Here is a 54,756-nt window from a genome sequence, read left to right on the forward strand (position 1 = left end):
CACCTGGTGGTCGCCCCGCTGCTGATCTTCCCGGTGATCTGGGAGGCCTCGCCCGCCATCGTGCTGCCGGCGACCTTGATCCCGCTGGCGATCGTGACGCTGGTGCTGCTGCACGTGACCAAGGGCTGGTTCATCGGCCTGCTCTATGCGCTGGGCGTCAAGCAGGGCGACAGCGCGATCCACACCGCCGACGTCGCCGACCGCTAGCCGGGCTGGGGCGAGGCGCCGTACCATCGCCGCCGCCTGACACTCGGAACGAACCTCTGTGAAGTTGCTCGACGCCCTTTCGAGCGCGGACATCGTCGCGCTCGCCGTCTTCACCGTCGCCTGGCTGGCCTATGAGCCGCTGCTGAAGACGCTGGCCCGCGGCAAGGGGCTGATCAACACCGACATGACCGTCGTGCGCGCCGCCTGGATGCGGACCATGGCCGGCCGCGAGAACAAGTTCATGGACGGCCAACTGCTGGGCCACACCCTGAACTCGGCCTCGTTCTTCGCCTCATCGAACCTGATCCTGATCGCCGGCGCGGCGGGCGTGCTGTTCGGCGGCGAAGGCGCGTTCCGCAGCGCCTCGAGCCTGATGGTGCTGAAGACCTCGTCGCGGATGCTGTTCGAGGCGCAGATCGCGCTGGTGCTGCTGGCCCTGGCGCGCGGCCTGCTCGATTTCATCTGGGCGATCCGGCAGATGAACTACTGCCTGGCGGTGATCGGGGCGACGCCGACCACCGAGGACAAGGGCTTCCAGCGCACCTATGGCGAGGCCGCCGCGCGGCTGCTGAACCCGGCGCTGTCGTCGTTCAATCGCGGGGTGCGCGGCTATTACTTCGCGCTGGCCGCCGCGGCCTGGCTGTTCGGGCCGTTCACATTCCTGGCGGTGACGGTGTCGGCCGTGGCGCTGCTGTTCATGCGCCAGCGCCACTCGCCCTCGGCGCGGGCGGTGAGCGACATCCGCGGCCTGCTCGAAAACCGCGAGGATTAGAGGCCCAGCTCGGCCCGCGCCTTGCGGGTCAGCTTGGCGGCGATCAGCTCGTGGGACGCGGCGACCCAGCCCTGCGCCTCGCCGGCCTCGGCGTCGTCGAGGTCGACGATCACCCAGCTGCCCTTGGCGAGATAAGGCGCCTGGCGACCCGGCCCGCCCTCGTCGGTCAGCACCATGAAGCCGATCTCGCTGACCTTGAACGACAGCCCCCCGCGCAGGCCGCAGATGGCGAACACCTTGCCGCCGACCTTGTAGACCTCCGACCCGCCCCACTGGATGACCTTCTCGGCCGCCGGCAGGGCCAGGGCGATGGCCTCGACCTCCTCGCGCGTCATGCCAGCCCGATCTCCGCCCGCGCCTTGCGGGTGAGCTTGGCGGCGACCAGGGCGTGCGAGGTCGCCAGCCAGTCGGCCACCTCGGCGGCGTCGAGGCCGGCCAGGTCGTCGAACATCACCCACTTGGCGCGGGCCATGTAGGGCGCCGGCCGCGCGCGGCCGGATTCGGTCAGCGCCTCGAAGGCGATGTCGGTGACCTTGAACGAGCAGTTGGTGTAGCCGCCGTCCGTGCCGGCGAACATCTTGCCGCCGACCTTGTAGATGCAGTCGTCGCCCCACTGGACGTCCATCGTCGCCCCAGGGAGCCCGCGCGCGGCGGCGTCGAACTCCTTGCGCGTCACGCGCTGACGCCGACGCCGATCGGACAGGTGACGCCGGTGCCGCCGATGCCGCAGTAGCCGGCCGGATTCTTGGCCAGGTACTGCTGGTGATAGTCCTCGGCGAAGTAGAACTCCGGCGCCTCGGCGATCTCGGTGGTCACGGCGCCGTAGCCCTTGTCCGACAGCGCCTGCTGGTAGGCCTGCAGCGAGGCGACGGCCGCCGCGGCCTGGGCGTCGTTGTGGACGTAGATGCCCGAGCGGTACTGGGTGCCGATGTCATTGCCCTGGCGCATGCCCTGGGTCGGGTCGTGGTTCTCCCAGAACACCTTGAGCAGGTCTTCATAGGTGACGGCGCGCGGATCGTAGACGACGCGGACCGCCTCGGTATGGCCGGTCCGGCCGCTGCAGACTTCCTCATAGGTCGGGTTCGGGGTAATCCCGTTGACATAGCCGACGGCGGTCACCCAGACGCCCGGGACCTGCCAGAACTTGCGTTCCACGCCCCAGAAGCAGCCCATGGCGAAGTCGGCGATCTCCAGCCCGTCCGGATAGGGCCCCTTCAACGGCCGGCCGTTGATGAAGGAGATCTCGGCGGTCGGCAGCGGGGTCGACCGTCCCGGCAGGGCGGTGTCGATGGTGGGGAGCTCGAGGGTTTTCTTGGCGAAGATCATGGCGCGCCCGATCAGGTGTGAACTTGGACCGAAACATAAGATCGCCCGCGGCCGATTGCACGCCCGGCGAATTCGCGCCGAACGCCGCTTGCCCGTCGAGGCGTCATGAGTATATTGCGCGCCTTCCGCGAGAGGCCGTGCGCCGCTCAGGGCCTGTGGTGAGGTGGCGGAGTGGTCGATCGCGCACGCTTGGAAAGCGTGTATAGGTGAAAGCCTATCGAGGGTTCGAATCCCTCTCTCACCGCCATCCCTTCTGAAAATTCGTCTCTCTGCGACGCTAGGCGACCAAGCTGCGGATGAGCGCGGCGACCTCTCGCTTACCGCTTCGGCTCGTAGGTTTGGACATCGACTACGACATGTAGGCAGCTGACTGCGCCATCCCTTCCTCATTTCCGGATGCGTTCGTAGCGGTAGGGGTCGGCTTCGCCTGGCTTGAAGTCGCCGACCAGATCGTATTGCCCGTCGCCGTCGACATCGAGCAGCGCCTGGTCGAAGTCGCCGTCGCGGCCGAGGTCGGTGATCTCGGCGTCGATCTTGCCGTCGCCGTCATGATCGAACAGGTAGGTGTGCGGCTCGCTCTTCCGCGCCGGCTCGATCAGCACGAAGTCGCCCTGCCCGTCGCAGTCCATGTCGACCAGGAAGCCTAGGCCCTTGGGATCGCTGACCGCCCATTCCTTGAGGAAGACCCCGTCGCAGTCGCCGCCGCCCGCGGTCGCGCGCTGGCCGGCCGAGCGGGCGGCGCGGCGGTCCTCCTTCAGGGTGAGGAAGGTGCGCACGTCGTCGGCGGAGACCGCGAAGTTCAGCCCCTCGCCGTCGCTCTTGAAGCTGTTGATGCCGATGATCTGGAGATCGTCGTCCAGCAGCGGGCCGCCGGAATTGCCCGGATTGATCGGGGTCTGGGTCTGCACGACCGTCGCCTTGTGGTCGAGGCCCATCTCGGTGCGCCAGGCGTAGTCCTTGCGCACCTGGCTGACGATGCCGCGGGTGTAGGTCCAGGCTTGGCCGGTCGGGTGGCCGATGGCGTGCACGTCCGAGCCGACCTGCACCGCGCCGGAGGCGGCCAGCGGCAACGGCTTGGCGCCGGCCGGAACCTCGGAGACCTGCAGCAGCGCGAGGTCGGCGACCTCGTCGCGGCGGATCACCTTGGCGCGGCGCACGTCGGCCTTGCCGAAGGCGGCGCCCTCGGCGGCCGGCTTGAACACCACCCCGACCTCCTTGGCGTCGCCGACGACGTGGAGGTTGGTGACGATCTTGCCGTCGGCGCTGATCAGGGCGCCGGAGCCGAACGCATTGTCGGTCAGAACGAGCACCACCGAGGGCGAGGCGGCCTGGTAGACCTGGGCGTCCTTGGCCCCGCGGGTGACCTGGCGGGTCTCGGCGGCCGCCGCGTCCAGGGCCGCGGCGTAGCGCGCCGCGCGCGCGCCGGGCAGCGACGGGACCGCGCCGATCGGGCGCCTGGCGTCGACCGCGTCGGGGCCGGGCGCCGGCATCGCGCCGCCCGCCCGACCTACCGCCGATTGCGCCAGGCCGTAGGATGGTGAAGCTAGAAGCAACACCGCCGCGCAGATCTGGAGCCGCCGCATGGCGCCATTCCCCCTGATGACTTCGCCCATGCGAAGCCTAGCGGCGTGGGGCGCGCTCGCAAGCTTCATATTGCTCAGCTCGCAACCGGCAGTGGCGGCCGAGCCGTCGGCCTGGGGGCTGTACTTCCAGGGCAAGGGCCAGACCGCACGTCAGCAGCTGGAGCGCCAGCTGGCCAGCAAGACGCTGAGCCCGGCCGCACGCCGCGCAACGACCGCGACGCTGCTGGAGATCTGCATCCACCGCCGAGACAGCGATTGCATCCTGGAGCAGGTCCCGAAATACATCGCCCTGCCCGCGCCCGCGACGACAAACGACCTGGCCCGGCGCGAGGACGTCCGCCGCACCGGCTACTTCCTGGACTACGGCAAGTTCACCTACGGGTCCGCGCCGTTGACCGCCAAGATCCTCGACGGCGAGCTTTGGGGCCAGGAGAACTCGGCCAATGCGGGTCTCTATCTGCGCCGCCAGGCGCTGGCCTCGAGCATTCTGCTGGCGCAGGAGGACTACGCCGCGGCCGGCGAGAGCGTCGACAAGACCCTGTCGCTGATCGCATCGCTGAGGAACCCGCAGGACGACGCCTTCCTGGTCGCCTGGGCGCTGGCCGACGCCATCGACAGCCTGCGGGTGCTGGGACAGAGCGACCGCGCCTATGGCGTCTATCGCGCCAGCAGGGGGTTCATCGCCGCCTCGCTGCCGCCGCTCAGCGTCGATGCGATGACGTATCGGCTGATCGAGGCCGAACTGCTGCTGGAGCAGGGTCAGTTCGCCGCCGCCCTGCCGGTGCTGGACCTCGCCGTCGCCACCGCAGGCGTCATCGAACTGGGCGACGAAAGCCGCGCCTACGTGACCGCCCAGGCCCTGACCCGCAAGGCGGCGGCCTGCACCGCCCTGCTGAGGCCGGAGTGCGCGCGCGAGGCGATCGACGCCCATCCGTACGGCAAGCTCTATCGGCGAGCAGGACGGACCCCGGCGGAATTCGAAGAGACCGCCTATCTGGCGACGCGGGCGCTGGTCGCGGCGATCGAGCAGCAGGCCGACCCGGTCGTCGCCGAGGCCCTGGCGCAGGCCGCCCCCTTTGAGGCGAGCGCAGGGGCCAACGCCGAGCCGGCCGCGATCTACCGCACGGCTGGACGCGCCCTGGCGCTGGAGCCCGGCGCCGGCCGGCAGGCAGGCTTGGCGCAGACCGGCCGACTTATCGCGGCCGCGGCGAAGCGCGCGCCGGCGCTGGACGTCGGCGCCTCGCGCCGGCCGGCCGCGATCGAGCAGATCCTGATCTCGTTCGCCCTCACCCAGGCCGATCAGGACGGCCCGGCGGCGGCTGAGACGAACTTCGTGCTGTTCCAGTTGGCCGGACGGCTCCAGGCGAACATCGACGCCGACGCGCTGATCGCGCTGTCGCAGGCCAAGGACGCCTTGCAGCGCCGGGCGATCCACCAGGGCCTGCGGCTGCGCGCGCGGCGCGACGCGTATGAGCGCGCAGAACTGGCCAAGCTGGCGACGCCGCGAGCCCCGGAGCCAGCCGTCCCGCTGAGACATGATGTGGGCGCGCGCGCGGCGCTGCGCGATTTCGCCGTCCGGCTGGCCGAGATCGACCGCTCGCTCGCGCCGGCGACGGGATCGAACCTCGTCGACCTGAAGCGGTTCCAGGCGGCGCTGCGGCCCGGTGAAGCGGCCCTGAGCGTGGCCATGGTTCCGGGCGGCATGGCCTATATGTGCGTGCGCGGCGATCAGGTGATGCGGCGGGTCGCCCCGGCCGATCTGCGGCAGGCGACGCTGGATATCAAGATCCTGCAGGCGGCGCTGACCGCCGGCCATGCGCCCTCGGACGCGCTCGACGCGCAGTTCCCCGCCGCGGCGGCGGTGCGGATGCACAAGCTGCTGATCGCGCCGTTCGACGGATGCGTGAAGGCCGGCGACCACCTGCTGTGGCTCGCCGACGCCTCGATCACGCCGCTGCCCCTGTCGGTGCTGCTGCCGCAGGCGCCGCCGAGGCTCGGCGAGGGCTATGACCTCGCCCAAGCCGACTGGCTCGTGCGCCGCCATGCGGTCAGCTATGCGGGATCGCCCGGCGCGATCCTGGCGGCGCGCTCGGGGGCGCTGGCGCCGGCCTCGGACTTCGACTTCCTGGGCGTCGGCGACCCGGTGCTGAGCGGGGCGACCGACCTGGGCGAGGACCGCGCCAAGATGCTGCTGGCGGGCTCGCGCAGCGCGGGCCTGGCCGCCCTGACGCCGCTGCCGGAGACCAAGGACGAGTTGGAGCGGTCGGCCAAGGGTTTCGCCTCGGCCAAGCTGCTGACCCAGAACGCGGCGACCGAACTCGGCGTCCGCGGGCAACTGCTCGGGTCCTATCGTTACCTGTCGTTCGCCACGCATGGGCTGATCCGCGACGAGATCGAGGGGCTGAGCGAGCCGGCGCTGGCGCTGACGCCGGTCTCCTCCGTCGATCCATGGGACGACGGGCTGCTGACCGCCTCTGAGATCGCCGACCTGAACCTCGGCGCACGGTTCGTGGCGCTGTCGGCCTGCAACACCGCCAACTACGACGTCGCGCAGATGGCCGGCGAGCTGCCGGCCCTGGCCTCGGCCTTCGCGGTGGCCGGCGTGCCCTCGACCCTGGGCTCGCTGTGGGCGGTGGATTCGGAGACCACCAAGGAGGTGGTGGCGACCACCTTCGCCAGCCTGCGGACCGAGCACGGCGAGAGCCCGGCCTTGGCGCTGGCCGGCGCCCAACGGGCGTTCCTGGCGGCGCCGCCGTCTCGGGCCTATCTGCACCCGCGGTTCTGGGCGCCGTTGATCGTGCTGGGCGACGGGGCGCGCCCGCCGCCGCCTGCCGCGCGGGCGGGCGGGATCGTCGCGGTCGAACCGCTGGCCGGCGTCGGCGGCGAGGTCGTCGCGCTGCGACGCTCCGGCCAAGCCGTGCTGGCCCGCGTGCTGGACCATCCGGCTGGTTCCCACGTGGAAAGCCTCGGGCGCTGGCGACGCGAGACCGCTATGAGCCACCCGACCCGGCTGCTGGTCGAGCTGGGCGACGGCGTCATCGCCGGCGGCGGCGATCTCGGCGACGACGGGCGGATGGCGCCTGTGCTGGCGACCCTGGACACGGCCAGCGGCGCGGTGCGCGCGACCTGGCGCGGCGAGAGCACGCCCGGGCGCGAGGCGCTGGCCGTGACCGGCGTCGCGCTGGGGCCGAACCAGACTGCGGTGGCGATCGTGGACAGGACCGCGCGCGTCCATACCGGGGGCGAGGAGGTCGCCGACCGCCTACAAGTGATGCTGGTGGACGGGGCGCAAGCGCCGCGGCTGCTGTTCGCGGTGACGCCGCCCCGAGCGACGGCGATCGAGGAGGCGACCCTGTCGATGATGGGCGAGAACCTCCTGCTCACCTACAGCGGGCGCGCTCCGGAGCCGCCGGCGACACGCTTCGAGGAGGACGATTGGGAGCTGCAGCCTTGCGGCAGCGTGCCGATCACCTGGGTCGAAATGCGCGACCGGCGCACCGGCGCGCTGATCGGGTCTCAGCAGCTGACCGGCTGGACGGCGCCGACGGCCCTGGCCCAGGGCGGCCGGGTGCTGCTGGGCGGCGGCTTCATGGCCGCCTGCGACGGCGAGCTGAAGGCCGGGGTGATCGCGCTGGACGCCGGCTTGCAGTCGCAGCTGCTCTATCGCGACGACAGCGTCGGCCGGTCGGAGGTTCGGGCGATGGGGCTGAGCGCCGACGGCGGCGTGCTGGCGGCCGCGACCAAGGTCGCCCAGATCGACTTTCGGGCCGAACTCGGCCTGGATCCGCGCCGCGTGAGCAGTCAGGTCGGGGGCATGGTCCTGACCCTGGGCGCCGATGGAACAGCGTCGGCGCCGAAGCTGCTCGACTCCGGCGCCAATCTCTTTTTCTCAAGCGTAGACGCCAGCCGACCCGGCGAGGCGCTGGTCGGCGGCCTGATGGGAAGCCAGGCGGTCGTGCTGCGGCTGTCGCCGCCCTAGGACGCCTTGGCCTTCTTGGCCTTGGCGGGCGGCGGGGCCGAGGTCACCAGGCTGGAGATCTGGCACTTCGAGCCGTCGACCAGCACCTGGCCGAAGCGGTCTAGGGTGTTGGTCCCGCGGGTGACGAAGCCGACCTTCATCGTGTGATCGAGACCGATGCAGGGGCCGAACAGCTCGGCGCGATACCACTCGCCGCGCTGACCCTCGATCCACAAGGCGTTGTCGCCGTCGGCCTGGAAGTTGCGGATGCCAGTCGAGTTGGCGAACGGAATGCGGGCGTCGACGCCCAACGGCCGCTCGGCCGGCGCAACGGCGGGGGCGGGGTTCGCCGCGGCGAACGTTCCGGCCAGAAGCATCGCGCCCCCGGCGAACGCGGCGATCAGGGTCTTCATCTCGTGTGTCCCTTTCGTAGGACGCCCAGCCCATGGCGGGAGGCTATGCGCGGCGCCTTGAACTCGCGTTGAGAACGCCGTTCATCGGGCGTTCATCGGCTCAGCATTCGACGATGTTGACGGCCAGGCCGCCGAGCGAGGTCTCCTTGTAGATCTCGCTCATATCCTCGCCGGTGCGCTTCATGGTGGCGATGACCTTGTCGAGACTGACCGTGTGCTGGCCGTCGCCCAGCAGCGCCAGGCGCGAGGCGTCGATGGCCTTCACCGCGCCCATCGCGTTGCGCTCGATGCAGGGGATCTGGACGAGGCCGCCGATCGGGTCGCAGGTGAGGCCAAGGTTGTGCTCCATGGCGATTTCGGCGGCGTTCTCGATCTGGGCGTTGGTCCCGCCGAGCGCGGCGGTGAGGCCCGCGGCGGCCATCGAGCAGGCGACTCCGACCTCGCCCTGGCAGCCGACCTCGGCGCCAGAGATCGAAGCGTTGCGCTTGTAGAGAGCGCCGATCGCCGCGGCGGTCAGCAGGAAGGTCCGCCGCCCCTCGGGCCCGCCGCGATGGAAGCGGTCGTAGTAGCGCAGCACCGCCGGCAACAGCCCGGCCGCGCCGTTGGTCGGGGCGGTGACGACGCGGCCGCCGGAGGCGTTCTCCTCGTTCACCGCCAGGGCCCAGAGGTTGACCCAGTCGAGTGCGGCGAGCGGATCGGAGATGTTGCGCTCGACCTTGCTCATCAGGTCGGTGTGGATCTGGCGCGCACGGCGGCGGACCTTGAGGCCTCCGGGCAGGCAGCCGTCCTGGCGCAGGCCGCGCTCGATGCAGGCTTCCATGGCCGCGAAGATCGCGTCGAGGCCGGCCTCGACCTCGGCCGGCGTGCGCACCGCGGTCTCGTTGGCGAACATCAGTTGCGCGATGGTCAGGCCGGCCGTCTGGGCCTGAGCCAGCAGCTCGGCGCCCGACGTGTAGGGATAGGGCTCGGGCGCGGCCTGGGGCGAGGCGGCGTTGGCCGCCAGTTCGGCCTCATCGACCACGAAGCCGCCGCCGATCGAGAAATAGAGCTTCTCATCAAGCAGCGCCTGGTCGCCATAGGCGCGGAAGGCCAGGGCGTTGGGATGCTGCGGCAGGCGGGTGCGGCCTTCCCAGAGGATGTCGCGAGCCGCATCGAAGGCGATCTCGGGTCCCTGCCCGCCGAGCCGCAGCCGGCCGCCTGCGGCGATCGTCTCGAGCGCGGCGTCGGCGGCGTCCGGATCGATGCTGGCCGGGACGAAGCCGGCGAGGCCGAGGATCACCGCGCGATCGGTGGCGTGGCCGCGCCCGGTCAGGGCCAGGGAGGCGTAGAGCGCGACCTCGACCCGGACGACCTGGGCGAGGTTGCCCTGGTCGGCCAGCCGCTGCACGAAGCGCGCCCCGGCGGTCATCGGACCCATGGTGTGGGAGCTGGACGGGCCCACACCCAACTTGAACAAATCGAACGCGCTCGCCATGGCAGGTTGGTACGTCATTGCGCGATTTAGGCCAAGTCGGGGCAAGGCGTTCCGCACAGCAAGCCGCGGGATGACGCCGACCGCCCGGCCCACTAGCTAAAGGGCATGAGCGACAGCCTGAACATCCGCCCCGCCGCGCGCGAGGACATCCCCGCCCTGAAACTGGTGATGGATCGAGCGATCAAGGAACTGCTGCCGGCCTTCCTGCCGCCTGCCGAGGTGCTGGCCTCGCAGGAGGTGATGGGCCTGGACACCCAACTGATTGAAGACGGCACCTACTATGTGGTCGAGGCCGGCGACGTCATCGCCGGCTGCGGCGGCTGGAGCCGGCGCGCCACCCTGTTCGGCGGCGACCACTCGGCCGGACGCGACGCGGCGCTCGTCGACCCGGCGACGGAGCCGGCGCGGGTGCGGGCGATGTACACCGACCCCGGCTTCGTGCGGCGTGGCGTCGGGCGGCTGATCCTGGCGACCTGCGAGGCCAAGGCGAAGGCCGAAGGGTTCAGCCGCTGCGAAATGGCCGCGACCATGGCCGGCGAGCCGCTCTATGCGGCCTGCGGCTATCAACGCATCGAGCCGTTCGAGGCGGAAACCTCGAACGGCGTGAAGGTGCCGCTGGTGCGGATGGGCAAGTCGATCTGAAGACTGGGCGACCCGGTAGGGCCGCCCAGCAGGATCAGAACTTCATCTGAATCTTCGCGTAGTAGAAGCCGCCCTGCCAATCGACGATCGAGTCGGAGCGGTAGATGCGCCCGTTGGTGCCCTGCTCGCCCGTTTCGTCCGGGGTCGGATAGCTGTCGAAGATGTTCCGAACGCCGAGCGTCAGGGTGTAGGTCTCGTCGAGGTCCCAGTTGGCCTCGACGTCGAACTGGACCTCCGGATCCCAGGTCTGAACGGTCGGGATCGAGACGCTGTACATGTTCTTGTACGAGCCATAGACGTTCGCCCGGCCCATGATCGAGAACGCCCCGATGTGGTGGGTCGCGGTCAGCACCGAGCGCCAATGCGGCGTCGCGTGCTTGAAGTCGTAGATGTACTCGCCGTCGAAGAAGGTGCGGGTCGTGCCGGTGGCGTCGACGAACTTCTTCACCTCCTCGACCACCGGGTTGTTGATGTTGAACGAGGCCGAGAAGTTGGTGCTCTGGCCGTTCTCCCAGGCGCGGGCGTAGGTGGCGACGACGTCCAGGCCGGTGACGCTGGCGTCGAAGGCGTTCTGGAAGAAGTTCACCTGGCCGATGGTGTCGGCGCCGGGGATGCCGGCGGCGATCATGGCGGCGGTGATGGTCGGCGTCACCGTGATCGGGGTGATCGCGTAGAACATGTCGTCGACCTTGATGTGATAGGCGTCGAGCGTGATGTTCAGGCCGTCGACCAGCTCCATGGTCAGGCCGATCGAGTAGTTCTTCGACTTCTCCGGACCCAGCGGCGCGGCGCCCAGATACTGGGCGACCGGATTGGTCGCCGGGAACAGGCCCTGGGCCACCGGCACCCCGTTGTTGACCACGGTCGAGGTGTAGGTGGTGAAGGTCTGGCCGGTGGTCGGGGCGCGGAAGCCGGTGCCGATCGAGCCGCGGACCGCGATGCCGTCGACGATCTCGAAGCGGCCGGCGACCTTGTAGTCGACGGTCGAGCCGAAGTCGGAGAAGTCCTCGCCGCGCAGCGAGCCCTGCAGGAACAGGCGGTCGGTGACGTCGAGGCTGGCCTCGGCGTAGGCGGCGTAGGAGTCCCGGGTCAGACGGCCGGAGTAGAGCGGCGGGAAGCCGGGCGCGCCGTTCGAGCCTACGCCCAGCACCGCATAGACCGGGTTGGTGATGGTCCGCCCGTTGAGCACGATGGTCGAGGTGTTGCAGACGATGCCGGCGTTCTGCGGCGCGGTCGGGCGCAGGGTGCGCTGGGCGATCGCCGCCTCGTTGGTGCAGAAGTCGTAAGGGTCCTGGGTCGAGTAGGGTCCAGCGGTATAGGACGGCACGTCGCCGGTCAGGATCTCGTAGCCCTCCTTGCGGTACTCGGCGCCGAACGCGATCGCCAGCGGGTTCTCGGTGAAGCCGGTGGGGACCGCATAGGTGAAGTCGGCGTTGAGCGACCACTCGTCAGAGACCAACGAACCGACGTGGAATTCGGTCGGGCTGGCTTCGCCCAGCGAGAAGTTCACCGTCTCGGTCAGGTCGTAGGCCAGCTCGTTGCGGCCGTAGCGGGCCGACAGGTCGTAGCCCAGGCCGTTCAGCACCTCGCCGCGGAAGCCGCCGGCGACGCTGGTGTCGTAGACGTCGCCAAAGAACTGGGGCGTGAAGCCGCGCGGGAAGATCTGGTTGGCGCGGAACAGCCCGCCGGTGCGGGTGTAGACGTAGTCGTCGGCCTGGTTGGTGGTCGCCCCGATGTCGATCGGCGGACGGTAGTTGAAGTCTTCCTTGGCGTGGCTCTGGCCGTAGTTGCCGAAGATGTAGAACTCGAGGTTGTCGGAGAACTCGTAGCCGGCGTTGACGAAGACCCGCAGGGCTTCGGATTCCGGCTGACCCCACTTCTGCCAGACGTCAGGGATGCGGCCGGGGCCATAGCCGACCGACTGGGCGTAGGCGGCGCTGAAGGGCGAGCCGGGCGCGGTGGTTTCGGTCGGGAACAGCTCCGAGCAGAAGCCCGCCGCCTGATTGGGAATGTTGCGGTTGCAGTACTGTTTGCCGCGGCTGGTCGGCTGGTCGGTCGTCCACTCGAACGAGACGCTGACGAAGCCCGAGTCGCCGATCGAGAAACCCTTGTTGCCGCCGATGACGATGCCTTCGCCGTCCTTCTCGTAGTACTGGCCGGCCTGGATGCTGAGGAGGCCGCCCTCGGCGTTGTCCTTCAGGATGAAGTTGATGACCCCGGCGATGGCGTCCGAGCCGTACTGGGCGCCGGCGCCGTCACGCAGCACCTCCACCGACTTCAACGCCGCCGATGGAATTTGCGCGGCGTCGGCCGATTGGCTGCCGTCGCCGCCCGTCGTGACCAGCGCGGCGCGGTGGCGACGCTTGGAGTTCACCAGCAGCAGGGTCTTGTCCGACGACAGACCGCGCAGCGCCGCCGGACGGATGAAGGTGGCGCCGTCGGAGATCGGCTGGCGCGTGATCGTGTACGACGGCACCAGAGTCTTGAGCAGGTCCTGGGTGTCGGAGTGCGAGATCGCCTCGATGTCCGCAGCGCTGAACGAATCCACCGGCACCGGCGATTCCATCACCGTGCGCGGCAGGGCGCGTGAGCCGGTGACCACCACCTCGTCGATGGTCGACGACTGCGCCGCAGCCATCCCGGCGGAAAACAGGGTCGCGAGAGAGACGCCCGCGAGCAGTCCGGTACGCACTTTGGTTCTCATGTTTATTGCCCCCACAGCACTGACGGCCGACATCGACCGTCATTCGTCACAGCCCCCAGCGCCGCCTTCGGCGATCAGGGGACCGGATTGGTCGGGCGCGCGCAGACCTGGCCGCGTCGCGCCGGAATGTTTCGGAAAAGGGTCGCGGCGAGCGATGCCCTGGGCATCGGCGCGTCTGAACTCTGAACAGGCTTACGCAGGCACATCTCAGACACTCTCCGCGCAGGTGAGAGCCCGGGCCCTGTGTGTTTCCTCGAACGCGCTCTTGCTTATTGTCTTGCGGTTACTGGCGTCGCGCGGGGATATCGGCCGCCACGACACCCGAAGGCTCCACGCGGCAGGTTTAGACTGTCAATCATCCCCCCCAGGCAAAGCAGCCGACGAAGTGACTGCTGCACGAGGTTCGGACACCGGCGTGCCCGCTTTTAATCAATACCTCCGAGATCGACATTCGGTCGGATTCGGACAGTGTTCCGGATGCGGAATATTCGAGCCGCCGGCGCCGCACGATTGATCACGCCGTTCGTTGAAGCGCCCCCGAACGCGCCCGTCGCTTGAACCGCTGCGCGAGCAGGCGGGTCATGAACGTCTTGGTGGTTGATCTGGGGAACTCGAAAGATGGGGATCAGTCGGCGGTTGTTTCTGAACCGTTTGGGCGCGGCCGGGGGATACGGCGCGACCTACTCGGCGATGCGGACCTTGGGCTTGATGGGCGCGGTGGCGTCGGCGGCGACGCCGGCCATGGCCGCGGACGCCGGACGCGGCAAGCGGGTGGTCATTCTGGGCGGCGGCGTCGCCGGCCTGGTGGCGGCCTATGAACTGGAGCGGGCCGGCTACACGGTGACGCTGCTGGAGGCGCGCGACCGGCTGGGCGGGCGCAACTGGACTTTGCGCAACGGCTCGAAGGTCGAGATGGTCGGCGAGGAGACGCAGACCGTGCGCTTCTCCGACGGGCTTTACATGAACGCCGGGCCGGCCCGGATCCCCAGCCATCACCAGGGCCTGCTGTCCTATTGCAGCAAGCTGGGGGTGCCGCTGGAGGTGGAGATCAATTCCAGCCGCAGCGCCTATCTGTGGGCCGACGGCGGCAAGAAGCTGCAGATGCGCCAGGGGGTCAACGACACCCGCGGCTACATCTCCGAGCTGCTGGCCAAGGCGGTGAACAAGGGCGCGCTCGACCAGGACCTCAGCCTTGAGGACAAGGAGAAGCTGCTGCCGTTCCTCAAGGCTTATGGCGACCTGGGCGAGGACATGGCCTTCAAGGGCACAGAGCGGTCGGGCCTGCTGCAGGCGCCAGGCGCGGCCGACCAGTTCGCCAAGGCCCGCGACCCGGCCGCGTTCCGCGACCTGATCAACCACCCTCAGATCGGCGCGACGCTGTTCGAGGACAACATCAACATGCAGGCGACGATGTTCCAGCCGACCGGCGGCATGGACCAGATCATCGCCGGCTTCGAACGCGCGATCCGCAGCCCGGTGATCAAGAACGCCGAGGTCACGCAAATTCGCGCCGACGGCAAGGGCGTGAAGGTCACCTACCGCGACCGCGTCAGCGGCAAGAGCCAGGCGGTCGAGGGCGACTATACGATCATCACCCTGCCGCTGGCCCTGCTGGCCAAGATCGACAACAACTTCGAAAAGGACGTGAAGGCGGCGATCGCCTCGGTGCCCAACGACTTCTCCAACAAGATCGGCTTCGACGCGCCGCGCTTCTGGGAGAAGGAGCAGATCTACGGCGGCATCTCGTTCGTCGGCGGTGAGACCAGCCTGATCTGGTATCCGTCCAACGGCCTGCACACCGAACGCGGCATGCTGCTGGCCTGCTATGGCTCGGGCGGCCGCGCCGAGGGCTTCGCCAAGCGCCCGCTGGCCGAGCAGGTCGCCATGGCCCGCGCCGTCGTCGGCAAGCTGCACCCTGGCCACGAGGGCCAGCTGACCAATCCGGTCGTCGTCAACTGGAGCAAGATCCCGTTCAACATGGGGCCTTGGCCGCGCTGGGGCGAGCGCGGGGGCATGCAGGAGGGGCACTTCGATTCGGCCGAGTACCGGCTGCTGAACCAGCCGCACGGCCGTGTGCATTTCGCGGGCGCCCACCTCAGCCAGACGCCCGGCTGGCAGGAAGGCGCGGTGTTCTCGGCGCAACGCACGATCGCGGCGCTCAACGAACAGGTGAAGCAGCGGGCATTGGTGGAGCCCCGCGCGGCGGCTTGATCGCCGCCGCAATCGCCTGCCCAATAGCCAAGCTCAGTCATAGGAAACCGAAGTTCATGCGAAAATTCATCCTGCCGGCCGCCCTGCTGGCGCTGGCCGCCGCCACGCCCGCGGCCGCCCAGGTCAAGCGGATCGGAGCGCCGAGCTCGCCGATCCTGCAGGCCGCCGTAGTGCCGGCCGGCACGGACATCATGTACGTCAGCGGCATCACCCCGCCGGCGCTCAACGCCGGGGCTCCGGCCGGCACGCCGCCGCAGTTCGGCGACACCAAGACCCAGACCATCGGAGTGCTGAAGCGGATCGAGGACATCCTCAAGGCCGAGGGCCTGACCCACGGCGACGTGTTCATGATGCGGGTGCTGCTGGTCGGCGACCCGGCCAAGGGCGGGGCGATGGACTTCGCCGGCATGATGGAGGGCTACAAGCAGTTCTACGGAACCGACGCCCAGCCCAACAAGACCGCCCGCATCACCAGCCAGGTCGCGGCCCTGGTCGCCCCCGGCATGATGGTCGAGATCGAGGTCCAGGCGGCGAAGCCGAAGAAGTAGCGCTGTTGGTCGGCCGCAGGAGGGCTCTGGTCGACCAACGCTTTCCCCCTGGCGCGAGTGGGGCGCTCGTCGGAAGCTCCAGACATCCAGACGAGAGCCCCATGCGCGCCCTGATCCTCGCCCTCTTCCTGCTGACCGCCGGTTCGGCCTGCGCCCAGGAGTACCCGATCCGCCTGCCCTCGCCGGGCGGCGAGGTGATCCTGCCCAGCGCCGGGGCCGAGAAGGCGCACGACGAGTGGCGCTACGCCGCCGCGCGGCGGGCCGGCGACACGCTCTATGTCTCGGGCGTGGTGGTGTTCCGCGCGCCCGGCGAATCCAACGACGCCGAGGCCTTCAAGGCCCAGGCCCGGCGCGGTTTCGAACAGTTGAAGCAGACGCTGACCGCCTCGGGCGCGAGCTTCGCCGACGTGGCGATGATCAACACCTTCCACGTCTGGGACGGCCCGAACTTCGCCGGGACCAAGGACCAGCAGTTCGCGGCCTTCGAGACGGTGGTCGGCGAATACCTGAAGGCGCCCTATCCAGCCTGGACCGCGGTTGGTACGACCGGGCTCCTCGGTGAGACCGGAATCGTAGAAATCCAGCTCATCGTCCATTCGCCGGCGAGGAAACCGTGACCGACACCCTGGGCCCCCTGCTCTCCTTCCAACCTTCCGTGACGCCGGCCCTGGTCGTGCGGCGATCGGCGCTGGAGGCGAACCTGGCGGCCATGCAGGCCGCGTGCTCGGCCGCCGGCGTCGGCCTGCGGGCCCATGGCAAGATGCACAAGTGCACGACGCTGGGCCGCCGGCAGATCGAGCTGGGCGCGGTCGGGCTCTGCTGCCAGACGGTGGGCGAGGCGCAGGCCTATGCCGCCGCCGGCGTGCGCGACCTGCTGGTCACCTCGCCGCCGGCCCCGTGGGCCGCCGAGCAGATCGCCGCCATCGCCAAGTCGGGCGTCAAGATCGCCGTGGTCGCCGACGACGCCGGCCAGATCGCGCGGCTGGGCGCGGCGGCGCAGGCGGCCGGGACCACCATCGGCCTGGTGGTCGACATCGACCTGGGCACCCACCGCACTGGCGTGCCGCCCGAGCAGGTGGCCGCCCTGGCGCGGCTGGCCAGCCAGACGCCGGGCCTCGTCTATCGCGGGATCCAGGCCTATCTTGGCCATCTGCAGCACCTGGCCGACCTGGAGGCGCGGCGCGCCGCCTGCCAGGTGACGCGCCAGCGGCTGGGCGCGCTGGTCGGCGAGCTGAGCGAGGCGGGGCTGAAGCCCGAGCTCGTCACCGGCGGCGGCACCGGCACCTATGTCGAGGACCTGGCCAGCGGCGTGTTCAACGAGATCCAGGCCGGCTCCTACGTGTTCATGGACGTCGAGTACGAGGACTGCGGCGCCATCGACGGCCAGGCCTGGCCGTTTCGGCAGGCGCTCTACATCGCCACCAGCGTGGTTTCGGCCCGCCACAAGACTCACGTGGTCTGCGACTCGGGGCTGAAGGCGCATTCGGTCGACGGCCCGCCGGCCCGCGTGGCGGCCGGGGCGCCGCAGGGAACCCGCTGGCGGCCGATGGGCGACGAGCATTCAGCCCTGTTCCACCCGGCGATGATGGGCGTGGTCAAGGCCGCCGGGGCCGACTTCGCCGGCGGCATCGCCGCGGCTGACGAGGACGCGTCGATCGCCTGGCCGGCCGACGCGCCGAAGGTCGGCGACGTGGTCTGGCTGCAGCCGGGGCACATCGACCCGACCATCAACCTCTACGACGCGCTGATCGTGGTGGACGAGGACGGCTCCTTCGAGACCTGGCCGGTGGACGCACGGCGCAGTTCACGCTGATCGTGGCTTTCCCTGCGGGAAGCCGCGTCGTAGTGGGGGGCGACACCCGCCGCCGCCCATGAGGACGCCATGAAGACCCGCGCCGCCGTCGCCTTCGAAGCCAAGAAGCCGCTGGAAATCGTCGAGGTCGACCTGGAAGGTCCCAAGGCGTTCGAGGTGCTGGTCGAGATCAAGGCCACCGGCATCTGCCACACCGACGCCTACACCCTGGACGGCCTGGACTCGGAGGGCATCTTCCCCTCGATCCTCGGCCACGAGGGCGCGGGCGTGGTGGTCGAGGTCGGCCCTGGCGTCACCAGCGTCAAGCCCGGCGACCACGTGATCCCGCTCTACACGCCCGAATGCCGGCAGTGCAAAAGCTGCCTCTCGCGCAAGACCAACCTCTGCACCGCGATCCGCGGCACGCAGGGCAAGGGCCAAATGCCCGACGGCACCAGCCGCTTCTCGTACAAGGGCCAGGCCATCGCCCACTACATGGGCTGCTCGACCTTCTCGAACTACACGGTGCTGCCCGAGATCGCGGTCGCCAAGATCCGGCCCGACGCGCCGTTCGACAAGGCCTGCTACATCGGCTGCGGCGTGACCACCGGGGTCGGCGCGGTGGTCAACACCGCCGGCGTCGAGCCGGGCGCCAACTGCATCGTCTTCGGCCTCGGCGGCATCGGCCTCAACGTGATCCAGGGCCTGAAGATGGTGGGCGCCGACATGATCGTCGGCGTCGACATCAATCCCGACCGCGAGGAATGGGGCGCCAAGTTCGGCATGACCCACTTCGTCAACCCGCAGGACATCGGCGGCGCCGACATCGTCCAGCACCTGGTCGCCCTGACCGACGGCGGCGCGGACTACACCTTCGACTGCACCGGCAACACCAACGTCATGCGCCAGGCGCTGGAAGCCTGCCATCGCGGCTGGGGCGAGAGCGTGATCATCGGCGTGGCCGAGGCCGGCAAGGAGATCTCCACCCGCCCGTTCCAGCTGGTCACCGGCCGCGTCTGGAAAGGCTCGGCCTTCGGCGGCGCCCGCGGCCGCACCGACGTGCCGAAGATCGTCGACTGGTACATGGACGGGAAGATCCAGATCGACCCGATGATCACCCACGTCATGCCGCTCGAAGACATCAACAAGGCCTTCGACCTGATGCACGCGGGCGAGAGCATCAGAAGCGTGGTGGTTTTCTAGGGCGCGCGGCAGCCAGCTGCACTCCTACCCGCCAGTGCACGGACGTGCACGCACCTCAGCCGTCCGGCGAGATCGAGGCGCGGTAGCAGGGCAGAGGTGCAACGGCGGCCGTAGCCAACCCCGCCAAGGTCCTGCCAGAGTGCTTTGACGTTAGCGATTGTTGCCTTGTGGTGCATTGCCGCCAATCGACGCTAGGAAGCCACCGCCGATCCTACCGACATCGTCGGGCGTGAAGTGGTCGACCCTGTAGCCAACCAGTTCCCCCAAGGCTTCAAGCTGGCGTTTCGTCAAACGCGCATAGAAGCCAAATTTGCTTTCACGAGGCAGCGCCGGCGCGCCAGGGCCTGACAAGATGTCGACACTGGCGTGATCTGGGCGAGTCTCTCCTCCAGACACCTTTTCCGGACGCGCTGGGCGGATCACACTTTCGCCCTGCAGACGCGACTTGGTCTCGGACAGCTTCTCACCAAGCTCTTCCTTCGAAATCCAGCGGCCACGCCTGTGGTATTTGCTGGACGGTAGGCCTTGAGACCACCCTCGGGCCACATCACTGGCCATCTTTCCCAAGTAAGCGCCTGCGACCGCGCTTTGCCCCATCGCTTCAAGAGACGGCCGTTCGCCGCGAAGCGCGGCGCGTGTCAGTTCCGTCGCGACGGCATCAGCGACGGCTCCCGACCGAACGTCGCCGTAAAGCGTCGCGAGCCCGCCCGTCATGCCGCCGACAAACGCGCTAGCCGTATCGATCGGATTGACTTGGCGGCGTGGATCCGCCGCATCGACTGACACCTGCGTCGCCGCACTAGCGCCACCGCTCGCCAGAGACACGCCCGCTTGCGGCCCAAATCGCTTCACCAAGGCACGCGCGCCCCAGCCGACGCCCTTGACCGCGTGTGGGGCGATCCTCGCGAAGCCTTGGGGAGCCGCACTGGCGCCGCCGGTCAGCACGAGGGGGGCGACCGTTCCAACGACAGCCCCCGCACCACGCGACAGCGGATACTTCTCTTTGTCGCGCTGGTCTTGGGCCTCTTGCAGGCCCAGGAGATGCTTGTAACTCTCGACGGGGTTCAGCCCAATCCACTGCCCCTGCTTCATCTGTTGAATGACCGCCAGGTGGTTCCCCAACCCAGCCGTCGCGGCATCTCCAGCGCCGTTCACGAAGGCGCCAGCGCGTCCTAGATTTTCGTCAATGCGCTCTCGAATCGTAGGCGCCGGCGCGACCTTCGGCTTCGCGACGGCCGCCCGAGAAGTCGGTGCAGCTTTCGCCGGAGAAGCTTTCTTCGGGACAGGCGCTTTCGGTGAAACCTGTGCGGCGGCGCGCATGGCCTGACGGGCGACGCCGGGCGGGGTGTTGGGATTTCGAGCGACCGACAATATCGCCGCGGCGGCCTGCGCTCTTGCTTGCTGCCCGAAGCGAGCGAGGCTTTCACGCGTCGCGTCAATTTCCTCGCGTTTTTGATTTGCGAGTTCGCCGACGCCGTCTAGCACCGCCGCGAGTTTGGACTGCACCGCCATCTACCCTCCTAGATCTGGGAGAACATGCGGAACGATTGCCCGCGTAACGATGATATGTAACCTAGGTGGGCAAGCTTGACAAGAACAAAACAAGAACATATGAGCTTTGCTGCAACCAAGGCGCGTCCGGAGGGATCGGCTCACATGTGGCTTTTGGTTTTCATTCCGGCGGTGCTAGGCATCTTGAGGTACCGCTACATCTCGTATTGGCGGTGGGTTGGCGCGATGTGGCTGTGGCAGGCCGCTGCGACGTACCTCTTCGCCAGCTATGGAAGCCTGGCCGAGCCGGAACGTGACGGCCTGATCAGCCGCGCAATCCGCCAAGCGACGGATGACGGACCCTTGTTCGGGCTCTACGGGATCGTCTTCCTGGTCGTGTTCTATGGCGGCGTCGCCTACATCGTCCGACGCCTGTATGTCGAAGCCAAGCCGTCCAATGACGGCGCGATCGCGTACGCATCGAAGGGACGCAAGGCGCTTGAACTGACGGCGCTCACCCTGGTGACTGGGGGCCTCCTCTATTCGAACTTCGCCTCGATGTTGGCCCCTAGCGCGGACGCCCCCCCGGCAATGTCAGCGGAGGCGGTGATCGATGACGAGATAGCCTCTACCGCATCGATGCTGCCCCTCAAGGTGGATGAGGTCACCATTCTCACCAGCGCCCGGCGCGAACAGAAGATGCTGGTTCTCAACCATGAGATCACCAAGCCAGCGACATCGCGGGACGTGATGCTCGCCTTCCTGCAGAGCGAACTCCCCGCAGAAGCCTGCGCAAATGCCGGAGTCCGCGAGATCCTCCAGAGCGGCGGTTCGGTCAGCTATCGGTATAGGTTCATCGACGACGCTGAACCTGTGGCGTTCGACCTGACGGCGGCGCTATGCCCGCCTCAGAAGAACTCGTCCATCAGCCGGTAGAATGCGCAGACGGCTTCGTCGACGGCGTCGAGCGGGTAGCGCTCGCGCAGGATGGCGGCGGCGTCGAGGTGGGGGTGGTTGAATTTGGCCGAGCGCAGGAAGAGCGCGAGGTCCTGGTAGCGGTCGGCCAGGCCGAAGCGGCCGAGGTCGACCATGCCGACCGGGCGGCCAGGGCTCCAGATGAAGTTCGGCAGGCTGGCGTCGCCGTGGGTGAGGACCAGGCGCTCGCTGGCCGGGCGCGCGGCGCGGGCGGCGTCCAGGGCCTGGACGGCGGTCCAGCCGGCGCGCTCGTCGTCGAAGTCCTCCTCGTCGACCAGGCCGGCGGCGACGCGGCGCTCGGCGAGGGCGAACTTGGCCGGCAGGCTCATGTCGAACGGGCAGCCGGCGGGATCGAGTGCGTGCAGCCGGGCCAGCAGATCGGCCGTCGCGGCCAGGGCGTCGGCGGCGTCGTGCGGCGCGACGTGCGAGACCGCCTGGCCGTGCAGCCGCTCGCTGATCAGGCAGAAGCCGCCCTCGAAGGCGCCGCTCCACAGGGTGGCGGCGACGCGCACGCGGCCGGCCAGCCAGCGCACGACCTCGCCCTCGCGGGCCAGGGTCTCGGCGCTGCCGGGATGGTCGCCGGGGGCGAACTTGACGACGCAGGGGCCGACCGTGGCGATCAGGTCGCCCGACTGGCCGTGGCCGACGATTTCGACCGGGGCGCAGCCGCGCGGCAGGCCGGCGGCCTCCAGCATGCAGAGCACGTACTCGTCGGCGGAAGCGACCTCGTTCATGGCCGCCTCTCCTCGCACGCCAAAGTCTAGGTTCAGTGGACCTAGGTGGTGACGAGCCTGGCCAATGTCACCCCCTCGCTGACCTGGTCGCCCACAGAAACCGACAAGGATTCGACCTGCCCGTCGAAGGGCGCGCTGAGAGCGTGCTCCATCTTCATGGCCTCGAGGGTCAGCAGGGTCTGGCCGCGCACGACCGCGTCGCCGACCGACACCGCAACGGCCACCACCTTGCCCGGCATCGGCGAGGCGATCGCCCCGTCGCCGCCGCCGCCGTGGGCGGCGTCCTTGACCGGCGGGCGCAGGGTGAGGACGAAGGTTTCGCCCGCGTCGAAGACCACCACCTCGCCGTCCTGCGTCAGCAGCACGTCGCCCGGCAGCTCGTCGCTGAAGAGAGGCGCGTCGAAGCCCTGGTCGCCGAGATAGAGCCGCATGGAGGCCGCCGGCGCGGCGTTGAGCCGGAAGCCGGTCAGGCCGTCCCACGGATCGGCGGGGGCGTCTTCCTCGTCCAGGGTCACAGCCATGGCGGCCGAGGCCAGGGCGTGCTCGGACGGGGCCTGCTGGGCGGCCAGGGCCTCGATCCGCGCACCGATGAAGCCGGTGTCGACGTCGCCGGCGATGAAGTCGGGATGGTCGAGGCAGCGGGCCAGGAAGCCGGCGTTGGTCTTCACCGGCCAGACCTCGACCTCGCTGCAGGCCTGGGCCAGCAGGTCGGAAGCGCCCTCGCGGGTCGGGGCGTGGGCGATCAGCTTGGCGATCATCGGGTCGTAGAAGGGCGAGACCTCGCCGCCCTCCTCCACGCCGGTGTCCACGCGGACCAGGTCTTCGGGCAGCTTGAAGTGCTCGAGCGGGCCGATCGAGGGCAGGAAGCCGCCGGCCGGGTTCTCGGCGTAGAGGCGCGCTTCCATGGCATGGCCGGAGAGGACGATGTCCTCCTGGGCCAGCGGCAGCGGCTCGCCGGCGGCGACGCGGATCTGCCATTCGACCAGGTCGACGCCGGTGACCGCCTCGGTGACCGGGTGCTCGACCTGCAGGCGGGTGTTCATCTCCATGAACCAGATGCGATCAGGCTGCAGGCCTTCGCTGGCGTCGGCGATGAACTCGACGGTGCCGGCGCCGACATAGCCGACGGCCTGGGCGGCGCGGACGGCGGCCCCGGTGACCGCCGCGCGGGCCGCCTCGCTCATGCCGGGGGCCGGGGCCTCCTCGATGACCTTTTGGTGGCGGCGCTGCAGCGAGCAGTCGCGCTCGTAGAGGTGGACGACATTGCCCTCGGAGTCGCCGAACACCTGCACCTCGATGTGGCGCGGACGGGTGACGTAGGTCTCCAGCAGCACCCGGTCGTCGCCGAACGAGGCCGCGGCCTCGCGCTGGCAGGAGGTCAGGGCGGCGGCGAAGGCGGCCGCGTCGTCGACCTTGCGCATGCCCTTGCCGCCGCCGCCGGCGACGGCCTTGATCAGCACGGGATAGCCGATGCGGTCGGCCTCGGCCTGGAGCCGCGCGGGACTCTGGTCTTCGCCGAGATAGCCGGGCGTGACCGGCACGCCGGCATTGGCCATCAGCGACTTGGCGGCGTCCTTCAGGCCCATGGCCCGAATGGCGGACGGCGGCGGGCCGATCCAGGTCAGGCCGGCGGCGACCACCGCCTCGGCGAACTCGGCGTTCTCGGAGAGGAAGCCGTAGCCGGGGTGGATGGCGTCGGCGCCCGTGGCCAGGGCCGCGTCGATGATCTTCTCAGCCACCAGGTAGCTCTCGCGCGCGGCGGCGGGGCCGATCAGCACGGCCTGGTCGGCCATGCGCACGTGCGGGGCGTCGGCGTCGGCCTCGGAATAGACCGCGACGGTGACCAGGCCCATGGCCTGGGCGGTGCGGAAGACGCGGCAGGCGATCTCGCCACGATTGGCGACCAGAATGCTGCTGATCATGGTCACATCCGGAAGACGCCGAACCGGGTTTCCGGGATCGGCGCGTTGAGGGCTGCGGAGATGGAAAGGCCCAGCACGTCGCGCGTCTGGACCGGGTCGATGATGCCGTCGTCCCAGAGGCGGGCGGTGGCGAAGTAGGGCGAACCCTCGTGTTCGTAGCGCTCGCGGATCGGGGCTTTGAAGGCCTCTTCCTCGGCGCTCGTCCACTTGTCGGCGTCGCGGTGGACGGTGGCCAGCACGCTGGCGGCCTGCTCGCCGCCCATCACCGAGATGCGGCTGTTGGGCCAGGTCCACAGGAAGCGCGGGCTATAGGCGCGGCCGCACATGCCGTAGTTGCCAGCTCCGAACGAGCCGCCGATCAGCACGGTGAACTTCGGCACCTCAGCCGAGGCCACAGCGGTGACCAGTTTGGCGCCGTCCTTGGCGATGCCGCCGGCCTCGTACTTTCCGCCGACCATGAAGCCGGAGATGTTCTGCAGGAAGACCAGCGGGATCTTGCGCTTGCAGGCCAGCTCGATGAAGTGCGCGCCCTTCAGCGCGCTTTCCGAGAACAGCACGCCGTTGTTGGCCAGGATGGCCACCGGCTGGCCCCAGATGCGGGCGAAGCCGCAGACCAGGGTCGTGCCGTAGAGGGCCTTGAACTCGTCGAAGTCGGAGCCGTCGACGATGCGGGCGATGACCTCGCGCACGTCGTAAGGCGCGCGCACGTCGGTGGGCACGATGCCGTAGAGCTCGGCCGGGTCGTAGGCGGGCGGGCGCGGGTCGCGCAGGTCCTGCTCGACCTGCTTGGTGGTGTTCAGGTTGGCGACGATCGAGCGGACGATGGTCAGGGCGTGCTCGTCGTCCTCGGCCACGTAGTCGACGACGCCGGAGCGGCGGCCGTGGGTGTCGGCGCCGCCCAGTTCCTCGGCGGTGATCACCTCGCCGGTGGCGGCCTTCACCAGCGGCGGGCCGCCCAGGAAGATGGTGCCCTGGCCGCGGACGATCACCGTCTCGTCGGACATGGCCGGAACATAGGCGCCGCCGGCCGTGCACGAGCCCATGACGCAGGCGATCTGGGGGATGCCCTCGCCGCTCATCCGGGCCTGGTTGAAGAAGATGCGGCCGAAGTGGTCGCGGTCGGGGAAGACCTCGGCCTGGTGCGGCAGGTTCGCGCCGCCGCTGTCGACCAGGTAGACGCACGGCAGGCGGTTCTGCATGGCGATCTCCTGCGCCCGCAGATGCTTCTTCACCGTGGTGGGGAAATAGGCCCCGCCCTTCACCGTCGCGTCGTTGGCGACGATCATCACCTCGCGGCCGGACACGCGGCCGATGCCGGTGATGATGCCGGCGCCGGGGGCTTCGTCCTTGTAGAGCCCGTGGGCGGCCAAGCCGCCGACCTCCAGGAATGGCGCGCCAGGATCGAGCAGCCGCTCGACCCGCTGGCGCGGCAGCAGCTTGCCGCGCGAGGCGTGGCGCTGGCGCGACGGCTCCGGACCGCCGAGCGCGGCGTGGGCGGTGTGCTGCGCCAGTTCGGCGGCGAGCGCGCGGTTGTGCGTGTCGTTGGCCTGGAACGTCGCCGAGGCCTTGTCGATCGAGGTGGCGAGTTTGGTCATGCGCCCAGCAGCTCCCGGCCGATGAGGAAGCGACGGATCTCGTTGGTGCCCGCGCCGATATCGTAGAGCTTGGCGTCGCGGACCAGCCGCTCGACCGGGAACTCCTTGGTGTAGCCGGCGCCGCCCAGGGCCTGGACCGCCTCCAGGCTGACCTTCACCGCATTCTCGGAAGCCAGCAGGATCGCGCCGGCGGCGTCGAAGCGGGTGGTGAGGCCCGCGTCGCAGGCCTTGGCCACCGCGTAGACGTAAGTACGGGCCGAGTTCAGGGCGACGTACATGTCGGCGATCTTGCCCTGCATGAGCTGGAACGAGCCGATCGGCTTGCCGAACTGCTTGCGCTCGCGGACGTAGGGCAGGACCACGTCGAGGCAGGCCTGCATGATGCCGAGCGGACCGGCGGCGAGCACCGCGCGCTCGTAATCGAGGCCGCTCATCAGCACGCCGGCGCCGCCGTTGAGCGGGCCGAGCACGTTCTCCTCGGGGATCTCGCAATCCTCGAACACCAGCTCGGCGGTGTCGGAACCGCGCATGCCCATCTTGTCCAGCTTGGGCGAGACGCTGAAGCCCTTCATGCCCTTCTCGACCAGGAAGGCGGTGACGCCGCGGCTGCCCTCGTCCGGCGAGGTCTTGGCGTAGACGACCAGGGTGTCGGCGTGCGGGGCGTTGGTGATCCAGAACTTCGTGCCGTTCAGCACGTAGCGGTCGCCGCGGTGCTCGGCGTGGGTGCGCATGGAGATCACGTCGGAGCCGGAGCCGACCTCGCTCATGGCCAGCGAACCGACATGTTCGCCGCTGATCAGCCCCGGCAGATACTTGCGCTTCTGTTCGACCGAGCCCCAGCGGCGGATCTGGTTGACGCAGAGGTTCGAGTGCGCGCCGTAGGAGAGGCCCACCGAGGCCGAGGCGCGGGAAACTTCCTCCATCGCCACCACGTGCTCGAGATAGCCGAGGCCGAGCCCGCCGAACTCCTCCTCGACGGTGATCCCGTGCAGGCCGAGCTCGCCCATCTGCGGCCAGAGTTCGCGCGGGAAGGTGTTGGTCGCGTCCACCTGGGCGGCGATCGGCGCGATCTTGTCGGCGGCGAAGCGGGCGGTGGTCTCGCGGATCGCGTCGGCGTTCTCGCCGAGGCCGAACTGGAAGGTGGGACCGGACATTCTGCGTGCCTTCTGCGGGGCGGGTCTGGGGCTAACCTCGCAAAACTAGCGCCGGCTGAACAATCCACAAAATTGAACGATCATGATGCATATGATAGATGTCATCTATTATGGACCGCTACCTGCTGCGCTACTTCCTGGCTGTTGTCGAGACCGGGAACTTCAGCCGCGCGGCGGCGCGCGAGAACGTCGCCCAGCCCACGCTCTCGGCCGGCATCGCCAAGCTTGAAGGCCAACTGCAGGCGCGGCTGTTCGACCGCACCAATCGCCGAGTGCACCTGACCGAGGCCGGCAGCCGGTTCCTGGTCCATGCGCGCCGCATCGAGCATGAATTCAATCTAGCCCAGGCGGCGGTGACGGGCGCCGCGCCCGCCCAGCTTCTGCGTGTTGCGGTGCTGTCGACCATTCCAGCCGCGCTGATCGAGGAGATCCTGACCCGCCGTCCGGCCGGGGCCGAGCGGATCGAACTGCTCGAAGGCTCCGAGCGAGAGGTGCTCAGCCTGCTGGACCGCGGCCGGGTCGAAGCCGCGCTGACCGCCATCAATCCGTCCACGGAGCGTTTCGCCAGCGAGCGCCTGCATGAGGAAGGCTATGGCTTGGCTCTGCCGGCCGGCCACCGGCTGGCGGGGGCCGAAACGGTCGACGGCGAGGCGCTGGCCGACGAGGTGATGATGGTCCGTCGCCACTGCGAGGTGCTGGCCCAGACCAGCCGCTACTTCACCGACCGCGGCGTGCGGCCTTTCTTCAGCTATCGCGGGGCCGGCGACGAGAAGGTGCTGGCACTGGTCCGCGCCGGCCTGGGGATCACCGTCATGCCAGACAGCTATCGCGACCCCGGGGTCGCCCGGGTCACACTGGAGGGCTTCACGCCGCGGCGGGTGATCGGCCTGTGCTACGCCGGCGAGGCGGCCCGGCCGACCGCCTTCGTCCAGGCCGCGCGCGAGGTGTTCGGCGAGATGAGCTGACGCCTCAGGGAAACGCCCGATGCCCGTGAGCGCAGCGGCATGGTTCCCTTCTGGCTCGGCCACTGGAGACCCGCCATGACCGCCTCGCGAGCGAAGGGAAACCTGGGCCTGCCCAGCGACCTCGGCACCATGCGGACGATCATGGCCGCGGACCGCACGCTGATGGCCTGGGTCCGCACCTCGCTGTCGATGCTGAGCTTCGGCTTCACGATCTACAAGTTCCTGGAGACCGCCGCGCAGAACGAGGAACTGGCTCGTCAGAACAGCCCTCAGCAGGTCGGGCTGTTCCTGGCCGGCGTCGGCACGCTGTCGATGCTGCTGGGCGTGGTCAGCTACTGGACGACGCTGAAGGACCTGCAGCGCACCGAGGAGTTCCGGCTGGGGCGCCCCACCCTGTTCATCTCGCTCGTCATGCTGCTGGCCGGCCTCGCCCTCTTCGTCGGCATCGCCGGCCGGATCGTCTGACCTAGTCCCTGCGGAACTTGAGCGGCCCCTGCGCGGTGGCGATCACCAGCGCGCCGTCGGGCGTAAAGCTGTAGCCGGAGGCAGTCTCCAGCGCCTTCAGGTACTTGCCCTCCTGCTCCATCAGCGAGGGGGCGCAGGCCATCATCGTCGAGCCCATCTTGCCGAAGGTCAGGGCGCCGCCCTTCTGGGTCCAGGTCCCGAAGTAGCGGTTGCAGCCGCCGGCGCCGGCGGCCGAACCGTCCTTGGCCAGGGTCAAAGTGACGTGCGAGCGGTCGATGATCCCGCCGCCGAGCAGATCCTCCAGCCGCCATTCGGGGCCGACCAGCGCGCCGCCGCCTCCGGAGGAAGGCGGCGGCGACGCGGTCGCGCAGGCGGACATGACCACGCCCGCGAAACTCAATCCGACGAGTGCTGAGACAAGGCGCATCAATTCCACCGGCTGCAGAGTACGTCGGCCAGGAAGATGCGGCCCGAAATGGTCTCGGGGGCGCTGTTCCGCGACCGGACATAGCCCATGGATTTGCAGAAGTTGTCGGCTTCACGGGTGATGCAGGCCGAGCCGCCGCCCTCGCGATTGCAGGCCTCGATCCGCCGTCCGCGTGACTCCGGCGCCGGGAAGAACTCGGCCGCCATGCCCCTCAGCGAGCGTCCGGCCCCGCCCGGAACCGGCTGCGGCAGGGGCGTCGGCACGGCCGCGGCGGCGCGGATCGAACGCACGCCGCTGACCCCGAGCTGGGTCTGGAGATTGGCGCTGGAGCCGGTAAGCACGGTGCAGCGGCCACGGAAGTTGGGCAGTTCGCACACCTCCCACGAACTGCCGCCGCCCATGCGGATGCTGCGCGCCGACCAGGTGGCCGGGATCACCGGCATGTCGCGGACGACTGTCAGGCTGCGGCCCTGATAGCCCGTGCCGGAGAACAGCTGAGCGTTGGGAGCCATGCGGTCCTGGGCCGAGGCCGGCGCGGCGAGCGCCAGCAGGGCGGCCGAGGCCAGAATGATCCGAGACAACATGCAGTCCTCCCAAATTGCCCGTCGCCGACTCTAATGGCCAAGCACGGCCGTAGTTCCCGACCCTGCGCGTTGACAAGCCGCCGGCGCCTGGGCGTGGTCCGCGTGGTTTGCGGCGTGGAGGAACGACCATGATGAGCGACGGGTATCACGACGTGCCGGCGGGCAAGATCGCCACCATCGTCACCTTGCTGGAAATGCACGCCCCGCCCCCGCTGCGTCCGGAGGCGCATGGCGGGAAATGGATCCTGCGGCGCCTGGAGCGCCCGGGGATCGAGGAGTATCGCGCGCTGTACTCCGCGGTCGGCCGCGACTGGCTGTGGTTCTCGCGATTGCTGATGGCCGACGAGGACCTGGCCGCCGTGATCGGCGCGCCCGGAGTCGAGGTCTACCGGCTGGAGGCGCCGGAAGGCGTCGGCATCCTGGAACTCGACTTCCGCACCGAAGGCGAGTGTGAACTGACCTTCTTCGGGGTCTCGCCCGGGCTGGTCGGCGGCGGCGCGGGACGGTGGATGATGAACCGCGCCGTGCAACGGGCCTGGGCCGCGCCGATCGGGCGGTTCTGGGTTCACACCTGCAGCCTAGATCACCCCGGCGCGCTGGCCTTCTACGTCCGCTCGGGCTTCACGCCGTTCCGCAGGCAGGTGGAAATCGCCGACGATCCGCGGCTGCTGGACCTGGCGCCGCGGGACTCCGCGAGCCACGTGCCGCTGATCTAGCGGACTTTCAGCGCGGCGATCTCGGCGGTCATATAGCGCGCATCGTCGCCATAGCCGGCGACCTTGGACCGCAGCGGCTCTTCCAGGCCGTCCTGCACGGCGTAGCCGAGCTTCTCCCAGAACCGCCAGGCGCCCTGCACGGCCACGAGATCGCCGCGCACGAGACCGGCGTCCAGCGCCGCGTTCGACGCCGACGCCACCAGATCGCGGCCAAGGCCCTGCCCTCGCGCGGCGGGGCCGATCGCCAGATCGTGGACGAACCAGTTGTCGGTCGCGGCCGGCGGGCTGAGCGTCGTGCCGATCGGCGGCGGGCTGGCGGCCGGCCAGGGGTGGCTGAGGATGTAGGCCCGCAGGTCGTCCCCCTCGAACGCGCCCCAGCACAGGTCCGGCGCAATGATCAGGCGGCTGGCCAGGATATCCTGCGGTTCGTGAAACAGCGGCTCGAAGGCGACCAGTTGCAAGGCGGCGACCGCCGGCATGTCGGCGGGGGTCAAGGGGCGCAGGGAGGCTCGCTTCTCGGTCATGGGTCGGCTTATAGACCCTGGTCAGTCAGGAGGTCCCCATGCCGGTCGAAATTCTTCAGCAGCACAAGGTCCATGGCGGGACGCTGAGCTATGTCCGCCACCCGAGCGCGGCGACCGGGACGCCGATGCGGTTCTCGGTCTTCATCCCTGGCGACACGCGCGGACCGGTTCCCTACCTGATCTGGCTGTCGGGCCTGACCTGCACCGAGGACAACTTCACCACCAAGGCCGGCGCCTACGCCTATGCGGCCAAGGCCGGCGTCGCCATCGTCGCCCCCGACACCAGCCCGCGCGGCGAGGGCGTCGCCGACGATCCGGCATACGACCTCGGCCAGGGCGCCGGCTTCTATGTCGACGCGACGCAGGCGCCCTGGGCGGCGCACTTCAAGATGGAGACCTACGTCGTCGCCGACCTGATCGCGGCGGCCGAGGAGGCCTTCGCGCTGGACGGCGGGCGGCGCGGGATCTTCGGCCACTCGATGGGCGGCCATGGCGCGCTGACCCTGGCCCTGCGCCACCCGCAGCTGTTCAAGACGGTCTCGGCCTTCGCGCCGATCGCCTCGCCGACCCGCTGCCCGTGGGGGCAGAAGGCGCTGGGCGCCTATCTCGGCGCCGATGAGACCGCCTGGACCGCGCACGACAGCGCGCTGCTGATCGCCGCCGGCCAGGCGCGCGGCCGCGAGATCCTGGTCGACCAGGGCGGGGGCGACAGCTTCCTGGTCGAACAGCTCAAGCCCGAACTGCTGCAGGCGGCCGCGGCGGAGGGCGGCGCGAGCCTGACGCTGCGCATGCAGGAGGGCTACGACCACTCCTACTTCTTCATCACCAGCTTCATCGGCGACCACGTCGCCTGGCACGCCGCGCGGCTCTAGGCGCGGCGGAAGCGGTCGGCGGACGCTCCGCCGACCGCAGGCGCCTTAGAGCGCGCGCTTGTAGAGATCGAGCAGCTCGGCCCAGGCCTTTTCGGCGGCCGGCTCGTTGTAGACTTGGCTGCCCTTGACGGTCCAACCGTGGGCGGCGCCTTCGTAGACCTCCACCCGGCTCTTGAGCTTGGCGGCGTCGAGCGCGCCCTTGAGCTTTTCCTTGGCCGCCGGGTCCTGCTTGTCGTCGTTGTCGGCGACCAGGACCATGTACTCGGCATGGGTCTTGGGCAGCACCAGGTGCGGACTGGTCGGGGCGTCGGTGAACAGGCCCCCGCCATGGAAGCTGGCCACCGCGCCGACCCGGTTCGGAACCGCGCCGGCCGTGCGGAAGGCCAGCGGCCCGCCCATGCAATACCCCTGCGTGCCGACCTTCTTTTTCTTGTCGGTCTGCGGCTGGGCGTCGAGGAAGGCGAGATAGGCGACCGCGTCGCGATCGGTGCCTTCCGGCGTCACGCTGGCGCGCAGCGGGGCGAGCTTGGCGCGGTCATCGGCGTTGGCGAAGTTGAACGCCCCGTCGACCACCGGGGCCTTCTTGACCCGGTAGTAGAGGTTGGGGACCAGCACCACATAGCCCGAGGCGGCAAGACGCTTGCCCATCTCACGGAGCACCGGCCGCAGGCTGACCACGTCGGGCCACAGCAGCACCGCGGGCCACGAACCCTTGCCTTCCGGATAGTAGAGCGCGGCGTCGGCGACGCCGTCCGGGGTCTTGATCTCGACGTCCTTCTCGACGACCGGAACCGCCGCATGCGCGCTGGCGGCCGTGAGGCCCGCGGCCGCCACGGTCATCAGGCCGAACGTCCGGCGAGAAACGGTGGGATCCTCGATCAGACCCTGGTGGATATCGTCGTCGCACATGGCGTCACCTCCCTTTTTGTCCGGCCCATGGAGCGCAGCATTTGTTGCGCGGATGTGTCGGCGAGGGAAGCTTGGGCTCAGGCGGCTCGAAGTGATCGCGAACTAAGAGCCGCCGCGCCAGAGGCCGCGGGCGATGACGCGAAGCTGGCTGGCGATCAGGTGCTCGCGCTCGGACCACGGAAAGCCCGGCTTGGCGATCAGCAGCGAGACCAGACCGTGCATCCCCGACCAGGCGCACTGGGTCAGGGTCTCGATGTCGAGCTCGATGGTCAGGCCGCGGGCCTGGAGCTTGGCCAGTTCGCCGCGCAGCACGCCGTAGGTGGACTGCACCGCCGGCAGCATGGCCAGGTCCTTCGGCTCGTGCCGCAGCTTGCCGACCCGCTGCCCCTCGGACATGAAGGCGATGCGGTACATGTCCGGGTTCTCAAGCCCGAAATCGACGTAGATGCGCAGCATCCGGACGACGCCGTCGAGGTTGTCGATCTGACCGTGGTCGCCCGCCGCCAACTTCTCGGCCAGCAGCGCGAAGGCGCGGTCCTGCAGCTCGTGACCGATATCGTCCTTGGTCGGAAAGTAGGCGTAGAGCGTCGGCTGGGAGATGCCCACGGCCTGGGCGATCTGCCGCGTCGAGACGGCGTAGATGCCGAATTCGGTGAACAACCTGAGCGCCGCCGCGAGGATTTCCTCGCGTCGTTCGGCCCCCTGGCCCTTCGCCTTGCGCGGCGATCGCAAGCTCGGCGCATTCATTCCTGCATGCCTGTCATAAGCCCCTGCCGCTTGACAATCGCACATTATCGATCACTGATCACCTATCATTGATTGATTACTGGAGACACCGGTGCGTATCAGGCGTTTTGTGAGACCACGCCTTGTGCGCGCCGGAGTGGCGGCGGCCGCCAGCCTGGCCGCCGCCACCGCCTGTTCGAAGGCCCCGAAGACCGCCGAGGCCCCGCCGCCTGCGGCGGTCGAGGCGGTGGCCGTGCGCAGCCCCTCGGACGGCGCGCTTCTGACCGCCACCGGCCCGCTGGAACGCCGCCGGGAAATGACCCTGTCGTTCCGCATCGGCGGGGTGATCACCGCCCTCAACGTCGACGACGGCGACGTGGTCCGGGCCGGCCAAGTGCTGGCCAGCCTCGATCCCGCCGGCGTCGCGGCCGCCCAGACCCAGGCCGACGTCGAGGTCGAACGCGCCCGCCGCGACCTGGCCCGCGACCAGGCGCTGTTCGACAAGGGCTTCATCTCGGTTCAGCGGCTGGACGACCGCAAGAGCGCGCTGCGCGCCGCGCAGGCCCGGGCCGGTTCGGCCGCCTTCGACCGTCGCTGGGCCCAGCTGGTCTCGCCGGCCGGCGGCGTGGTGCTGCAGCGCACCGCCCAGGCCGGCGAAGTCGTGCAACCGGGACAGGCGGTGCTGCGCATCGCCGACGAATCCAGTCCGCTCACCCTGCGCGCGCCCCTGGCCGATCGCGACGTGATCCGCGTCCGCGTCGGCCAGAGCGCCAGCGTCCGCATCGACGGTCTCCCCGCCGTCGTGCCCGGTCGTGTCAGCCGGGTGGGTGAGCGGGCCGGGCCCCAGACCGGGGCGGTCGACGTCGAGATCGAACTGCTGGGCGCCCATCCGCTGCGCTCGGGCCAGATCGCAACCGCCGACATCAGCGTCGGCGCGGCGCCGACCACGCCGATGGCGCGCGTACCGGCCGAAGCGATCCTCGAGGCCGACGGCCAGAAGGCCTTCGTCTTCGTCGTCGAGAAGGACGTGGCGCGGCGCCGGCCGGTCAGCTTCGGCGGCTTCGACGGCGACGATGCGCTGGTCTCGGGCTTGCCGGCCGGAGCGCGGGTGATCACCGCGGGCGCCGGCTTCATCGACGACGGCGAGAAGGTGCAGGTCGTCGATCCCAAGCAGCTGAACCTGGCCTCGACAGGGAACTGAGCCGATGAGGTTCGACGTCGCCGCCTTCGCCGTCCGCAACTGGCAGTTCACGCTGGTCGCCTTCGCCCTGCTGGCCATGCTGGGGCTCAACGCCCTGATGACCACGCCGCGGTCCGAGGATCCGCACTTCCCGATTCCGGTGGTGATCGTCCGCGCCGTGCTGCCGGGCGCCGAGCCGGCCGAGATGGAGCAGCTGGTCGCCGACCCGATCGAGGACGCGCTCGACGGCCTCGACGACGTCAGCAAGATCGCCTCGACCAGCCTCGACGGCGCGGCCATCGTCAGCGTCGAGTTCGACTGGAGCGTCAACACCGAGCGCAAGTACGACGAGGTCGTGCGCGAGGTGAACGCGCTGCGCCCCAACCTGCCGCCCGGCCTGGCCCAGCTCGAGGTGCGCCGCGCCCGCACCACCGAAGTCGCCATCGTCCAGGTGGCGCTGGTCAGCGAGCATCTGCCGATGCGCCGGCTGGAGAAGCTGGCCGACACTCTGCGCGAGCGGCTGGACCGCACCCCCGGCGTGCGCGAGGCGCGCTACTGGGGCGCGCCGCCGTCCGAGGTGCGGGTGGCGATCGACCTGCCGAAACTGGCGGCGATGCAGCTGCCGCCGACGGCGGTCGCCGACGCCCTGCGCGCAGCTGGCGCCGAGACGCCGGTCGGGGCCGCCCACGCCGGCGAGCGCCGCTTCAACGTCAAGGCCGGCGGCGCCTTCCGCAACCTGCAGGCGGTCGCCGACACTCCGGTGCGGGCGATCGACGGCCAGGTCGTGAGGGTCAGGGACGTGGCCCAGGTGAGCTGGGCCCAGCAGGAAGCCGACCACCTGACGCGATTCAACGGTCAGCGCGCGGTGTTCGTCACTGTCGCCCAGAAGGACGGCGCCGACGTCGCCAAGGTGACCAAGGGCGTCGAGCAGACCCTGGACGCCTTCGAGAAGACCCTGCCGGCCGGCGTGAAGCTCGAGCGCGGCTTCGTGCAGGCCGACAATGTCGCCCACCGGCTGTCGCGGCTGTTCCGAGATTTCGGCCTGGCGCTGGCCCTGGTGATGGTGACGCTGCTGCCGCTCGGCCTGCGGGCCGGCGGGGTGGTGATGCTGTCGATCCCGCTGTCGCTGCTGATCGGCCTGTCGGTGCTGCAGGCGCTGGGTTTCACGGTCAATCAGCTGGCCATCGCCGGGTTCGTGCTGTCGCTGGGGCTGCTGGTCGACGACAGCATCGTGGTCACCGAAAACATCGCCCGCCACCTGCGCGAGGGCGCCAGCCGGCTCGACGCGGCGATCAACGGCACGCGTCAGATCACCCTGGCGGTGATCGGTTGCACGGCGACGCTGATGTTCGCCTTCCTGCCGCTGCTGGCCCTGCCGGGCGGGTCGGGCGCCTATATCCGCTCGCTGCCGGTGACGGTGCTGGCGACGGTCGGCGCCTCGCTGGTGGTGGCGCTGACCATCATCCCGTTCCTGGCCAGTCGCATGCTGTCGCGCCACGAGGAGCCGGAAGGCAACGCCATCCTGCGGGCGGTCAACGGCGCGATCCACCGCTTCTACACCCCGGTGCTGCATCGCGCCCTGGCCCGGCCGTGGATCGCCATCGCGATCATCGGCGCGATCTGCGCCACCACCGTGCCGCTGCTCGGCGCCATCGGCTCAAGCCTGTTCCCGCCGGCCGAGACCCCGCAGTTCCTGGTCCGGGTGGAGACCGCCGACGGCTCGTCGATGGCCAAGACCGACCAGGCCCTGCGCCACGTCGAGGCGCGGCTGAAGGCGACGCCGCAGATCGCCTGGACCGCCGCCAACCTCGGCCGCGGCAATCCGCAGATCTTCTACAACCAGCAGCAACGCCAGACCCAGGCCAGCTATGGCGAGGTGTTCGCCAGCCTGAAGGCCTGGGAGCCGGGCAAGAGCGAGAAGGTGCTCGACGCCCTGCGCGCCGACTTCGCCCGCTATCCCGGCGCTCGGATCAGCATCGTCACCTTCGAGAACGGCCCGCCGATCGAGGCCCCGGTCGCGATCCGCATCACCGGCGAGAACCTCGACGTGCTGAAGGCGCTGGCCGCCCGCGCCGAGCAGATCATGAAGACGACGCCCGGAACCCGCGACGTCGAGAACCCGCTGCGGCTCGACCGCACCGACATCGACCTTGGCCTCGACGAAGCCAAGGCCGCGGCGCTCGGCATGCCGGCCGGCGCGGCGCGGCGCACCGCGCGGCTCGCGCTGTCGGGCGAGGACGCGGCGCGCTACCGCGATCCGGACGGCGACGACTATCCGGTGCGCGTGCGCCTGCCGATGGGCGAGCGCAACGAGCTCTCGGCCCTGTCTCAGATCCACGTGCCGACCGCCGGCGGTCAGGCCGCGCCGCTCGCGGCCGTGGCTCAGCCGACGTTCCGATCCAGCCCGGCCCTGATCACCCGCTACGACCGCGAGCGCACCGTCACGGTCACCTCGCAGGTCCGCACCGGGGCGCTGACGTCGAAGGTCACCGCCGACGTCGAGGCGCGGCTGGCCAAGGAACTGCCGATGCCGGCCGGCTACACCTTGTCGCTCGGCGGCCAGGCCGAGGCCCAATCCGAGAGCTTCGCAGGCCTGGGCGCGGCGATCCTGGTGGCGGTGTTCGGCATCCTCGCCATCCTGGTGCTGGAGTTCGGCAAGTTCCGCACGGCGCTGGTGGTGGCCGGGGTCATTCCGCTCGGCCTCTTCGGCGCGGTGGCGGCGCTGTGGCTGACCGGCCATTCGCTGTCGTTCACCGCCACCATCGGGCTGATCGCGCTCATCGGCATAGAGATCAAGAACTCGATCCTGCTGGTCGACTTCACCGAGCAGCTGCGCAAGGGCGGCATGGGCCTGCGCGAGGCGATCGAGAAGGCCGGCGAGGTCCGCTTCCTGCCGGTTCTGCTGACCTCGGTGACGGCGATCGGCGGCCTGCTGCCGTTGGCGCTCGAGGGTTCGGGCCTCTACTCGCCGCTGGCCATCGCCATCATCGGCGGGCTGATCACCTCGACCTTCCTCAGCCGGGTCGCGACGCCGGTCACCTACCTGCTTCTCTCACGCGGCGAAGAGAAGAACTCGGTCGACGTGAGCGAGATCGGCGCTGAAGCTCGGGCGGCATGAACCCGCGCATCTTCGTCCTGGCGCTTTCGACGTTCTCGTTCGGATCCAGCGCCTTCATCTTCGCCGGCCTGCTCGAGAGCATGGCCGCCGATCTCGGCGTCTCGACGGGCGCGGCGGGCCAGCTTCAGACCGCCTACGTGCTGACCTCGGCTCTCGCCGGGCCGCCGCTGGCGATGCTGCTGGGCAAGCGGGAACGCAAGGGCGTGCTGCTGACCGCACTCGGTCTGTCCATAGTGCTGAGCCTGGCCTGCATGGTCGCCACCAGCTTCGGCCAGCTTCTGGGCCTGCGCGCCGCTCTCGGCGCGATCGCGGCCCTGGCCGGCCCCGCCGCCTCGACCATGGCCGCCAGCCTCGTCCCGCCCGAACGGCGCGGATCGGCCATGGCCACCGTGATGGGCGGCATGACCATCGCGTTTCTGCTGGGCATTCCCTTGGGCAGCGTCGTCGGCGCCGCCTACGGCTGGCGGGCGACCTTCGCGCTCTCGGCCCTGCTGTCGCTGGTCTCCTTTGTCGCCGTGGCGCTGGCGACGCCGAAGGTCGAGGCGCCTGCGCCGGTGAAGGGCGGCAAGCTGGCCATCCCCACGGCCCTGCCGCTGTGGGCCGCGACCTTCCTGGCCTTCGGGGCCAACATGACCGTCTCGACCTACATCGCCCCGATCATCCGCCTGCAGACCGGGATCACCGGCGCGGGAGTCGGGGCGTTCCAGATCGTCATCGGCGTCGGCAGCTTCGTCGGCCTGTGGCTGGGCGGCCGCAGCGCCGACCGCGGCAAGGGCGGGCTGGCCGTCGGGTTGTCGTTCCTGGCCCTGGGGCTGGGCGCGGGCCTGCACGAGCTGGAGCTGCTGGGCGGCGCGCCGGCCGGCCCGGCCACCTACGCCGTCGTCTGCAGCGCCATCCTGATCGCGGCCACCGCTCTGTTTGCGATCATGCCTGTGGTCCAGACCCGGCTGGTGGAGGCGCTGCCGACCGCAGCCCCGATGGCGCTGGCGCTGAACGGCTCGGCCGCCTCGATGGGCCAGGCGCTGGGCGGCGCGCTGGGCGGCGCGATGCTGACGAGCTTCGGCGGCCCGGCCCTGACGTCGGCCTCCGTGGCGCTGGCGGTGGGCGGGGCGCTGTTCTGGGCGCTGACCGCGGGCCGGGCGAAGCGCCTCGCCGCCGCCTAGCCCGTTGCGGCCGTCCGGCTAACGGTGTTGGTTGTGGTCCGCTCCGATCTCAAACGAGTGACACGCATGACCCTCGCGCCCCTGCCCGTTCAGCCCGCCGACGTTCCCTGGCCGACGCAAGCCTGGCCTGAGGGAACTCTGCCCGCCGACCTGCAGCGAGACCGGTTCGACGCGCTGTTGGCGCAGGCGTTCGAGGGCGACAGCGTCGGCGAGACCCACGCCCTGGCCATCGTCCAGGGCGGCAAGCTGGTCTTCGAGCGCTATGGCGAAGGCCATGGTCCTGACGCCACCTATCCCTCCTGGTCCAAGGCCAAGAGCATCACCCAGTCGCTGGTCGGGATGCTGGTCCTGGACGGCAAGCTGGACGTCCACGCCCCGGCCAAGGTCGCCGAATGGAGCGCCGAGGGCGACCCGCGCGGCGCGATCACCCTCGACCAGCTGCTGCGCATGTCGAGCGGGCTGAAGTTCGTCGAGGACTACGTGCCCGGCAGCGTCTCGGACGTGATCGAGATGCTGTTCCAGTCGGGCAAGGGCGACGTCGCCCACTATGCCGCCAGCCTGCCGCTAGAGCACGCGCCGGACACCTTCTGGTCCTATGCCAGCGGCACGAGCAACATCGTCGCCCGGGCCGCCGGCGAGGCGGCCGGCGACCTCAAGGCGTTCATGCAGGCGCGCCTGTTCGGCCCGCTCGGCATGAAGACCCCGATCCCGAAGTTCGACGCCGCCGGCACCTTCATCGGCTCGTCGTTCTGCTACGCCAGCGCCCGCGACTTCGCGCGGTTCGGCCTGCTCTACCTGCGCGACGGCGTCTGGGACGGCCGCCGGCTGCTGCCCGAGGGCTGGGTCGATTACGCCCGCACCCCGACCTACCAGCAGCCTGGCGCCAGCGAACTCGGCTATGGCGCGCACTGGTGGCTCGGCATCGCCGGCGACGGCTCGTTCTCGGCCAACGGTTACGACGGCCAATTCACGGTGCTAGTCCCCGAGCTCGACCTGATCCTGGTGCGCCACGGCGCGACCCCGCTGGACAAGAAGGACGCGCTGGCCGCGTGGGTCGGCCAGACGGTGGACTGCTTCCGATGATGTGGCTGCTGCCGGCTCTGGCGGCGGCGAAGGGCGGAGCGACCTTCTGGCTCGCCCGCAAGCAACTGAACGACGACGGCGTGCCGGTGGCCAGCGACCTGTTCGCGGACGGCGCGCCACGGCGGGTGATGGCGATCTGGGCCCATCCCGACGACGAGATCACCTGCGCCGGCGCCCTGGCCGGAATGGCGCGCGGCGGCGCCGAACTGACCTTGGTCTATCTGACGGCCGGAGAGGCGGCCAAGGACACGGGCTACACCCGCGAGGAGTTGGCGCGCGTGCGGCGCGCCGAGGCGCAGGCGGCCGGCGAGCATCTCGGCGCGGCCCATGTCGAGGTGCTGGACTTCCCCGACGGCGGACTGACCGCCATCGACCCCGCCGTCGCGCGGGCCGCGATCGCCGGCCTGATCGAACGCTTCGCGCCCAGCCTGGTGATCAGCTTCGACGAGAAGGTCGGGTTCTACGGCCATCCCGATCATGTCCAGACCGGCCGCTGGGTGCGCAAGGTCATCGAGGCCGGCGCGCCGTCGGTGCGGCGCCTCTATCAGGCGACCCTGCCCAAGCCGATGGTGGCCCTGGCGCTCAAGCTCGTGAGCGCGTTCCGCGACAACTATCCCAGGGCGCCCGAGGACGGGCTGCCCGCCCCGACCGTGGCGGTGAACATCGTCGCGCATGGGCGGCGCAAGCGGCGGCTGCTCGACATCCACGCCTCGCAGGCCAAGGTCATCGCCGACGTCCAGCCCTATGCCGACCGCGTGCCGCACTGGCTGTACTATCGGCTGTTCGACCGCGAGTACTTCGCCCTGGCGATCGACCGCTGAGGATCAGGCGTCGGGATCGCCGGCCAGCACCACGTCGCGATACTTGAGGGCCGCCGCCGCCGGCATGCCGGACCAGCCTTGCAGCAGCGAGCCCCGTCCCCAGGGCGGGGCGAAGTATTCGACCGCCCCCATCCACCCCTGTTCGAGGCATGTCTCCCACCAGCGCAGCATCGGATAGCGCCAGCCCGGCAGGCCGCGGCGCAGGCGCTCCTCGGCGTACATGCCTGACAGCCAGGGCCAGTCCGATCCGTTGTGATAGCGATAGGCGAAGGCCGACTTCGAGCGGGTGTCGGCCTTGTGCTTGTAGGGCGGGAAGCAGCACATCACGCCCCAGTCGCCGTAGGTCTGGACCGCGTTGTGTCGGCTTTCCAGGCGCGCGCGCACGGCTTCCAGCACCTGCTCGGCGCGGTCCGGGGGCACCGCGTCGTGGCGCAGCAGGGTCAGGCTATCGAGCGTGAGGTGGTCCTCCAGGCTCGGCTCGACCTCCTCCAGCCCCGCGGGGGCGTGATAGTCGGCGTACCAGCCGGCCTCGCCCCACAGCGCCGCATCGACGGAGACGCGGGTCTGCTCGGCCAGCACGCGCGCCTGCTCCGACAGCTCGGGATCGATCCGCCGTCCCAATCGCGCGATCACATCCAGCGCCCCGACCCAAAGGCCGAGATCATAGGCGACGAACCCGCCGCGGTAGACGTTGTCGGCCCAATCCCGGTCATGGCGCGGCTTGACCGGGAGGCCTTGCTCGCTGAACCCGCGGTAGCGCTCGAAGATCGCCTTGATCAGCGGCCAGTGGCGCTCGGCCGGGCCGTCGTCGTCGCAGGTCCGCTCGTAGTCGCCGATCGCCAGCACGAAGAACAAGGGCGAGTCGAAGTGGTCGCTCCACCAGTCGTTCGAGCGCGTGTGAATCCAATCCAGGCCGAACACCGTGGTGCGCAGCTCTTCCCAGGCCTTGGCCTGTTCGGGCCCGGAGACGATGACGCCGCTGGGCGCTTCGCCGTCGGGCTGCACGCCGGAGGCCAGCATCTCGATCTGCTCGTGGACCATGGCCGGCGCCGCCTTCAACAGCAGCTGCAGGGTCCAGTAGCCGTCGCGGTAGTAGGTACGGGCCGGGGCCGAATAGTGCAGCCCCGCCGCCAGGCCGTCGAAACGGCCACGCTCGTCGCGCCGGATGCTGGAGAGCGCCGCATGCGTCCCCTGCATGACCATGCTGCGCAGCATGGGATCGGCCTCGGGCAACTGGTCGCAATGGTCGGCGTAGGCCCGCGCCTCGGCGACGATGGTGTCGACCGAGAAGTGCAGCGCGCGCTCGGCCTCGGCGATGTCGGTCCCGGCGGCGATCACCAGGTCCTCGCCGCGCTGTTCGATCAGCACATTGGCCCACGGCAGGTCGACGCGGCGGCGGCTCTTCTCGCGGCGCACGCCGGCCTTGGGATGGTGGATGCGGTCCCAGGACGCGCAGCGCCGCGCCGGCGTGAAGCCGCGATAGGTCGCGCCGCGGATCACCATGACCGGCGCTTCCTGGGCCACGAAGATCCCGCCGCCGGGCGCGGTCAGCAGGTTGGGACCGTGCACATAGGGACCGGGCAACGGCGTGAATCGAATCCGGCCCAGATCGCCCTCGCCCCACAGCGCCAGGTCTCCGAAGCCCTCGGCCGACAGCTCGCCCTGCAGGCGCGGGGCCATGACCGGCAGCAACACCGGCGTCGTGCTATCGACCAGGCCGTCGGCGCGAGGGGTCAGGATCGGCATCGGCGGCTCCCGCTGCTGGCCATGGCGCAGGCCCTTGGGAAAGAACGCGGAAGCGCGCAGTTAGCTCGCACGCACCGCCGTAATCAGGCCCTTCAGGTTCGCCCCGGAGAAGATCTCGATCCAGTAGCCGTCCGGATCCTTGATGAAGGCGATGCCCTTCATGGCACCGTCGTTCGGACGCTTGACGAACTCGACGCCCAGTTCCTCGAAGCGGACGCAGGCGGCGTCGACGTCGGGCACCGAGACCCCGATGTGGCCGAAACCGCGCGGCTCGCTGTTGCCGTTGTGATAGGCGAAGTCGGCATCGTCCTCGGTGCCCCAGTTGTGGGTGAACTCCAGCAGGGCTGGCTGCTCGAACACCCACTTCACGCGCTCGGCCGGATCGCTGGGAATTTCCCCGCCCGGATAGCCCATGAAGTAGAGCGAGAACTTGCCGGCCTCGAAGTCGTAGCGGTCGACCAAGGTCATGCCGAGGACGTCGCGGTAGAACGGCACCGTCCTGGCCGGATCCTTCACCCGCAGCATGGTCTGGTTCAGCACGAAGCCGTCGGTGGCGGTCATCTCAGGTGTCCTTCATGCCGTGAGCCCGGGCCGCGGCGGCCAGCTCTTCACGCATGACGCTCCTTAGCCGCTGCGGGGCGATGATTTCCACCTTGTCGCCCCAGGTGAACAGGTGCCAGGCCAGTTCGCGCATGCCGCCGGCGGTGAAGCGCACGATCACCGAACCACCGTCCTGCGGTTCGATCGCCTGGGTCGGGTGGAAACGCCAGCCCATCGCCTCCTCGGCGCCGTGCGGCAAGATCCGCAGCACCACCTCCTCGACCTCGTCCTGGTAGATGCCGAAGCTGCGGTTCATGAACGCCTGCAGCGAGAAGCCCGCAGGTCGCGAACCCGCGGCCTCGGAGACCTCGATGTCGCGGATGCGGTCGAGACGCCAGGTGCGCGGCTCGGGCGAATCCCCTTCACCGCCGACCAGATAGTTGGAGCGGCCGAACAGCAGGCCGAAGGGCGTGATCTCACGCACCCGGCCCGGCGATGACCCGCCCTCGTAGCGAAGCCGCAGGCGGCGCAGCGAGATGATCGCCTCGCGCACCGCGCCCAGCACCTGCTCGTCCTCGAACGGGCGCGGGCCGGCGTGAACGGCCATGGTCTCGGCTTCCAGCAGCGCCTCGAGGTCGGGGGCGAGCTTGCGGCGGGCGCCGGCCCGGATCGCCGACAGCACCTTCTGCTCCAGCGACAGCAGCGCGCCGGCCCGGGCCCGGGCCCCGGCGGCCTTGAACTGTTCGGCGGCGGCGCGCAGCGCCGCGAACTCATCGGCGCTGGGGGCCTGGAAGATGCCGTCCAGGCCGGCCGGGATGCGGAACCGGCGCGTGGGCGGATCGTCGACCTCTTCCATTTGCGGAAACGCCTCGCGCACCGCATCGCGCATCCGCTCGGCCGTGCGGCGGCCGACGTCGAGGCGCTCGGCCATTTCGTCGAGAGTCAGGCCTTCGGCGGACGAGGCCAGCATCCGTGCCAATTCGAGCAGGCGGGCGGCCTTCTCATGACGCATGAGAACTTTTCCAGAACAACACTACGTCCGATTCTGACGCATCGGCACTTTAACAAGAACCTGCCGAGAGGAAAGGACTTCCCCATGCCCAGCGCCGCCCGAGTGACCCCGTTCCGCCGCTCTTACGCCGACCCGATGTTCCTGTTCGCCGCCCGCCGCCCGATGGCGCCGGCGAGCGCGCAGATGATCGACGAGGTCATCACCCACGCCGACGTCGCCGTGCGGATGTCCGGCCAGCGCCTGAAGCTGCGCCTGTCGGGCGGCATGATCGAGCAGCTGCAGGCCCAGGGCAAGCTGGGCGAAGACGCCTGGCGGCTCGCCGACCTGACGGTGATCTGGGACGAGGCCGAAGGTCAGGTCCACACCGTCCGTGACGACGCCCGCCTGCGCGACGCCGCTGACAGCTGGGCCGACTGGGACGCCCTGTTCGACGAGGAGAGCTTTCGCCCGGTGAGCGCTGCGGCCTAGCCCCAGCGCTTGCTGATCGTCTTCACGGTCTCCTCGAATTCGGCGACCGTCTCGGCGATGACTTGAGCCACCGGCTTGACCGCGTCGATGCGGCCGGCGACCTGGCCGGTCAGCGGGATCGACTTTTCGAGGTCGCCGCCGAAGTACATCTCCTTGGCGTGGGCGAACTCGGCCATCACGCCCTCGCCGCCTTCGCGCTCGTAGGTTCCGGTCTTCTCGGTGCGCAGCGCGCGCAGCGCCGGACCGGGCCCGAAGCGGTTGAGGAACACCGTGTCGGTCTCCTTGGCGCCAACGATGGCGTCCTTCCAGTTCTGGTGCACCGGGCTCTCGGCGGCCGAGACCATGCGGGTGCCCATCTGGACGCCCTCGGCGCCGAGCGCGAAGGCCGCGGCCATCGATCGGCCGTCGGTGATGCCGCCGGCGGCGATCACCGGCACGTTCACCTTCGAGCAGACCAGCGGCAGCAGCACCATCGTCGAGACGTCGCGGGCGTTCTTGAACCCGCCGCCCTCGCCGCCCTCGACCACCAGCCCGTCGACGCCCGCCTCGATCGCCTTGAGCGCCGCGCCCAGCGAAGGCACCACGTGGAAGACCGTCAGGCCGGCTTCCTTCAAGGCCGAGCAGTACTTGTTGGGATCGCCGGCCGAGGTGGTGACGAACTTCACGCCCTGGTCGACCACGAAGGAGACGATGTCCGGGTCGCGCACGAAGGCCTGGGCGATGTTCACCCCGAACGGCTTGTCGGTCAGGTCGCGCATCTTGCGGACTTCCTCGCGGACGGCGTCGAGCTCTCCGGACGAGGTTTCGATGATCCCGAGGCCGCCGGCGTTGGACACCGCCGAGGCCAGCTGGCTGCGGGCGATCCAGCCCATCGGCGCCTGCACGATGGGATACTCGATCCCGAGCATCTCGGTGATCCGGGTCTTGATCATGAGCGCCTCCCAAACGCTTGTTTGAAGCATTGGGCCGCCAGCGCCCGGCGGCGTCAAGCGCCCGGCCGCGGGGAAATCGGCCTCTGCGCAAAATGCATGTTGCGAGTCATTCTCAGTAGCAATACGGTCGGGGAAGTCCAAGGAGCCTACCCCATGCCCCAGCACGCTCACCGGCCGGACGACCACGCCCGCCTCTGCGACCTGTCCCATGGCGAGCACATGTTGCTATGGGCGTTCCGCGCCGCGGCCTTCGGGGCCGGCGACTGCCAGCTGGTGCGCCGCCAGTTCGAGGAGAGCTGCGGCCCGCTGGGGATCGAGGCGCTGACGGCCCTGACCGTGTTCGTCCGTGAGCTGGGCGTTTCCGGGCGACGCAAGATCACACTGGCGGCGCCCGGCTCCTATCGCCTGACCCGCGACGAGCAGTCGGTGCTGGCGCTGTTCGCCGCCGCCCAAGCCGAAGACTACGCCCGCCTCGACGCCCACCTGGCCTGGCTGCTGGCCGACGCCCCGCGCGCGCCGTTCCCGGCCGCGGCCTGCCTGGTCGCCCAGGCCCTGTCGATGAGCGGCTACATCCTGCGGCTGCCAACCATCGAGGCCGCCCGCCCGCCCGAGGCCGCGGACAGCGAAACCGACAACGTGCTGGCCTTCCGCCGGCGCGCGTCCTGATGGCGCGCGTCGACCATCTGGTCTGGGCCGCGCCGGACCTCGAGCGCGCGATCGGCGAACTGCAGGCGCGCACCGGCGTCCAGGCCAGCCCCGGCGGAGCCCATCCCGGCGCCGGCACCCGCAACGCCGTGCTCGGCCTCGGCGCCGGCAGCTATCTCGAGATCCTGGCCCCTGACCCGGCCCAGGCGACGCAGCCGGGCGCCGCCTCGCAACTGGCGACGCTGGCGGCCCCGACCCTGCACACCTTCGCGGTCGCCACCGACCGGCTCGACCGTGTGGCGGTGAAGCTGGAGCAGGCCGGTCTGCCGCACGCCGGCATCATTCCGATGTCGCGCCGGCTGCCGACCGGGCGGCTGGTCCGCTGGCGGCTGCTGATCCCGGCCGGCCACGCCTATGGCCCGCTGGCGCCGTTCTTCATCGACTGGGGCGACAGCCCGCACCCTTCGGAGGAAGCCGACCAGGGCTGCCGCCTGACGGGCCTCACCCTGCGCCACCCGGAGGCCTGGAGCCTCGGTCCGCTGCTGGAGCGGCTGGACGTCGAGGCGAAGGTCGAGGCCGGTCCGGCCGAGATCAGCGCCGAACTCGACACGCCGCGCGGCAAGGTGCGCCTGTCGTCGCGCGATCACGTCCCCGGCTGACAGACCTTGTCGCGATAGAGCGCCCACTCCTCGCAGACCTTGCCGTCGGGCAGCCGGCACATGCCGTACTGGCCTCCCGGCCCCTCGCGGATCTCGCTGACGCCGCCCAAGGTTCCGCAGTGGACCGACGCCGGATTGGCCATGCCCACGGCTCGGGCCGGCGGCGCGTCGGCCTGTCCTGGCGCGCAGGCGCCGAGCGCCGACAAGGCGAAGATCGCCAGAGGCTTCCACATAGCCACGTCTCCTTTTCGCCAACCTAGGTCGTCCGCAATCAGAAGGCGACGGGCGCACGGCCTGATGTCTTCAAACCACTCCCGCGCAGTGAGAGAACATCGACATCCGAAATGCACGCCCCGCAAACCGAAGGAGGGCCAGGTGCAAGTCGATCAATCCAAACTCGAAGCGTTCCAGGGCAAGATGCTCGGCGACATGGGCGCGGCCATCTCGGCGGCCCTGGTCATCCTCGGCGACCAGCTGGGGCTCTACAAGGCGATGGCCCAGAGCGGGCCGACCACTTCGCTGAAGCTCGCCTCCCAGACGGGCACCACCGAGCGCTACGTGCGTGAATGGCTGGCCGCCCAGGCGGCCTCCGGCTACGTCGAGTACGACCCCGTGAAGTCCGAGTTCTTCCTCACGCCCGAGCAGGCGATGGTGTTCGCCGACGAGGGCGGCCCGGCGTTCATGGCCGGCGGCTTTGAAGTGCTGGCGGCGATGTTCCGCGACGAGCCGAAGGTCGAGGCCGTGTTCAAGAACGGCAAAGGCCTGGGCTGGCACGAGCACGACGTCTGCCTGTTCCGCGGCACCGAGCGCTTCTTCCGGCCCGGCTACAACGCCCACCTGACCACCGAGTGGATCCCGGCGATGGATGGCATGGAGGGCAAGCTGAAGGCCGGCGCGCGGGTGGCCGATGTCGGCTGCGGGCACGGCGCGTCGACGGTGCTGATGGCCAAGACCTATCCCAACTCGAAGTTCTACGGGTTCGACTATCACGGCCCGTCGATCGAGCGGGCGCGGGAGGCGGCCAAGGAGGCCGGGGTCGCCGACCGGGTGACGTTCGAGGTCGCCAGCGCCAAGACCTTCAACGGCGGCGCCTACGACATGATCGCCATCTTCGACGCCCTGCACGACATGGGCGATCCCGTCGGCGCGGCCAAGCACATCCGCGAGAGCCTGGCTCCCGACGGCAGCTGGCTGCTGGTCGAGCCGTTCGCCAATGACGACCTGGCCGACAACCTCAATCCGTTCGGGCGGATCTTCTATTCGGCCTCGACGATGATCTGCACGCCAGCTTCGCTCAGCCAGGAAGTCGGCATGGGGCTGGGCGCCCAGGCCGGCGAGAAGCGGCTGCGGCAAGTGGCGGAGGACGCCGGCTTCACCCACTTCAAGCGCGCGACCGAGACCCCGTTCAACCTGGTGTTCGACGTGCGGCCCTAGAACGGGAAGAACACCGGGATCGCGATCATCGCCGCGACCCAGGTGACCAGATTGAGCGGCAGGCCGACACGGACGAAGTCCATGTAGCTGTAACCGCCCATCTGGAAGACCAGGACGTTGGTCTGATAGCCGAACGGCGTGGCGAAGGCGGCGCTGGCCGCCATCATCACGGCCACCAGAAACGGCCGCGGATCGACGCCCAGGCTCTCGGCCAAGGCCACCGCGATCGGGGTGATCAAGACGGCGACGGCGGCGTTCGAGAGAAACTCGGTGGCGATCAGGGTCACGCCATAGAGGATGATCAGCGCCGCCAGCGGGCCGAACGGACGGATGAAGCCAATCAGGAACTCGCTGCCCGCGGCGGCCAGGCCCGTGACCTCGATCGAGAGACCGACCACCACCATGCCGGCGATCAGCAGCAGCACGTCGGGGCGCAGGCCGGCATAGGCCTCCTCGGGGCTGATGACCCGCAGCAGGATCAGCGCCACCGCCCCTGCGAAGGCGGCCGCGGAGATCGGCGCGGCCCCAAAGGCCGCGGCGGCCACCACCGCCACGAAGATCGCCAGGGAGGTCAGCGCCTTGCCCAGTTGCAGCGGCCGGTCGGCGGCGCTGAACAGCGCCACGTCGCCGAGCACCGCGTCCCCGGCGCCGCCCTCGTGGCCGCGCGCCTCGCCCAAGGGAATGGGCGCGGCCGTGCTGGGGATCACCGCATCGCTCTTGGGCAGCAGGCGCACCCCGAACAGATAGAGGTACAACGCCCCGGCCCCGGCGACGCAGAGGCCCACAGGGGTGATCTCGAACAGGCCGAAGGTCGGCTGGCCGGCGTTGCGGGCCATGTCGTTGACCAGCAGGTTGGTCGAGGTGCCGATCAGGGTCAGCAGGCCGCCCATCACCGTCACGTAGCTGAGCGGCATCAGGAAGCGCTTGGGCGACAGGCCGATCGACGTGGCGACGTCGCGGATCACCGGCGCGGCCAGCACCACGATCGGCGTGTTGTTGAGGAAGCCGCCGACCGTGCCGCAGAAGGCGATGACCAGCCACAGGCCCTTCTCGCCTGCCCGTGCGCACAGCTTGGTCGCCTGGCGGATCATCAGGCCGAGCAGGCCCGAGAGCTCGATGGCGTAGGCGATCACGAACAGCGAGGCGAGCGCGATGACCGCCGGGCTGGCGAAGGCGCCCTGCACCTCGACCGGCCGGATGACCCCGAGCAACAGCAGCGCCGCGGCTGCCGACAGGGCAGCCACATCCGACCGCAGCCGTCCGTGGATCAGCACGCCGACGACGCCGACAAGGACCACGAGGGCGGCGATCTGATCGAAGTTCATCGGTGAGGGGGCGCCTTCCGTGACGTTCACGCCAAGGTTCTTGGAACGTGAGGGCGGTCACATGCTAGCGTTGCGCCCATGCCTCCCGCAGATGTGAACTCAGCGCGCCGGAGAAGGGCGCGCCTCGGCGCCATCGTCCTGCCTGCCCTGCTGCTGCTGGCCTGTGGTCCGAAAGAGACCGCGCCGCCGCCGGCCCCGCCGAAGATCGAGCCGCCGCCGCCCGAGGCGCCGAAGATCATCGCCCCGCCCCCGGCCCTCGGCCGCGCCGACCTCCTGGCCGCCGCCGCGACAGCCGCATCGGCCTACGCCGCGGGCGTCGCCGCAGAAGGGGCCGATCCGTTGGCCGGGCGCAGCTTCACGATCCGCACGCCGTTCGGCTGCACGCCGCAGGCCAAGCCGGCGCCGGGCCTGGCCGGCCGCACGCTGCGCGCCAAGGGACGGGCGGCCGAGCTCAGCCTGACGCCGGCCGACTGGACCGACTCGCCGCTGGTCGCCGCCGCGGTCGAGGCCAAGGTCTGGGATGCCGTCGAGGGCTACTGGATCGACCGGCCCTGGCTGCAGTCGGACCTCTGCCCGCCCGGCTCAGCGCCTGTGGCCGATGGAGAAGACGCCGAGGCCGCGGCGGCCCCGAGCCCGCAGACGCTCGGCCTGGCGGCGGTGTTCGAACCCGAGGGCTCGCGCTTCGGCCGCCGCAACGGCCGAGCCTACAGCTTCACCGTCCGCGGCGAGGGCGAGACGCCGCCGCCGGCGCCGGCCAAGGGCTACCGCCTGGTGCTCGAGGGCCGCTTCGCCGCCTTCCCGGATGGCCGCAGCATCCATTGCCGCGCCGAGACGCCGGACCGGCGTCCGCTCTGCATCGCCGCCGCCCAGCTCGATCGGGTGGCGTTCGAAGACGCCGACACGGGCGGCGTGATCAGCGAGTGGCGCAAGGACTGAGAGCGTCCTAGATTTCAGTCCAACCCGCCAGGAGACCGACGATGACCGAAGCGACCGACCTGCCTGAAGTGGTCCGAACCGACAAGCGCTTCGAAATCCGCGTCGGCGAGAACGTGGCCTTCGCCGAGTACAAGGTGCGCGGCGACAGCGTGATCTTCCCGCACACCGTGGTGCCCGAGGCCTTCGCCGGCCAGGGCGTCGGCAAGCGCCTGGTCGAGGCGGGACTGCAGTTCGCACGCGACGAAAAGCTTTGGGTGCGGCCGCACTGCCCGTTCTTCAACGCCTATATGAAGAAGCGTCCTGAACTGCACGCCATGGTCCATCCGGACGAGCGGCCGGGCATGACCGCGTGAGCGAAGTCGTCCGCACGCCGAGCCGGTTCGAGATCGCGCTGGATGGCGGCGAGGTCGCCTTCGCCGACTACCGCATCGTCGGCGACAGCATCGTCTTTCCGCACACCGTGACGCCCAAGGCTTTCGAGGGGCAGGGCCTGGCCTCGAAACTCGCCCAGGCGGCGCTGTCCTATGCCCGCGAGCAGGGCCTGAAGGTCCGGCCGCACTGCGGCTTCTTCCGGGCCTACATCGCCAAGCGGACGGAGCTGCACGAGCTCGTCCATCCCGACGAGCGGGCGGCTCTGACGGCCTAGGGCTGCGGGTCCAGTTCCTCGGCCGCCGCCGCGAGGTCGCTCGTCGCCTCGCCCTTCATCAGCGCCTGCGCCATGCGCGCCGCCCCGCCTCCATGCGGATTGTTGGCGACGATGGACAGCACCGCCATCGCGTCGGCCTTGCGGCCTACGGCCAACAGCGCCTCGCCGGCCATGAGAGAGGCGAGATCGACCGTCGGCGCCATGGCCCGCACGGTGAGCAAGGCGTTGACGTCGTTGGCGTTGGGATAGGCCGGGTCGACCGTGCGCGAGAGCGCATAGGCAAGCAGGATGCGATAGTCGTCTTTGTTCAGGTCGTAGGCTTTGACGAGGTACGGCCGGGCCGCCTTGTAGCGGGCCTCGCGCTGCGCGTCGTCCCGATTACCCGCCCGCAACTGGCCCTGGCCGGCCACCAGCAGCGCCTCCACGTCCTTCGGGTCCTGCTGGAGTCGCCGCGCGACGATCGCCTCGCCCGCGGACACGTCGCCATAGGTGAACTCGGCCCGCGCCAGGGACAGCTCGGCCATCCGATCGCCGGGCCATTGCGCGGCGCGCTTGCGAATGTCGGCCAGCGCTTCGGCGTCCGACGGGTCAGGAACCGTGCCGGTCATCCGCAGGTCGTAGAGCAGGAAGTCGTCGGCCGATGGCGGAAGCTTACTGACGACGATCGCCGGCGGATTGGGCAGAGGGTTGCTGATCGCGAACATCGGCAGCTTCTTGTACAGTCGCACGCTTCGGCCGATGTCGGCGAGCGGACGGCCCGTCGCCTGCTCCAGCGCCTTCACAGGGTGCTCGCCGGCGGCGATGGCCCGCGTCGCCTTCGTCAGTTGGGCGGATCGCTCGGGATCGCTGCGCATGTAGTGCATCAGCAGCCAGGACTGGGCGTAGTACACATTGCTGTCCTGCTTCGGCACCTCCCACGTCGCCTTGGTCACGACCGTCTCCCACGGCAGCCAATTGGCGGCGAACAGCGTGTAGAGATTGCCCGGATTGTAGCGGCCGAGTTCGGCGCGCTTGGGCGAGACGTCGACCGTGCTGAAGTACTCGGCCCATCCCTCGACGAACCATCCGGGGTACGCCGCCGGGAAGTTCTCGAGCATGAAGGCGTGGGCGTACTCGTGGAACAGCAGGTCGTCGCGCGCGAGCGGGGGCTGGGAATCGTCGGCCAGCGCGAAGACGCCTCCCTCGCGGGCCGTGTAGAACCCGCCCACGTTATTGGCCATCTTGGGGGAGACCCGCCGGATTTCCGGCGTTCCGCGGACGAGGTAGACCTCCAGCTTCCGCGCTTGGGTCGTCGGGGTCTCGGGATTCACCAATCGCAGGACCGCGTCATAGACGCTGAGCCGCATGGCCAGGTCACGAACCTTGTCTTCCTTGCCCTGCCCATAGACGACGAATCGTTCGGTCTCGGCCTTGACCCAGGCGGCGTTTGCAGCGGCGGGCCAAAGCAGTGCCGCGGCGGCGATCGCGCTCAAGCCGGAACGGATGGTCCTGATCCTCATGCTCCCCCCGGGCATTTGGTTGCAGGGCTGCTTGTAACGCGCGCGAAGCGTGTGTCGAGAATCTAGTAGCGCCAGCCCACCGGATGCGCCGTCGTGTTCCCCTCGAGATCCAGCATCACCTCGTCGACATAGCACCAGCCCCAGCCGTCCGGCGGGTCATAGGTCTCCATGATCGGATGGCCGGTGGCCTTGAAGTGCTTGGTGGCGTGGGTGTTGGGGCTGTCGTCGCAGCAGCCGACATGGCCGCATTCGCGGCAGAGCCGCAGGTGGACCCAGCCGGAGCCGATCTTCAGACATTCCTCGCAACCGTCCGCAGACGGAACGACGATCTTCAAGTGCGCGCCATGGGTGCAGGTCATGGGGTCAGCCACTCCGCCAGGTTCTTGAAGTACCGCTCCGCCGACCTGCGGCCGCGCGGGTCGGCGATGATGCGGTCGGTCGGCGTCTCGCTGACAAAGCTCGGGCAGCCGCAGCGAGGATCCAGATTGTAGTCGCAGAAGTGATGGAAGGTGGACTGCGCCACCGCCCGGCCGCCCTGCCCCTCGAAGGCTACGATCAGGTTGAAGACCGCGCCGCTCACCTCGCTGACCCCCACGGCGATCACCTGGGCGCCGGGGGCGTCGGCCGGCGCGCTGACCGCGCCCTCGTGCGGGTGAGCCGGCAGGAACGGGACCTCGGCCAGCAACGGATGCCCCTCGACCCGTGGCCCGACCGCCTGGAAGTCGCCGTTGGATCCGGAGTGATAGTTCGGCCAGTCGATGTAGCTGGTCGCCTGGTCGTCGCGACAGCAGCGGGCCGGATCGGTCTCCGGGTTGATCGTGTGGAAATGATGCGCCCGACCAACCTCGCCGAGCGAACGCACCGAGCTGCCCAGGTCCTGGTGGTCGCGGGTGACCAGCACGCCGCCGCCGCGCGCGTGGAACGCCCGGATCGCGGCGCTCTCTTCCTCGCTGAGGCCGTCGCCGACATCGACGGCGAACAGCCACAGCTGGTCGAAGTCGCTGGTCGCCAGGCCGTTCAGCACCGGATCCGGGCCCGGCTCATGGTCGCGCGCCGTGACCGCGTGGCCGAGACTGCGCAGATGATCTGCCAATAGCGAGAAGCGGCCGACATGCCAGTCGTCGGGCGTCGTCGCGATCGTGGTCTGGATCAGGATATTGGCCATGCCAGGGACGCTAGCGGCTCGGCGTGTGGGCGCAACCCGTGTCCGGACCCTAGGCCGCCAGCCCCTGCATCCGCGCCGCGATTCTGCGCACCCGCTCCGGTCCCCCAAGCAGCTGACGATTCAGGCCGATGCGCTTGAACCAGTAGTGGAGGCCGAGCAGGTCGGTGATGCCCATTCCGCCGTGCACCTCGGTGGCGGTGCGGGCGATGAAGCGGCCGATCTCGGAGGTGTGCGCCTTGGCGTGGGCGGCGGTTAGCCCCGCTTCGGCCGGCGCGTCGTCGAAAGCGTAGGCTGCGTACCAGACCAGCGAGCGACTGGGCTCCAGCTCGGCCGCCATCTCGGCGCAGAGGTGCTTCACCGCCTGGAACGAGCCGATCACCCGGCCGAACTGGCGACGTTCCTTGGCGTAGGCCACGGCCTTTTCGATCATGACCTCGGCCGCACCGAGGGTGTCGGCGGCCAGCAGGGTCCAGGCCGCGTCGCGCACCGCGTCCAAGGTGTGGGCGGCCAGCGGCTCTGCCGCGACGCCCTCGAAGGCCAGCTCGCCCAGGCGGCGGGTCAGGTCGATGCTGGTCACGTCCGAACGCGACAGTCCCGCCGCATCGCCCGCCACCAGGTGCAGGCCGCCCGCGGTGTCGGCCACCAGGAACAGGTCGGCGGCCAGGGCGTCGGTGACGAACAGCGCCCCGCCGCTCAGCCGTCCGCCCGCCGCGGTGACGCCCATGCCGTCGCGCGCGCCGGCCACGGCCTCGGATATGGCCAGTCCGACGACGACCTCGCCCGAGGCGACCTTCGGCAACCAGCGGGCCTGCTGCTCGGCGCTGCCGCCGCGCACCAACGCCACCGAGGCCGCGACCGAACCCAGGAACGGCGTCGGCGCGACGGCTCTGCCCAGCGCCTCCGCCGCGAGGGCGGCGTCGAGCAGGCCAAGGCCCAGTCCGCCGTGCTCTTCGGGCACGACGACGCCGGGCAGCCCGAAGTCGGCCAAAGCGGCCCAGACGTCGCCGGCGATCGGCTGGCGGTCGGCGGCGAACTTGCGCACGCGCTCCAGCGGCGCGGCGGCCTCCAGCGTGCGCAGCAGGCTTTCCTGCATCAGCCTCTGGTCGGCGGTGATCGAGAAATCCATGTCAGGCGCTCGCGAGCTTGGGTTCGCGCGGCATGCCAAGACCGCGTTCGGAGATGATGTTCTTCTGGATCTGGGCGGTGCCGCCGCCGATGATCAGCCCGAGGTCGAACATGTAGTTCCACTGCCACGAGCCCTTGACCCGCAGGTGGGGCCCGTCCTCGTAGAGCACGCCAAGCTCGCCCAGCGCGTCGATCGCCAGGGCGGCGATCTGGTGGTTCAGTTCGCAGCCCTGCAGTTTGACCACTAGGCCGGCCATGCCGCTGGACTCGCCGTTGACGGAAGCGGTCAGGTTGCGCAGGCCATTGAATTTCATGGTCAGCACCCGGGCCTGCAGCTGCATGGCCCGATCGCAGAACACCGGGTCGT

Annotated in this window: 54 protein-coding genes and 1 tRNA gene (2 of these 55 cut by a window edge); 27 read left to right on the top strand and 28 right to left on the bottom strand. The window is 69.7% G+C overall.

Going from position 1 to position 54,756, the window contains the following annotated elements; all coding sequences use genetic code 11:
- Both AC1Q87_RS07630 and AC1Q87_RS07635 read left to right on the top strand, forming a co-directional pair.
- Positions 1-207 carry the 3' portion of a DUF983 domain-containing protein gene (locus tag AC1Q87_RS07630; RefSeq protein WP_492608377.1) on the top strand. The gene continues 174 nt to the left of window position 1, outside the view, so the window shows 207 of its 381 coding nt (coding positions 175-381); its start codon lies off the left edge, out of view; it ends in the stop codon at positions 205-207.
- A gap of 58 nt (positions 208-265) precedes the next feature.
- The gene (locus AC1Q87_RS07635; RefSeq protein WP_492608378.1) at positions 266-979 is read left to right on the top strand and encodes a DUF599 domain-containing protein; all 714 of its coding nucleotides are present in this window, start codon (positions 266-268) and stop codon (positions 977-979) included.
- Here the strand turns inward: AC1Q87_RS07635 and AC1Q87_RS07640 are convergent.
- Genes AC1Q87_RS07640 through msrA form a run of 3 tightly spaced genes read right to left on the bottom strand, consistent with a single transcriptional unit; the run spans position 976 to position 2,305 of the window.
- Entirely contained in the window at positions 976-1,314 is a 339-nt protein-coding gene (locus AC1Q87_RS07640) for an MmcQ/YjbR family DNA-binding protein (RefSeq protein WP_492608379.1), read from the bottom strand. The genes AC1Q87_RS07635 and AC1Q87_RS07640 overlap by 4 nt on opposite strands.
- Positions 1,311-1,655 (bottom strand): MmcQ/YjbR family DNA-binding protein, encoded by a 345-nt coding sequence (locus AC1Q87_RS07645; protein WP_492608380.1) that lies wholly within the window; start codon positions 1,653-1,655, stop codon positions 1,311-1,313. The genes AC1Q87_RS07640 and AC1Q87_RS07645 overlap by 4 nt, the downstream gene beginning before the upstream one ends.
- Complete coding sequence (gene msrA, locus AC1Q87_RS07650; RefSeq protein WP_492608381.1) at positions 1,652-2,305, bottom strand: peptide-methionine (S)-S-oxide reductase MsrA; 654 nt, start codon at positions 2,303-2,305, stop codon at positions 1,652-1,654. Before msrA ends, AC1Q87_RS07645 begins: the two co-directional genes overlap by 4 nt.
- Positions 2,306-2,462: 157 nt before the next feature.
- On the opposite strand from msrA, the gene AC1Q87_RS07655 reads away from it, so the two are divergent.
- Positions 2,463-2,552: transfer RNA gene (locus AC1Q87_RS07655), tRNA-Ser, on the top strand.
- Positions 2,553-2,691: 139 nt separating this feature from the next.
- Here the strand turns inward: AC1Q87_RS07655 and AC1Q87_RS07660 are convergent.
- Complete coding sequence (locus AC1Q87_RS07660; RefSeq protein ID WP_492608382.1) at positions 2,692-3,888, bottom strand: S1C family serine protease; 1,197 nt, start codon at positions 3,886-3,888, stop codon at positions 2,692-2,694.
- A 70-nt stretch (positions 3,889-3,958) separates the two neighbouring features.
- Here AC1Q87_RS07660 and AC1Q87_RS07665 point away from each other — a divergent pair, with 70 nt between their 5' ends.
- Positions 3,959-7,867, top strand: coding sequence for a CHAT domain-containing protein (locus AC1Q87_RS07665; protein WP_492608383.1), 3,909 nt, complete (start codon positions 3,959-3,961; stop codon positions 7,865-7,867).
- On the opposite strand, the gene AC1Q87_RS07670 is transcribed toward AC1Q87_RS07665, so the two are convergent.
- Entirely contained in the window at positions 7,864-8,259 is a 396-nt protein-coding gene (locus AC1Q87_RS07670) for a DUF6491 family protein (protein WP_492608384.1), read from the bottom strand. The two genes, AC1Q87_RS07665 and AC1Q87_RS07670, sit on opposite strands and share 4 nt — an antisense overlap.
- Before the next feature lie 100 nt (positions 8,260-8,359).
- Positions 8,360-9,733 (bottom strand): L-serine ammonia-lyase, encoded by a 1,374-nt coding sequence (locus AC1Q87_RS07675; RefSeq protein WP_492608385.1) that lies wholly within the window; start codon positions 9,731-9,733, stop codon positions 8,360-8,362.
- 105 nt (positions 9,734-9,838) lie between these two features.
- Between AC1Q87_RS07675 and AC1Q87_RS07680 the strand changes: the two genes are divergently transcribed.
- Positions 9,839-10,375, top strand: a complete 537-nt coding sequence (locus AC1Q87_RS07680; RefSeq protein ID WP_492608386.1) for a GNAT family N-acetyltransferase — start codon at positions 9,839-9,841, stop codon at positions 10,373-10,375.
- A 34-nt stretch (positions 10,376-10,409) separates the two neighbouring features.
- Here AC1Q87_RS07680 and AC1Q87_RS07685 read toward each other — a convergent pair whose 3' ends face one another.
- Complete coding sequence (locus AC1Q87_RS07685) at positions 10,410-13,067, bottom strand: TonB-dependent receptor plug domain-containing protein (RefSeq protein WP_492608387.1); 2,658 nt, start codon at positions 13,065-13,067, stop codon at positions 10,410-10,412.
- A gap of 630 nt (positions 13,068-13,697) precedes the next feature.
- On the opposite strand from AC1Q87_RS07685, the gene AC1Q87_RS07690 reads away from it, so the two are divergent.
- From AC1Q87_RS07690 to AC1Q87_RS07710, 5 genes are all read left to right on the top strand, one after another.
- A complete protein-coding gene (locus AC1Q87_RS07690; RefSeq protein ID WP_492608388.1) occupies positions 13,698-15,290 on the top strand; it encodes a flavin monoamine oxidase family protein in 1,593 nt (530 codons plus the stop codon).
- A gap of 56 nt (positions 15,291-15,346) precedes the next feature.
- On the top strand, positions 15,347-15,838 hold the full coding sequence (locus tag AC1Q87_RS07695; RefSeq protein WP_492608389.1) for a RidA family protein: 492 nt from the start codon (positions 15,347-15,349) through the stop codon (positions 15,836-15,838).
- Between the two features lie 101 nt (positions 15,839-15,939).
- A complete protein-coding gene (locus AC1Q87_RS07700; RefSeq protein WP_492608390.1) occupies positions 15,940-16,455 on the top strand; it encodes a Rid family hydrolase in 516 nt (171 codons plus the stop codon).
- Positions 16,452-17,651, top strand: coding sequence for an alanine racemase (locus AC1Q87_RS07705; RefSeq protein WP_492608391.1), 1,200 nt, complete (start codon positions 16,452-16,454; stop codon positions 17,649-17,651). Before AC1Q87_RS07700 ends, AC1Q87_RS07705 begins: the two co-directional genes overlap by 4 nt.
- Before the next feature lie 69 nt (positions 17,652-17,720).
- The gene (locus tag AC1Q87_RS07710) at positions 17,721-18,833 is read left to right on the top strand and encodes an S-(hydroxymethyl)glutathione dehydrogenase/class III alcohol dehydrogenase (RefSeq protein ID WP_492608392.1); all 1,113 of its coding nucleotides are present in this window, start codon (positions 17,721-17,723) and stop codon (positions 18,831-18,833) included.
- Between the two features lie 150 nt (positions 18,834-18,983).
- Here the strand turns inward: AC1Q87_RS07710 and AC1Q87_RS07715 are convergent, their stop codons facing one another.
- Complete coding sequence (locus AC1Q87_RS07715) at positions 18,984-20,345, bottom strand: hypothetical protein (RefSeq protein WP_492608393.1); 1,362 nt, start codon at positions 20,343-20,345, stop codon at positions 18,984-18,986.
- Positions 20,346-20,489: 144 nt separating this feature from the next.
- Here AC1Q87_RS07715 and AC1Q87_RS07720 point away from each other — a divergent pair, with 144 nt between their 5' ends.
- Complete coding sequence (locus AC1Q87_RS07720) at positions 20,490-21,260, top strand: hypothetical protein (RefSeq protein ID WP_492608394.1); 771 nt, start codon at positions 20,490-20,492, stop codon at positions 21,258-21,260.
- Here the strand turns inward: AC1Q87_RS07720 and AC1Q87_RS07725 are convergent.
- The 4 genes from AC1Q87_RS07725 to AC1Q87_RS07740 are packed head-to-tail and all read right to left on the bottom strand — an operon-like array spanning position 21,233 to position 26,704.
- Positions 21,233-22,033 (bottom strand): aminoglycoside 3'-phosphotransferase, encoded by an 801-nt coding sequence (locus AC1Q87_RS07725; RefSeq protein ID WP_492608395.1) that lies wholly within the window; start codon positions 22,031-22,033, stop codon positions 21,233-21,235. The two genes, AC1Q87_RS07720 and AC1Q87_RS07725, sit on opposite strands and share 28 nt — an antisense overlap.
- A gap of 41 nt (positions 22,034-22,074) precedes the next feature.
- On the bottom strand, positions 22,075-23,955 hold the full coding sequence (locus AC1Q87_RS07730) for an acetyl/propionyl/methylcrotonyl-CoA carboxylase subunit alpha (RefSeq protein WP_492608396.1): 1,881 nt from the start codon (positions 23,953-23,955) through the stop codon (positions 22,075-22,077).
- A gap of 2 nt (positions 23,956-23,957) precedes the next feature.
- Positions 23,958-25,550, bottom strand: coding sequence for a carboxyl transferase domain-containing protein (locus AC1Q87_RS07735; RefSeq protein WP_492608397.1), 1,593 nt, complete (start codon positions 25,548-25,550; stop codon positions 23,958-23,960).
- Positions 25,547-26,704, bottom strand: coding sequence for an isovaleryl-CoA dehydrogenase (locus AC1Q87_RS07740; RefSeq protein WP_492608398.1), 1,158 nt, complete (start codon positions 26,702-26,704; stop codon positions 25,547-25,549). The genes AC1Q87_RS07735 and AC1Q87_RS07740 overlap by 4 nt, the downstream gene beginning before the upstream one ends.
- Before the next feature lie 110 nt (positions 26,705-26,814).
- On the opposite strand from AC1Q87_RS07740, the gene AC1Q87_RS07745 reads away from it, so the two are divergent.
- Entirely contained in the window at positions 26,815-27,669 is an 855-nt protein-coding gene (locus AC1Q87_RS07745; RefSeq protein ID WP_492608399.1) for a LysR family transcriptional regulator, read from the top strand.
- A gap of 75 nt (positions 27,670-27,744) precedes the next feature.
- Positions 27,745-28,134 (top strand): YidH family protein, encoded by a 390-nt coding sequence (locus tag AC1Q87_RS07750; protein WP_492608400.1) that lies wholly within the window; start codon positions 27,745-27,747, stop codon positions 28,132-28,134.
- Between the two features lies 1 nt (position 28,135).
- Here the strand turns inward: AC1Q87_RS07750 and AC1Q87_RS07755 are convergent, their stop codons facing one another.
- Both AC1Q87_RS07755 and AC1Q87_RS07760 read right to left on the bottom strand, forming a co-directional pair.
- Entirely contained in the window at positions 28,136-28,513 is a 378-nt protein-coding gene (locus AC1Q87_RS07755; protein WP_492608401.1) for an META domain-containing protein, read from the bottom strand.
- Positions 28,514-28,560: 47 nt separating this feature from the next.
- Positions 28,561-29,145 (bottom strand): beta/gamma crystallin-related protein, encoded by a 585-nt coding sequence (locus AC1Q87_RS07760; RefSeq protein ID WP_492608402.1) that lies wholly within the window; start codon positions 29,143-29,145, stop codon positions 28,561-28,563.
- Positions 29,146-29,276: 131 nt separating this feature from the next.
- Here AC1Q87_RS07760 and AC1Q87_RS07765 point away from each other — a divergent pair, with 131 nt between their 5' ends.
- Complete coding sequence (locus tag AC1Q87_RS07765) at positions 29,277-29,861, top strand: GNAT family N-acetyltransferase (RefSeq protein WP_492608403.1); 585 nt, start codon at positions 29,277-29,279, stop codon at positions 29,859-29,861.
- Here AC1Q87_RS07765 and AC1Q87_RS07770 read toward each other — a convergent pair.
- On the bottom strand, positions 29,858-30,385 hold the full coding sequence (locus AC1Q87_RS07770; protein ID WP_492608404.1) for a GNAT family N-acetyltransferase: 528 nt from the start codon (positions 30,383-30,385) through the stop codon (positions 29,858-29,860). The genes AC1Q87_RS07765 and AC1Q87_RS07770 overlap by 4 nt on opposite strands.
- Before the next feature lie 38 nt (positions 30,386-30,423).
- On the opposite strand from AC1Q87_RS07770, the gene fghA reads away from it, so the two are divergent.
- Entirely contained in the window at positions 30,424-31,257 is an 834-nt protein-coding gene (fghA, locus tag AC1Q87_RS07775) for an S-formylglutathione hydrolase (RefSeq protein ID WP_492608405.1), read from the top strand.
- Between the two features lie 45 nt (positions 31,258-31,302).
- Here the strand turns inward: fghA and AC1Q87_RS07780 are convergent, their stop codons facing one another.
- Complete coding sequence (locus AC1Q87_RS07780; protein ID WP_492608406.1) at positions 31,303-32,166, bottom strand: dienelactone hydrolase family protein; 864 nt, start codon at positions 32,164-32,166, stop codon at positions 31,303-31,305.
- Between the two features lie 102 nt (positions 32,167-32,268).
- On the bottom strand, positions 32,269-32,898 hold the full coding sequence (locus tag AC1Q87_RS07785) for a TetR/AcrR family transcriptional regulator (RefSeq protein ID WP_492608407.1): 630 nt from the start codon (positions 32,896-32,898) through the stop codon (positions 32,269-32,271).
- A 124-nt stretch (positions 32,899-33,022) separates the two neighbouring features.
- Here AC1Q87_RS07785 and AC1Q87_RS07790 point away from each other — a divergent pair, with 124 nt between their 5' ends.
- From AC1Q87_RS07790 to AC1Q87_RS07810, 5 genes are all read left to right on the top strand, one after another.
- Complete coding sequence (locus tag AC1Q87_RS07790; RefSeq protein WP_492608408.1) at positions 33,023-34,093, top strand: efflux RND transporter periplasmic adaptor subunit; 1,071 nt, start codon at positions 33,023-33,025, stop codon at positions 34,091-34,093.
- Positions 34,094-34,097: 4 nt separating this feature from the next.
- A complete protein-coding gene (locus AC1Q87_RS07795; protein ID WP_492608409.1) occupies positions 34,098-37,190 on the top strand; it encodes an efflux RND transporter permease subunit in 3,093 nt (1,030 codons plus the stop codon).
- Positions 37,187-38,353, top strand: a complete 1,167-nt coding sequence (locus AC1Q87_RS07800; protein WP_492608410.1) for an MFS transporter — start codon at positions 37,187-37,189, stop codon at positions 38,351-38,353. The genes AC1Q87_RS07795 and AC1Q87_RS07800 overlap by 4 nt, the downstream gene beginning before the upstream one ends.
- A gap of 66 nt (positions 38,354-38,419) precedes the next feature.
- Positions 38,420-39,436 carry a serine hydrolase domain-containing protein gene (locus tag AC1Q87_RS07805; RefSeq protein WP_492608411.1) on the top strand — a complete coding sequence of 339 codons (1,017 nt, stop codon included), beginning with the start codon at positions 38,420-38,422 and terminating at the stop codon, positions 39,434-39,436.
- Positions 39,433-40,257, top strand: a complete 825-nt coding sequence (locus tag AC1Q87_RS07810) for a PIG-L deacetylase family protein (protein ID WP_492608412.1) — start codon at positions 39,433-39,435, stop codon at positions 40,255-40,257. The genes AC1Q87_RS07805 and AC1Q87_RS07810 overlap by 4 nt, the downstream gene beginning before the upstream one ends.
- A 3-nt stretch (positions 40,258-40,260) precedes the next feature.
- On the opposite strand, the gene AC1Q87_RS07815 is transcribed toward AC1Q87_RS07810, so the two are convergent.
- The 3 genes from AC1Q87_RS07815 to AC1Q87_RS07825 are packed head-to-tail and all read right to left on the bottom strand — an operon-like array spanning position 40,261 to position 43,555.
- Positions 40,261-42,003 carry an amylo-alpha-1,6-glucosidase gene (locus tag AC1Q87_RS07815; protein WP_492608413.1) on the bottom strand — a complete coding sequence of 581 codons (1,743 nt, stop codon included), beginning with the start codon at positions 42,001-42,003 and terminating at the stop codon, positions 40,261-40,263.
- Positions 42,004-42,063: 60 nt separating this feature from the next.
- Complete coding sequence (gene gloA, locus AC1Q87_RS07820; RefSeq protein WP_492608414.1) at positions 42,064-42,564, bottom strand: lactoylglutathione lyase; 501 nt, start codon at positions 42,562-42,564, stop codon at positions 42,064-42,066.
- A 1-nt stretch (position 42,565) separates the two neighbouring features.
- Positions 42,566-43,555 carry a helix-turn-helix transcriptional regulator gene (locus AC1Q87_RS07825; protein WP_492608415.1) on the bottom strand — a complete coding sequence of 330 codons (990 nt, stop codon included), beginning with the start codon at positions 43,553-43,555 and terminating at the stop codon, positions 42,566-42,568.
- 84 nt (positions 43,556-43,639) lie between these two features.
- Here AC1Q87_RS07825 and AC1Q87_RS07830 point away from each other — a divergent pair, with 84 nt between their 5' ends.
- Positions 43,640-44,023, top strand: a complete 384-nt coding sequence (locus AC1Q87_RS07830) for a hypothetical protein (protein WP_492608416.1) — start codon at positions 43,640-43,642, stop codon at positions 44,021-44,023.
- Here AC1Q87_RS07830 and AC1Q87_RS07835 read toward each other — a convergent pair.
- The gene (locus AC1Q87_RS07835) at positions 44,020-44,955 is read right to left on the bottom strand and encodes an NAD(P)H-dependent flavin oxidoreductase (RefSeq protein WP_492608417.1); all 936 of its coding nucleotides are present in this window, start codon (positions 44,953-44,955) and stop codon (positions 44,020-44,022) included. The genes AC1Q87_RS07830 and AC1Q87_RS07835 overlap by 4 nt on opposite strands.
- A gap of 153 nt (positions 44,956-45,108) precedes the next feature.
- Here AC1Q87_RS07835 and AC1Q87_RS07840 point away from each other — a divergent pair, with 153 nt between their 5' ends.
- A complete protein-coding gene (locus tag AC1Q87_RS07840; RefSeq protein ID WP_492608418.1) occupies positions 45,109-45,621 on the top strand; it encodes a hypothetical protein in 513 nt (170 codons plus the stop codon).
- Positions 45,621-46,259 (top strand): VOC family protein, encoded by a 639-nt coding sequence (locus AC1Q87_RS07845; RefSeq protein ID WP_492608419.1) that lies wholly within the window; start codon positions 45,621-45,623, stop codon positions 46,257-46,259. The genes AC1Q87_RS07840 and AC1Q87_RS07845 overlap by 1 nt, the downstream gene beginning before the upstream one ends.
- Here the strand turns inward: AC1Q87_RS07845 and AC1Q87_RS07850 are convergent.
- The gene (locus AC1Q87_RS07850) at positions 46,244-46,492 is read right to left on the bottom strand and encodes a putative hemolysin (protein ID WP_492608420.1); all 249 of its coding nucleotides are present in this window, start codon (positions 46,490-46,492) and stop codon (positions 46,244-46,246) included. The two genes, AC1Q87_RS07845 and AC1Q87_RS07850, sit on opposite strands and share 16 nt — an antisense overlap.
- Before the next feature lie 142 nt (positions 46,493-46,634).
- On the opposite strand from AC1Q87_RS07850, the gene AC1Q87_RS07855 reads away from it, so the two are divergent.
- Positions 46,635-47,693 (top strand): class I SAM-dependent methyltransferase, encoded by a 1,059-nt coding sequence (locus tag AC1Q87_RS07855; protein ID WP_492608421.1) that lies wholly within the window; start codon positions 46,635-46,637, stop codon positions 47,691-47,693.
- Here AC1Q87_RS07855 and AC1Q87_RS07860 read toward each other — a convergent pair.
- Positions 47,690-49,048 carry an SLC13 family permease gene (locus tag AC1Q87_RS07860; RefSeq protein WP_492608422.1) on the bottom strand — a complete coding sequence of 453 codons (1,359 nt, stop codon included), beginning with the start codon at positions 49,046-49,048 and terminating at the stop codon, positions 47,690-47,692. The two genes, AC1Q87_RS07855 and AC1Q87_RS07860, sit on opposite strands and share 4 nt — an antisense overlap.
- 48 nt (positions 49,049-49,096) lie before the next feature.
- On the opposite strand from AC1Q87_RS07860, the gene AC1Q87_RS07865 reads away from it, so the two are divergent.
- From AC1Q87_RS07865 to AC1Q87_RS07875, 3 genes are read left to right on the top strand one after another with little or no spacing between them, the layout of a single operon-like run.
- Positions 49,097-49,954: a hypothetical protein gene (locus AC1Q87_RS07865; RefSeq protein ID WP_492608423.1), complete on the top strand. Its 858-nt coding sequence runs from the start codon at positions 49,097-49,099 to the stop codon at positions 49,952-49,954.
- A 41-nt stretch (positions 49,955-49,995) separates the two neighbouring features.
- Positions 49,996-50,307, top strand: a complete 312-nt coding sequence (locus tag AC1Q87_RS07870) for a GNAT family N-acetyltransferase (protein WP_492608424.1) — start codon at positions 49,996-49,998, stop codon at positions 50,305-50,307.
- Positions 50,304-50,600: a GNAT family N-acetyltransferase gene (locus AC1Q87_RS07875; RefSeq protein ID WP_492608425.1), complete on the top strand. Its 297-nt coding sequence runs from the start codon at positions 50,304-50,306 to the stop codon at positions 50,598-50,600. The genes AC1Q87_RS07870 and AC1Q87_RS07875 overlap by 4 nt, the downstream gene beginning before the upstream one ends.
- Here the strand turns inward: AC1Q87_RS07875 and AC1Q87_RS07880 are convergent.
- The 5 genes from AC1Q87_RS07880 to AC1Q87_RS07900 form a co-directional block, all read right to left on the bottom strand.
- Positions 50,597-52,099: a hypothetical protein gene (locus tag AC1Q87_RS07880; protein WP_492608426.1), complete on the bottom strand. Its 1,503-nt coding sequence runs from the start codon at positions 52,097-52,099 to the stop codon at positions 50,597-50,599. The genes AC1Q87_RS07875 and AC1Q87_RS07880 overlap by 4 nt on opposite strands.
- A 62-nt stretch (positions 52,100-52,161) precedes the next feature.
- A complete protein-coding gene (locus AC1Q87_RS07885; RefSeq protein WP_492608427.1) occupies positions 52,162-52,458 on the bottom strand; it encodes a UBP-type zinc finger domain-containing protein in 297 nt (98 codons plus the stop codon).
- The gene (locus tag AC1Q87_RS07890; RefSeq protein ID WP_492608428.1) at positions 52,455-53,264 is read right to left on the bottom strand and encodes a hypothetical protein; all 810 of its coding nucleotides are present in this window, start codon (positions 53,262-53,264) and stop codon (positions 52,455-52,457) included. The genes AC1Q87_RS07885 and AC1Q87_RS07890 overlap by 4 nt, the downstream gene beginning before the upstream one ends.
- A gap of 49 nt (positions 53,265-53,313) precedes the next feature.
- Positions 53,314-54,390 carry an acyl-CoA dehydrogenase family protein gene (locus tag AC1Q87_RS07895; RefSeq protein WP_492608429.1) on the bottom strand — a complete coding sequence of 359 codons (1,077 nt, stop codon included), beginning with the start codon at positions 54,388-54,390 and terminating at the stop codon, positions 53,314-53,316.
- 1 nt (position 54,391) lies between these two features.
- Positions 54,392-54,756: the 3' portion of an acyl-CoA dehydrogenase family protein gene (locus AC1Q87_RS07900; protein WP_492608430.1), read on the bottom strand. It continues 823 nt past the right edge of the window; the window shows 365 of its 1,188 coding nt (coding positions 824-1,188); the start codon falls outside the window, past its right edge — the gene reads right to left on this strand; it ends in the stop codon at positions 54,392-54,394.

This window comes from Phenylobacterium sp. GW823-FHT02A09 (genome assembly GCF_058797775.1).

Bases quoted from the DNA above. Each gene is read 5' to 3' on its own strand.
- AC1Q87_RS07880 (WP_492608426.1), bottom strand. From the start codon at position 52,099: ATGAGGATCAGGACCATCCGTTCCGGCTTGAGCGCGATCGCCGCCGCG.
- AC1Q87_RS07845 (WP_492608419.1), top strand. From the start codon at position 45,621: ATGGCGCGCGTCGACCATCTGGTCTGGGCCGCGCCGGACCTCGAGCGC.
- AC1Q87_RS07760 (WP_492608402.1), bottom strand. From the start codon at position 29,145: ATGTTGTCTCGGATCATTCTGGCCTCGGCCGCCCTGCTGGCGCTCGCC.
- AC1Q87_RS07670 (WP_492608384.1), bottom strand. From the start codon at position 8,259: ATGAAGACCCTGATCGCCGCGTTCGCCGGGGGCGCGATGCTTCTGGCC.
- AC1Q87_RS07895 (WP_492608429.1), bottom strand. From the start codon at position 54,390: ATGGATTTCTCGATCACCGCCGACCAGAGGCTGATGCAGGAAAGCCTG.
- AC1Q87_RS07660 (WP_492608382.1), bottom strand. From the start codon at position 3,888: ATGCGGCGGCTCCAGATCTGCGCGGCGGTGTTGCTTCTAGCTTCACCA.
- AC1Q87_RS07795 (WP_492608409.1), top strand. From the start codon at position 34,098: ATGAGGTTCGACGTCGCCGCCTTCGCCGTCCGCAACTGGCAGTTCACG.
- AC1Q87_RS07835 (WP_492608417.1), bottom strand. From the start codon at position 44,955: ATGATCAAGACCCGGATCACCGAGATGCTCGGGATCGAGTATCCCATC.
- AC1Q87_RS07755 (WP_492608401.1), bottom strand. From the start codon at position 28,513: ATGTCCGCCTGCGCGACCGCGTCGCCGCCGCCTTCCTCCGGAGGCGGC.
- AC1Q87_RS07800 (WP_492608410.1), top strand. From the start codon at position 37,187: ATGAACCCGCGCATCTTCGTCCTGGCGCTTTCGACGTTCTCGTTCGGA.
- AC1Q87_RS07725 (WP_492608395.1), bottom strand. From the start codon at position 22,033: ATGAACGAGGTCGCTTCCGCCGACGAGTACGTGCTCTGCATGCTGGAG.
- AC1Q87_RS07730 (WP_492608396.1), bottom strand. From the start codon at position 23,955: ATGATCAGCAGCATTCTGGTCGCCAATCGTGGCGAGATCGCCTGCCGC.
- AC1Q87_RS07830 (WP_492608416.1), top strand. From the start codon at position 43,640: ATGCCCAGCGCCGCCCGAGTGACCCCGTTCCGCCGCTCTTACGCCGAC.
- AC1Q87_RS07780 (WP_492608406.1), bottom strand. From the start codon at position 32,166: ATGTGCGACGACGATATCCACCAGGGTCTGATCGAGGATCCCACCGTT.
- AC1Q87_RS07870 (WP_492608424.1), top strand. From the start codon at position 49,996: ATGACCGAAGCGACCGACCTGCCTGAAGTGGTCCGAACCGACAAGCGC.
- AC1Q87_RS07810 (WP_492608412.1), top strand. From the start codon at position 39,433: ATGATGTGGCTGCTGCCGGCTCTGGCGGCGGCGAAGGGCGGAGCGACC.
- AC1Q87_RS07885 (WP_492608427.1), bottom strand. From the start codon at position 52,458: ATGACCTGCACCCATGGCGCGCACTTGAAGATCGTCGTTCCGTCTGCG.
- AC1Q87_RS07695 (WP_492608389.1), top strand. From the start codon at position 15,347: ATGCGAAAATTCATCCTGCCGGCCGCCCTGCTGGCGCTGGCCGCCGCC.
- gloA (WP_492608414.1), bottom strand. From the start codon at position 42,564: ATGACCGCCACCGACGGCTTCGTGCTGAACCAGACCATGCTGCGGGTG.
- AC1Q87_RS07865 (WP_492608423.1), top strand. From the start codon at position 49,097: ATGCCTCCCGCAGATGTGAACTCAGCGCGCCGGAGAAGGGCGCGCCTC.
- AC1Q87_RS07840 (WP_492608418.1), top strand. From the start codon at position 45,109: ATGCCCCAGCACGCTCACCGGCCGGACGACCACGCCCGCCTCTGCGAC.
- AC1Q87_RS07750 (WP_492608400.1), top strand. From the start codon at position 27,745: ATGACCGCCTCGCGAGCGAAGGGAAACCTGGGCCTGCCCAGCGACCTC.
- msrA (WP_492608381.1), bottom strand. From the start codon at position 2,305: ATGATCTTCGCCAAGAAAACCCTCGAGCTCCCCACCATCGACACCGCC.
- AC1Q87_RS07770 (WP_492608404.1), bottom strand. From the start codon at position 30,385: ATGACCGAGAAGCGAGCCTCCCTGCGCCCCTTGACCCCCGCCGACATG.
- AC1Q87_RS07890 (WP_492608428.1), bottom strand. From the start codon at position 53,264: ATGGCCAATATCCTGATCCAGACCACGATCGCGACGACGCCCGACGAC.
- AC1Q87_RS07740 (WP_492608398.1), bottom strand. From the start codon at position 26,704: ATGTCCGGTCCCACCTTCCAGTTCGGCCTCGGCGAGAACGCCGACGCG.
- AC1Q87_RS07805 (WP_492608411.1), top strand. From the start codon at position 38,420: ATGACCCTCGCGCCCCTGCCCGTTCAGCCCGCCGACGTTCCCTGGCCG.
- AC1Q87_RS07700 (WP_492608390.1), top strand. From the start codon at position 15,940: ATGCGCGCCCTGATCCTCGCCCTCTTCCTGCTGACCGCCGGTTCGGCC.
- AC1Q87_RS07815 (WP_492608413.1), bottom strand. From the start codon at position 42,003: ATGCCGATCCTGACCCCTCGCGCCGACGGCCTGGTCGATAGCACGACG.
- AC1Q87_RS07850 (WP_492608420.1), bottom strand. From the start codon at position 46,492: ATGTGGAAGCCTCTGGCGATCTTCGCCTTGTCGGCGCTCGGCGCCTGC.
- AC1Q87_RS07715 (WP_492608393.1), bottom strand. From the start codon at position 20,345: ATGGCGGTGCAGTCCAAACTCGCGGCGGTGCTAGACGGCGTCGGCGAA.
- AC1Q87_RS07710 (WP_492608392.1), top strand. From the start codon at position 17,721: ATGAAGACCCGCGCCGCCGTCGCCTTCGAAGCCAAGAAGCCGCTGGAA.
- AC1Q87_RS07680 (WP_492608386.1), top strand. From the start codon at position 9,839: ATGAGCGACAGCCTGAACATCCGCCCCGCCGCGCGCGAGGACATCCCC.
- AC1Q87_RS07825 (WP_492608415.1), bottom strand. From the start codon at position 43,555: ATGCGTCATGAGAAGGCCGCCCGCCTGCTCGAATTGGCACGGATGCTG.
- AC1Q87_RS07720 (WP_492608394.1), top strand. From the start codon at position 20,490: ATGTGGCTTTTGGTTTTCATTCCGGCGGTGCTAGGCATCTTGAGGTAC.
- AC1Q87_RS07765 (WP_492608403.1), top strand. From the start codon at position 29,277: ATGAGCGACGGGTATCACGACGTGCCGGCGGGCAAGATCGCCACCATC.
- AC1Q87_RS07745 (WP_492608399.1), top strand. From the start codon at position 26,815: ATGGACCGCTACCTGCTGCGCTACTTCCTGGCTGTTGTCGAGACCGGG.
- AC1Q87_RS07690 (WP_492608388.1), top strand. From the start codon at position 13,698: ATGGGGATCAGTCGGCGGTTGTTTCTGAACCGTTTGGGCGCGGCCGGG.
- AC1Q87_RS07675 (WP_492608385.1), bottom strand. From the start codon at position 9,733: ATGGCGAGCGCGTTCGATTTGTTCAAGTTGGGTGTGGGCCCGTCCAGC.
- fghA (WP_492608405.1), top strand. From the start codon at position 30,424: ATGCCGGTCGAAATTCTTCAGCAGCACAAGGTCCATGGCGGGACGCTG.
- AC1Q87_RS07735 (WP_492608397.1), bottom strand. From the start codon at position 25,550: ATGACCAAACTCGCCACCTCGATCGACAAGGCCTCGGCGACGTTCCAG.
- AC1Q87_RS07640 (WP_492608379.1), bottom strand. From the start codon at position 1,314: ATGACGCGCGAGGAGGTCGAGGCCATCGCCCTGGCCCTGCCGGCGGCC.